Here is a 57,366-nt window from a genome sequence, read left to right as displayed (position 1 = left end):
AGCCACTGCTGTGGGCGCATGCGCCAAGTGGAACAGGCATCCGGTTGGCCCGTCAACCGACTTGAGACGGGCCGCTCACAGTCCGGACACCCTTGACAACGCAGGGAAACCGCGACGTACTCTCGAAGGACGGCCCTGCTGAGGGGCTCGGCCGTGACCGCGCCCGAGGGCGCGGGGGAGTGCGGGCATGGCGCGTCGGGTCCGACGTGTCACGGAGTCCCGCATGTCATCCGACACCCTCGCCAAACCCGCCGCACCGTCCCCGGCGCCCTCGCGCCCGGACGGTCCCACGATCGTCCCCCGCCGCCGTCACGGCCAGCGGGTCGCCGCTGTCGCCGTCCTGGTGCTGCTCGGGCTCGTGATCAACTCGGTGCTGCGCAACCGGGCGTTCCAGTGGGACGTGGTCGCCGACTACTTCACCTCGGTCTCCGTGCTGCGCGGACTCTGGCTCACCCTGTGGCTCACCGCCGTGGTGATGGTCCTCGGCTTCGCCCTCGGCACCCTGCTCGCCGTCCTCCGGCTCTCCACCAACTCCGTGCTGAGATCGGTGAGCTGGGGATACGTGTGGCTGTTCCGGTCGATCCCGATCCTGGTGCAGTTGCTGCTGTGGTTCAACATCGGGGCGCTGTACCCGCAGGTGTTCGGGATCAGGACCGTCAACCTGCTCGGACCGGTCGCCGTCGCCGTCGTCGGACTCACCCTGCACGAGGCCGCCTACGCCGCCGAGGTCGTGCGCGGCGGCATCCTCTCCGTCGACCACGGGCAGACCGAGGCCGCCCAGGCGCTCGGGATGACCCCCTGGCAGCGGTGGCGGCGGATCGTGCTGCCGCAGGCGATGCGCTCCATCGTGCCCGCCGCCGGGAACATGCTCATCGGCACCCTCAAGGGCACCTCGATCGTCAGCGTCATCGCCGTCAACGACCTGCTGTTCTCCGCCCAGTTGATCTACCACCGCACCTATCAGGTGATCCCGCTGCTGATGGTCGCCACCCTCTGGTACACCGTCGTCACCTCGGTGCTCGGCGTCGGCCAGTACTACGTCGAGAAGTACTACGCCCGCGGCACGGAGACCGCCCGATGAGGCGCCGGCTGGTCGTCGTGGGAGCCGGACCCCGAGCGACCGGACTCCTGGAGCGCATCGCCGCCAACTCCCCGGAGCTGTACGGCGGTCAGGGGCTCGACATCCATCTCGTCGACCCGCATCCGCCGGGCGGCGGACGCATCTGGCGCGAGGCGCAGTCCGAGCTGCTCTGGATGAACTCCCACGCCGCCGACATCACCATGTTCACCGACGAGACCGTGACCATGGAAGGACCGGTCCGCGAGGGACCCACCCTGCACGAGTGGGCACGCCTCGACGGGCGCACCTTCGCCGACCGGCGCATCCAGGGCCGCTATCTGCACTGGGTCTACGAACAAGCCCTCGCCGACCTGCCGCCCAGCATCACCGTCCACCATCACCCCACCCGCGCCCTGCGCGTGACCGGACCGTCCGACGGCCGTCAGCGGGTCTGGCTGGAGGGCCGTACCGAACCGCTCGTCGCGGACCTGGTCGTCCTCGCCCTCGGTCACCTCGACTCCGAACTCGACCCGGAGCAACAGCGGTTGGACGCCTATGCCCGTGCGCACGACCTCGTCCATCTGCCGCCCGACTTCACCGCCGACAGCGATCTGTCCGCGCTCGCGCCGGGAGAGCCGGTACTCGTACGCGGCTTCGGGCTCGCCTTCGTCGACCTGATGGTGCTGCTCACCGAGGGGCGGGGCGGGCGGTACGAGGAGGACGGCGCGGGCGGTTACGTCTATCTGCCCTCGGGACGGGAGCCGGTGCTGTACGTCGGTTCGCGCCGCGGTGTGCCGTACCACTCGAAGATCGGCTACGACTGGACCGGACCACGCCCGCCGCTGCCCCGCTTCTTCGGACCGGAGGAGGTGCGGTCGCTCCTTGAACGGCCCGACGGGTACGAATTCCGGCGTGACATATGGCCGTTGGTGGAGAAGGAGCTGGGATTCGCCCACTACCACCGGCTGTTCACCGCCCACCCCGAGCGGACCGCCATGGAATGGGCCGACTTCGAGGAGAAGTACGCGGTGGCGGACGGGGCGGAGGAGGTACGGGCGCTGGTCGCGGCGGCGGTGCCGGACCCCCGGGACCGGCTGGACCTCGCCGCGCTGGACCGGCCGCTTGCGGGGGTGCGGTTCGGATCGCACGCGGAGTTCCAGGAGGGGCTGCGGGCGTACGTCTCCGAAGACCTGACGCGACGTCACAACACCTCGTTCAGCGCGGACTTGGGCGTCTTCCTCGGACTGCTGTCCGTCTACGGGCAGTTGGTGCGGCTGGGGAATCTCGGGTCCTGGTGGCACGGGTTCTTCAGCTATCTGGCCTCCGGTCCGCCCGGTCCCCGGCTGCGGCAGATGCTCGCGCTGTCCCGGGCGGGGCTGCTGCGGTTCGTGGGGGCGGAGATGGAGGTCGCCGCCGAGGACGGGGTGTTCCGGGCGTCGTCCGCGACCGTGCCGGGGTTCTCGGTGAGCGCGCGGGCCCTGGTCGAGGCACGGCTGCCCGATCCGTCGGTCGGGCGCGCCCGGGACACGCTGCTGCGGGAGCTGCACGCCGAGGCGCTGGAGACGGTCGACGGACTGCTGCGGGTCGACCCCGCCGACGGGCGCGTCCTCGGGCGGGACGGGCGGCCGCATCCCCGGCGGTTCGCGCTCGGTCCGTACACCGACGCGCGCACGCCGGGGGCGTTCACCCGGCCGCGCACGGGCGGGGCGGCGTTCCGGCAGAACGACGCGGTGGCGCGGGTGGTGTTGCGGGAACTGGGGGGTGGGTGAGGGCGCCATAGAGGGAGCGCGGTCGCGGTTTCGGTGGGGCTTGAGGGGGCGCCGGTGATGAATTTGACGCGGATTCAAGGGGGTTGAGCTGGGCGGCGGGCCGCCCAGGCCGAAACGCACTCTTGTGCCGACCGGCCGTTCGGCCGAATACTCCCCCTCAGCGCTTGTCAGGGTCATGAGTGCCTGACCGGTACTCGTCCTGGCTGCGCCTCACGGGCCCCGACCCCACGCGGGCCCCCGACTTCCCTTGGGAGGGAACGAAAAGTGAGGATCAAGCGCACAACTCCCCGCGGCGGCGCTGCGAGACGGACCCGGCTGATCGCCGTGGCCACCGGCTTCCTGGCCGCTGCCGCGTTCGCCGCCCCCACCGCGAACGCCAGCGAAGTCCACACGTTCAGCGCCAGCCAGCTCACCCAGGCGAGCGACTCCGTCCGCCAGTCCGACATCCCGGGCACCGCCTGGGCCGTCGACAGCGCGAACCACCGGGTCGTCGTGACCGTCGACAGCACGGTCAGCGCGGCCGAGATCGCCAAGATCAAGGAACAGGCCGGGTCGAAGGCGGACGCGCTCACCATCAAGCGCACCCCCGGCAAGTTCAACAAGCTGATCAGTGGTGGCGACGCCATCTACGGCGGTCAGTACCGCTGCTCGCTCGGCTTCAACGTGCGCAGCGGCAGCACGTACTACTTCCTGACCGCCGGGCACTGCGGTGAGGTCGCCTCCACCTGGTACAGCGACTCCGGGCACAGCACGGTGCTCGGCACCAACGTCGGGTACAGCTTCCCCGGCAACGACTTCGCGCTGGTGCGCTACACCAACTCCTCGGTCTCGCACCCGAGTGCGGTGGGCAGCCAGACCATCTCCAGCGCGGCGACGCCCTCCGTGGGCACGACCGTCTACCGGCGCGGGTCCACCACCGGCACGCACAGCGGGCGCGTCACCGCGCTCAACGCCACCGTCAACTACGGCGGCGGTGACGTGGTCTCCGGGCTCATCCAGACCACGGTGTGCGCGGAGGGCGGCGACAGTGGCGGTCCGCTGTACGCGGGCAGCGTCGCGTACGGGCTCACCTCCGGTGGCAGCGGGAACTGCAGCTCCGGCGGTACGACGTTCTTCCAGCCGGTCACCGAGGCGTTGAGCTACTACGGGGTGACCCTCCCCTGATGGGTCCTCGACGGGCCGTCCTTCCCTGACGGGTCGGTTCGGCGGGCCCCCATGCGTGTGTGTCGCGCGTGGGGGTCCGTTTTTGTTTGGGGTGGTAGCGGCTTCGGTCGAGTGTCGGGTGGCGGGTGGCGGGGCGGTTCTGGGGGTGAGGTGGGGTGGCGGCTGGGCTGAGGTGAGTGGCGGTTCGTGGTGGGGGTGGGGTGGTGGTGCGTGGTGAGGGTGGGGTCGTCTTGCGGGGTGAGGAGAGCGCGTGGGGCTTTTGGGGGCGGGGTGTGGGGAGAGGGGTGGGGTTCGGGGGCGGTCCGGCGTCGGTCTTGTGGGCCGGCTGTGCGGTTCGGAAGAGTGAGCGACTGTCAACCAGCCTTCCGGCTCGGCAGGTCCCCACGCTTTCCGGGCCGAACCCCCCACAGGAGGACGTGAGTTGAAGCACCGACACATACCCAGGCGGAAGGCTGCCCTCGCGGGCGCCGCCGCCGTCGCGCTCGTCGCCGCGGGTGTCACCCTGCAGAGCGCCAACGCCAGCGAGGTCGGCTCCGCCGGTCAGCAGGGTTCCGCGGGGCAGTTGAAGGTCCTCTCCGCTCCGGCGGCCGGCAAGCTCGGGTCCTCCCTGCTGGGTGACCTCGGGTCCGCCGCCGCCGGCAGCTACTACGACGCCCAGGGCAAGAGCCTCGTCGTCAACGTGCTGGACGGCTCCGCGGCCCGTACCGTCGAGGCGGCCGGGGCCCGGGCCAGAATCGTTCGCCACTCGCTCGCCCAGCTCGATGGGGCCCGTTCCACGTTGAAGCGGCAGGCCAGTATTCCCGGGACCTCCTGGGCGGTCGACCCCGTCAGCAACAAGGTTGTCGTCACGGCCGACCGGACCGTTGACGCTGCCGCTTGGGGCAAGCTGGGGCGCGTCGTGGACGGGCTGGGCGGCACCGCTCAGCTCAAGCGGTCCAAGGGAGAGTTCAAGCCCTTCATCGCCGGGGGTGACGCCATCACCGGGTCCGGTGGGCGGTGCTCGCTCGGCTTCAACGTGGTCAAGGGCGGGGCGCCGTACTTCCTCACCGCCGGGCACTGCACCGCGGCGATCTCCAGTTGGTCGGACTCGTCCGGCAACGTGATCGGGGAAAACGAGACGTCCAGCTTCCCCGGGAACGACTACGGGCTGGTGAAGTACACCGGGTCCGTTGCCCATCCGAGCGAGGTCGATCTGTACAACGGGTCCTCGCAGGCGATCACGGGGGTGGCTGAGGCGACCGTCGGGATGAAGGTCACGCGGAGTGGGTCCACTACGCAGGTCCACGACGGGACTGTCACCGGGCTCAACGCCACCGTGAACTACTCCGAGGGGACGGTCTCCGGGCTGATCCAGACCGACGTGTGTGCGGAGCCTGGGGACAGCGGGGGGTCGTTGTTCTCCGGGAGCAGTGCGGTGGGGCTGACGTCGGGGGGCAGTGGTGACTGCACCTCCGGTGGGGAGACGTTTTTCCAGCCGGTGAGTGAGGCGCTGGCCGCTACGGGGGCGCAGATCGGCTGATCTTCGTCCGGTTTCGGGTTCTGGGTCCCGTCCTCCCTTCGGTGGGGGCGGGGCCCTGTCCTTTGTCCGCGGGCCGTCTCGTCCTGCGTCCGCCGTCCGTGGGGTCGGGGCCGCGCCGGGGGGTATCCGTCCTCGGTCCGGCGGACTGTGAGGGGAGAAGTGAGCGGCGTTCGCGCCGGCCGCTGCGGGCGGACACCCCCCGGCACGTCCCCTTCTCGCCGTACGCGGGTGCGGGTGGGGGGGCGCCCGTCTGGTGTGTCCCCTGTGTCGTGGGTGGGTGCGGGTGGGCTCGCCCTTCCGGTGTGTCTCTGTGGGCCCGCCTTTCGGTGTGTCGCCTGGGTTGTGGGTGGGTGCGGGGGTCTGGGGGGCGCGTTTGTGCAGGTCAGGGTGGGGGTGGTTGGGGTCGTACGGGTGTTCGAGGGTGGGGGTATGGTGGAAGGGAACGGGTGTTCGATAGTGGTGGGAGGTGCTCGTGGCGGGGTTTGTGCATGTGCGTGTTGTTTCTGGGTTTTCCTTGCGGTACGGGGCCTCGCATCCGGAGCGGCTTGTTGAGCGGGCTGAGGAGAGGGGGATGGGGGCTCTTGCGTTGACCGATCGGGACACGCTGGCCGGGGCTGTGCGGTTCGCCAAGGCTTGTGCGGGGAGGGGGGTGCGGCCGGTTTTCGGGGTGGATCTCGCCGTGGAGGGAGAGGGGGGTCGGAGGTCTCGGAGGCAGCCTGTTCGGGGTGGGGCTTTTGTGGACGAGTCGGCTCCCCGGGTCACCTTTTTGGCTCGGGACGGGGCTCGGGGGTGGGCTGATTTGTGCCGGGTTGTCAGTGCCGCTCATGCGGGGGGTTCCGCTTCGCCTCGGCTTTCCTGGGAGAGCAATCGGGGGGACGGGCTCACCGTGCTGCTCGGGCCCGATTCCGATGTGGGGCGGGCTCTCGGCGCCGGGCAGGCTGGTCGTGCCGCTCGGCTGCTCGCCGTCTGGCGTGAGGTGTACGGGGACGCCCTGCGGATGGAGGTCGTCTGGCACGGGCGGGGCGGGGTGGGTGCCGGGTCCTTGCGGCTGGCCGCTCGGATGCTCGGGTTCGCTGTGGAGCAGGGGGTGCGGCCTGTGCTCAGTAACGCTGTGCGGTATGCCGATCCGGGGCAGGGGGTCGTCGCCGATGTGCTGGATGCCGCGCGGCGGCTCGTACCCATTGATTTCCGGAAGGAGCTGGACTCCGGGGAGGCGTGGCTCAAGGGGGCGCCCGACATGCTTCGGGTCGCCGAGCGGGTGGTGGAGGCCGCCGGGTACCGGCGGGAGGTGGGGTGGCGGCTCGTCGAGCAGACGCTGGCCACTGCCGGGGAGTGTCTTGTCGATCCCGAGCGGGATCTGGGGATCGGGAGTGTGCGGTTTCCCGAGGCCCGGCTCGTGGGAGCCGGGCGGCGGACCGCTCAGCGGGCGCTCGCCTCGCGGGCCGCGGCGGGGATGGTGCGGCTGGGGTACGGCGGGCGGCGGACCTACTGGGAGCGGATGCACGAGGAGCTGGACGTCATCGCGCATCACGGGTTCGCTTCCTACTTTTTGACGGTCGCTCAAGTTGTCGATGACGTACGAGGGTTGGGGATTCGGGTTGCGGCTCGGGGGTCGGGAGCCGGGTCGCTCGTCAATCATCTGCTGGGGATCGCTCATGCCGATCCGGTGGCGCACGGGCTGTTGATGGAGCGCTTCCTGTCCAAGGAGCGTGTCGTACTGCCCGATATCGACATCGATGTGGAGTCCGCTCGGCGGCTCGAGGTCTACCGGGCGATCATCGGGCGGTTCGGTGCCGAGCGGGTCGCCACGGTGGCGATGCCCGAGACGTATCGGGTGCGGCACGCCGTGCGGGACGTGGGAGCCGCTCTGTCCATGGACCCCGCCGAGATCGACCGTGTGGCCAAGTCCTTTCCTCACATCCGGGCGCGTGACGCGCGTGCCGCGCTGGAGGAGCTGCCCGAGCTGAGGCGGTTGGCGGCGGAGAAGGAGCGGTACGGCAGGCTGTGGGAGCTGGTCGAGGCGCTGGACGCGCTGCCGCGCGGCGTCGCCATGCATCCGTGCGGGGTGCTGCTTTCGGACGCCTCGCTGCTCGCCCGTACGCCGGTGATGCCGACCAGTGGTGAGGGGCTGCCCATGTCCCAGTTCGACAAGGACGACGTGGAGGACCTGGGGCTGCTCAAGCTGGACGTCCTCGGTGTGCGGATGCAGTCGGCCATGGCGCACGCCGTCGCCGAGGTGGAGCGGGCCAGTGGGGAGCGGGTCGATCTGGAGGAGCTGCCGGAGGGGGATGAGGAAACGTATCGGCTCATCCGGTCCACCGAGACGCTCGGCTGCTTCCAGATCGAGTCGCCCGGACAGCGGGATCTCGTGGGGCGGCTTCAGCCGGAGTCCTTTGAGGATCTGGTGGTCGACATCTCGCTCTTCCGGCCCGGTCCTGTCGCCGCCGACATGGTGCGGCCGTTCATCGAGGCGCGGCACGGGCGTGCGCCGGTGCGGTTTCCGCATCGGGATCTGGAGGCGCCGCTGAAGGGAACGTACGGCGTCGTCGTCTTCCACGAGCAGATCATCGACATCGTCTCGATCATGACCGGCTGCGGGCGCGGCGAGGCCGACGCGGCGCGGCGGCTGCTGTCCGACGCGGAGCAACAGGGGCGTATCCGGGTGTGGTTCGCGCAGCGGGCGGAGGAGAAGGGGTACGACGCCGCGACCGTCGAGCGGACCTGGGAGATCGTCCAGGCGTTCGGGTCCTACGGGTTCTGCAAGGCGCACGCCGTCGCCTTCGCCGTGCCCACCTATCAGTCGGCGTGGCTCAAGGCGCACCATCCGGCGGCTTTCTACGCCGGGCTGCTCACCCACGACCCCGGGATGTATCCGAAGCGGCTGCTGCTGGCCGATGCGCGGCGGCGGGGTGTGCCGGTGCTGCCGCTCGATGTGAACGTGTCCGCCGTCGCCCATCGAATCGAACTGGTGTCCGGTAAGTGGGGGGTGCGGCTGGGGCTCTCCGACGTGCACGGGATCAGCGGGGCCGAGGCGGAGCGGATCGCCGCCGGGCAGCCGTACGCCTCCCTGCGGGACTTCTGGGAGCGCGGGCGCCCCGGACGTCCGCTGGCCCAACGGCTCGCGCAGGTCGGCGCGTTGGACGCCTTCGGCGGCAACCGGCGTGATCTCCAGTTGCATCTGGCCGAGTTGCACCGGGGAGCCCGGGGCGGGCGTGGGGACCAACTGCCGCTGGGCGGGGGCAGGCGGACCGCTGCGGCCGGGCTGCCCGATCTCTCCCCGGCGGAGCGGCTCAGCGCAGAGCTGGGCGTGCTGTCCATGGACGTCTCCCGTCATCTGATGGACGACCACCGGGAGTTCCTGGCCGAGCTGGGCGTCGTGTCCGCGCGGCGACTGCGCGAGGCACGGCACGGGGAGACGGTGCTCGTCGCGGGCGCCAAGGCGGCCACCCAGACCCCGCCGATCCGCTCCGGCAAGCGGGTCATCTTCAGCACCCTGGACGACGGCACGGGCCTGATCGACCTCGCCTTCTTCGACGACTCCCACGACGCCTGCGCCCACACCGTCTTCCACTCCTGGCTGCTGCTGGTGCGGGGCGTGGTGCAGCGGCGCGGTCCGCGCAGCCTGAGCGTCGTCGGCTCCGCCGCCTGGAACCTCGCCGAACTGGTCGAACTGCGCGCCGAGGGCGGTCTCGACCGGGTGGCCGCCCAACTGGCGGAGTCCGTGGAGCCGGTGGGCGAGGACCGCGTCGGTGGCCGTCGTATCCGGATGGCCACCGGGTACGACATGCACCCCTGGGCCGATCTGCGCCCCGCCGGGGAAGGGGTCGCCCAAGGACCCGCCGCCGCACGGAAGTTGTGGCATCAGAGTCCGGGGAGCGCGGGATGACCGTTCTCTGTGTGCGATTCCGGCTGGCGCCCGAGCGGGAGGGGCTGCTGCCCGCGCTCGTCGGGCTCGTGGAGGAGTTCACCCCGGTGGTGCAGGCGCTGGTGCCGGACCGGGTGCTGGCCGATCTCGGCGGCGCCGAACGGTACTTCGGGCGCGACGCGGTGGAGATCGCCCCCGTCGTCCGGGTCCGGGCGCTCGCGCGGTACGGCGTCGACTGCGCCGTCGGCGTCGGGCCAGGACCGATGCTCGCCCGGCTGGCGCTGCGTGCCGCCCGGCCCGGGGGTGTGCGGGTCGTGCCCGAAGAGGCGTGTGCGCGCGCGGAGTTCCTCGCCGGGCTGCCGGTCGCCGCGCTGCCCGGGGTCGGCTCCGCCACCGCCCGCACCCTGTGCGAGTACGGTCTCGACACCCTGGGCCGGGTCGCCGCCGCGCCCCCGTCCACCCTCCAGCGGCTGGTCGGCGCCCGCGCGGCGCGCGAACTGCGGGACGGGGCGCGGGGGATCGACCGGGGGAAGGTCGTACCGAACGCGGTCGCCCGGTCCGTCTCGGCGGAACGCGCCTTCGGTACGGATGAGTTGGACTCCGACCGGCACCGCGGGGCTCTCCTGAGCGCCGCCGGTGAGCTGGGGTTCCGGTTGCGCGGGGAGGGACAGGTCTGCCGGACGCTGACGCTCACCGTGCGCTACGCCGACCGGTCCACCACGACGCGTTGCCGCACCCTCGCCGAGCCGACCGCGCACTCGGCCGCCCTCACCCGGACCGCCTACGGCATGTACGAGACGCTCGGTCTCCAGCGGGCCCGCGTCCGCGCCGTCACGCTGCGCGCCGAGGGGCTGGCGCCCGCCGAACACGCCTCGCATCAGCTCACCTTCGATCCCGTGGACGAGAAGGTGCGCCGGATCGAGGAGGTCGCCGACCGGGTGCGGGCCAAGTTCGGTCCCCGCGCGGTGATTCCGGGGACGCTTGCGGCGTGAGTGCGGCGAGTTACGCGTGTTGTGGGTGATTTGGGAGTGACTGGAGTTCTGTCGCCGGGTCAGACCGGTCTGGTGACGGTTCCTCAGTGTGCGTGTGCGTCTGATGCGTGATGGAACTTTTTACCGACGCGTAACTTCACAGTTGCACTACTCGTCCGTAACTTGACGAGTGAACCAGCATCCCGTGATCCGGATCACAGGGTCAGTCCCCGTGCACCCCCCTTGAGCCGCAAGGAGATCACACGATGCTGCCCTGGAAGCGAGCGCTCAGACCGCTCGCCGCGCTGCTCCTGGCCGCCGGCCTCGCCACCGTCCCCGCCGCCACAGCCCACGCCGCGACCGCGCCCAGCTCCGGCTGGAACGACTACTCCTGCAAGCCCTCCGCCGCCCACCCGCGCCCCGTCGTCCTCGTCCACGGCACCCTCGGCAACTCCGTCGACAACTGGCTCGGACTCGCGCCGTACCTGGAGGACCGCGGGTACTGCGTCTACTCCCTCGACTACGGCAAGCTCGCCGGTGTCCCCGTCTTCTACGGCCTCGGACCCATCGACAAGTCCGCCGAGCAGCTCTCCGCCTTCGTCGACAAGGTGCTCGCCTCGACCGGCGCCGCCAAGGCCGACCTCGTCGGGCACTCCCAGGGCGGCATGATGCCGCGCTACTACCTGAAGTTCCTCGGCGGAGCCCCCAAGGTGAACGCCCTCGTCGGGATCGCCCCGAGCAACCACGGGACCGACCTCAGTGGTCTGACCAACCTGCTGCCGTACTTCCCCGGCGCCGAGGACCTCATCAAGGCCACCACCCCGGGTCTCGCCGACCAGATCAACGGCTCGGCCTTCCTGACCAAGCTCAACGCGGGCGGCGACACCGTCCCCGGAGTGCACTACACGGTCATCGCCACCAAGTACGACGAGGTCGTCACGCCCTGGCGCAGCCAGTACCTGACCGGCTCCGACGTCCACAACGTCCTGCTCCAGGACCTCTGCCCGCTCGACCTGTCCGAACACGTCGCGATCGGCCTGATCGACCGCATCGCCTTCCACGAGGTCGCCAACGCCCTCGACCCGGCGCACGCCACCGCCACCACCTGCGCGTCGGTCTTCAGTTGACCGCCGCCGGGTCCTGTCCGACCTGAGCCGCCGGACAGGACCCGGCACATCCCGCGCGCGCCGCTCAGCGCCCGCCCCGCTCCCGGCCGGTCGAACGCTGCCGCACCGAGAGGAACAGCGCCGCCGAACCGAGCGCCAGCACCCCGGCACCGACGACCGCCCCGTACGAGGTGTGCGGGGCGGCGCCCGTGTCGGCGAGATGGAGTGAGGTCACCGTCGTGACAGGGAAGTCGGCGGTCGGGGAGGGGGCGGCAGAGGGCGCGGTGGCCGTCGGGGCGGGAGCCTTCCGCTCGTGCCGCTCCTGCGGTTCCGCCGTCGGTGTGGCCACCGCCTCCGCGATCCGTACGTCCGCCGGGGCGACGGGAGTTGACGCCGGAGCCGTGGGGACCGGAGCCGCCCGGTGGGTCGTCGGCGCCGGGGACGGCGGGGGAGTCGTCCCGCCGAAGTCCACGTCCTCGCAGGAGCGGAGCGTCCCCTGTCCGTCCGAGCGGTGCCACACCGCGTACAGCACCTGTCTGCCGGTGCGCTCGGGGAGGGTGCCCGTGAACGTGTAGAGACCGCCCGAGGGCGTCGCGTCCGCCACCCATGCCACCGGATGCGCCAGGTCCAGCGCCGACCAGGTCAGGGGGCGCGCCGGGTCGAAGTCCGCCTTGGTCACGTACACCGTGAGGCGGCCCTGGTGGTGCGTGGTCACCCGGTACGTGAAGGGGTACGGACCGCTGTGCACCCGGGGCGTGGACCAGTCGGTGCCGACCAGGTCGAGACCCCCGAACTGCCCGTTCTCCGCGCCGCACAGCTCGCCGCTCCGGGAGCCGTGGCCAGAGCCGTGTGCCGTGGCGGGCGCGGCGGTGAGCGTGAGCGGGACCAGCCCGAGCACGGCCACCGCCGCTGCCGCGCGCAACCGGGACATCCCCTGCCCGGGGTGAACCGAGAGCATGGGGAAGGGCATCGGGACTCCTCGCGGCATCGCGTCGTCCGGCTGCCGGACGGCCCGGCTTCCGTGGGGGGTGTGATCAGAAACTAGCCGTGTACGCGGCGGAGTTGGGGTCGTCCGGGCGGTCCGGGCGGATCTTTATGGTCGCCTTAAGGACGTGCTCAGGCTGGGCTCAGGTAGCGGGCGGCGCAGGGGCGGTCCGGAGCCGGTCCGGGGCTGGTTCGGGGGCGTTGTCAGTGGGGGGTGCCATGCTGCGGGCATGAGTGATGTGGGTGGGTCGGTGGACTGGGACGTGCGGGCTGCCTCCTTCGACGAGGAGCCCGATCACGGCCTGCGCGCGCCCGAGGTGCGGGACGCGTGGGACGCGCGGTTGCGGAGGTGGCTGCCCATACGCCCTGCCGACGTGCTCGATCTCGGCTGCGGCACCGGGAGCCTCGCGCTGCTCGCCGCCGAACAGGGGCACCGGGTGACGGCCGTCGACTCCTCTCCCGCCATGGTCGAGCTGGCCCGGGGCAAGCTCGCCGGGCACGACGCGGTCGTGCTGCGCGGGGATGCCGCCGAGCCGCCGGTGGGGGAGGGGAGCGCGGACGTGGTGCTCGTCCGGCATGTGCTGTGGGCGCTGCCCGAGCCGGAGAAGGTGCTGCGCCGCTGGCGTGAACTGCTGCGACCCGGCGGGCGGTTCGTGCTGGTCGAGGGGGTGTGGGGGACGGTTGCCCCGGCCGGGATACCCGCGGACCGGCTCGCCGCGCTGCTGGCGCCGGTCGCGCGGGAGGTGCGGGTGGAGTCGCTGTCCGGCGATCCGCTGCTGTGGGGGAAGACCGTGGAGGACGAGCGGTACGCGGTGGTGGGCACGGTGTGAGGCGCGCGCTCCGCCCCGCTACGGACGCCGCGCTGCGGGCTCGGTTCAGGCGAGAAGGGCGTCGAAGCCGCTCGTCCGGGCCAGCGTCTCCAGCGCGGTCAGGGCGGACACGGCCGCCGTCGCCGCCTCCGGGTCCGACTCCGCGAGACCGCTCGCGGCGAACTCGTCCTCGTCCAGGCGCCGTACGTCTTCGCCGTCGGCCGACAGCCAGAGGTCCAGGTCCAGGTCCTCGACGGTCAGCTCGGCGCCGGAGCGGACGGCTGGGCGGGTGATGTCGCAGTACCAGCCCTTCAGCGTGCCGTCCCCGGCGCGGACCTCTTTCACCGCGTACCACCGGTCGCGCCAGTAGTACTCGGTGAACACGTCCCCCGGCTCGAAGCGGACGAAGCCGAAGTCGCGGATGCCGTCGCCTGCCCAGGGGGCGCGGACGGTCAGCCGGGTGCCGTCGTCGGAGAGGAGCGCCGCCGGGTAACGGATCTTCGTACGGCCCGCCTTGGTCAGCACGACCTCCAACACGCCCGCACCGTCAGCCGAGTTCGCGGACATACTGCACCTCCGTCGCGCACGTCTCGTAGCCGAGCCACTTGTTGACGGCGAGCATCGGACCGTTGGTCGCGTCGTTGCCGGTGAACGCCTCGGTGACACCAGCCGCGCGGGCGCGGTGCAGGGAGTGCGCCTTGGCCAGCTTGGCGAGACCGCGGCCCCGGTGGGAGCGGGCGGTGCCGGTCATGGCGGTGAGGTAGCGGGTCGCGCCGTCGGTGCGGGCGGCGGTGAACGCGACCGGGCGCCCGTCGGCCACGCAGACCACGGTCAGCTCGCGGTCCAGCAGCGGGTGTTCCCAGGTCTCCTCCAGCCATGCCTCGTAGTCCGAGTAGGACATCGTCACCGCGCTCGGCTCGTCCGACGCGGTCTCCGCGTCCAGTGCGAACACCGGCCGGGGATCGTCCGCGAAGTCGGCTGCCGTGCGCAGCTCCACGCCGGGCGGGGTCGCGGGCAGCGCGGGGAGGTCGCCGGCGGTCAGGTCGCGGCGCAGGAAGTGCGCGGTGTGGCCCGGGGCGTAGCCGCGCCGCTCGGCGAAGGCGCGGTTGCCGGGGGTGTCGAGGACCCAGGAGTGGGACCTGGTCGCGCCGACGGACGCGAGATGCGCCTCCCCGGTCTCCAGCAGCAGCCTGCCCGCGCCGCGCCCGGTTCTGCCGGGGTGGACGTACACGTTCACATACCCCTGGCCCGGCTCGGTGCTCTCGTGCGCGACGCTCACCTGGGCGGTGCCGATCACCTCGCCGTCCTCCTCGGCGACGAGCGCGCGGTAGTGGGCGTCCGGGTGGATGCGGGCGATGACATGGCGGACGGATTCCGGGGTGAACAGGACGTACGGCAGGGCGAGCCGTCGTACGCGGACGAAGCCCTCCGGGTCGGACGGGACGTCGGGACGCAGATCACGCACGAGGACGGTCATGGGCAGGCACGCTACGAGCCCGCCGGGCGCAGGCGCCTCCCATTTTTCGCGCGCGGGCGGGACGCGTTCCGCCCGCGCCGCGCCCGCCCGCTCCGCACCGCGCCGCGCGTGCGGGACAATCGGGGGGTGAGCCTGAAGATCCACATCGATGACGGCGCCCCGCCCTACGAGCAGGTGCGCGCGCAGATTTCCGAGCAGGCACGGGCGGGTGTGCTCCCGGTGGGGTACCGGCTGCCGACCGTGCGGGGCCTGGCCGAGTCCCTGGGGCTCGCGGTGAACACCGTCGCCAAGGCGTACCGCGCGCTGGAGGCGGACGGGGTGATCGAGACCCGCGGGCGCAACGGCACGTACGTCGCCGCCGCGGGTTCCGCCGCGAGCAAGGAAGCCGCGGCGGCCGCCCAGGCGTACGCGGAACGCGCCCACCGGCTCGGTCTCCCGGAGGACGAGGCGCTGGCCGCCGTACGCGACGCCCTGCGCGCCGCCTACGGGGAACAGGGCTGAGCGACGCCCCCTAACGCCGTGCCGTCGGCTCCGGTGTGCGCGTCACCGGCAGACCCGCCTTGCGGGCCAGGGCGCCGAACTCCGCCGCGTCCTTCACCGCCGCGCCCCTCGGGTCGTTGTTGAAGTACGCGTACACGTCGTCCGCGCCGTCCCAGGTCGAGGCGATGCGCTCCACCCAGCTCTCCAGCGCGGTGTGCCCGTAGCGCGGCCAGGGACGGGCGCGGCCACGGTGGAAGCGGACGTACCCCCAGTCGGCGGTGCGCCACAGCGGGGTGACCGGGCGGGACAGCACGTCCGCCCAGCACAGCGCCGCGCCCCGCGCCTCCAGGACGCCCTTCGTCTCGGGCGTCCACCAGGACTCGTGGCGCGGCTCCACCGCGACCCGGGTGCCCTTCGGGAAACAGGCGAGGCACGCGTCCAGCAGGGGCGGGTCCGCGCGCAGGGTCGGCGGCAACTGGAGCAGGACCGGACCCAGCCGGTCGCCGAGCCCCTCGGCGTGGCTCATCAGCCGGTGCACCGGCTCCTCGGGGTCGCGCAGCCGCTTGATGTGGGTCAGATAGCGGCTCGCCTTGACCGCGACCACGAAGTCCTTCGGCACCCGCTCCCGCCAGGACGCGAAGTTCTCGCGGGAGGGCAGCCGGTAGAAGGCGTTGTTCAGCTCGACCGTCGCGAACAGCTTGGTGTACTCCTCCAGCCACAGCCGCGCCGGGCAGCCCGTCGGGTACACCACGCCCCGCCAGCTCTTGTACTGCCACCCCGACGTGCCGACGAACAGGGTCATACGTCCATGAAAGCACCGAAGCGGGAGTCGTACCGGTGCGGACCGAGGTGTACCGGTGCGGACCGAGTCGTACCGGTGCCGCCACGGACCCGGACCGGGTGCCGCTACAGATACAGCCCCGCGTCCACCCCCTCCCGCGCCCCCGGCACCGACGTCGGACCCGTGCCCCGGCGCAGCGCGTACAGCTCGGCCAGGGTCGCGCCCTCCCGGCCCACCGCGCTGTCGTGCTCGGAGCCCTCGGCGCCCAGCCAGTCCATCGCCTCCGGGCGGGTCAGCGGACCGACCTCGATGCGGGCCAGACAGCGCCCTGGACGGACCACGGCGGGGTGCAGCCGCTCCAGGTCCTCGTTGGTGGTGACCCCCACCAGGACGTTGCGCCCCTGGCCGAGCAGCCCGTCGGTCAGGTTCAGCAGCCGGGACAGCGCCTGGCCCGCGGTGTGCCGTGCCTCGCCCCGGATCAGCTCGTCGCAGTCCTCGAGGAGGAGCAGCCGCCAGCGGCCCTTGCCCGTGCCGTCCTCCTCGCCGATCGCGATGTCCATCAGATAGCCCACGTCGGAGAAGAGCCGCTCCGGGTCGAGCACGCAGTCCACCTGGCACCAGTCCCGCCAGGAACGGGCGAGCGTCCGCAGCGCCGAGGTCTTGCCGGTGCCTGGCGGTCCGTGCAGCAGGAGCAGCCGCCCGGCGATGTCCTCCGGGGTCGTCTTCATCAGGCGGTCCATCGCGGAGGCGACCGGCGCGGTGTAGTTGGACCGCACCTCCTCCCAGGTGCCCGCCGAGATCTGGCGGGTGGTGCGGTGCGGACCGCGCCTCGGGGAGACGTACCAGAAACCCATGGTGACGTTCTCCGGCTGCGGCTCGGGCTCGTCGGCCGCGCCCTCGGTTGCCTGGCCGAGGATCTGCTTGGCCAGGTCGGCGGTGGTCGCGGTCACGGTCACGTCCGCGCCCCGGTTCCAGCGCGAGACCAGCAGGGTCCAGCCGTCGCCCTCCGCGAGGGTCGCGCTGCGGTCCTCGTCACGGGCGACCCGCAGCACGCGGGCGCCCTCGGGCAGCAGGGTCGCGCCTGAGCGCACCCGCTCGATGTTGGCCGCGTGGGAGTACGGCTGCTCGCCCGTCGCGAAACGGCCGAGGAACAGCGCGTCGACGACATCGGAGGGCGAGTCGGAGTCGTCGACATTGAGCCGGATCGGCAGGGCGTCGTGTGGGTTGGCGGACATGCCGCCATGATCTGTCACGGATGCCCTCCGCGCACGGCATTTCCGCCCCTTCCCGGAGGGTGTTCCCAAGACCTGCCCGACGCCCCGATTCCGCCGTTACTGTGGTCCTGATGGCACGTCATGGGTGGTACACGGGGGATCGGCGGTGGCGGCTCACCGCACTGCTCGGCGCGGGCGTGCTCGCCCTCGCCCTGGTGGTGACGCTGCTGGGCACGCTTCCCGGGCGCGGCGCGGACACCTCCGGCACCTCGCGCGACGGCGACCGGGTGCACGGCACGCCCGCCACCCCCGCCGGACGCGCGCAGCCCTCGGTGGGCTGGGGCTTCACCCACACCCAGTACAGCGCGGACCGGGGCGGCGGCGCCGCCACCGAGCGCGTCGAGAAGCTGCTCGCCGGGGACGGCGGTCTGCCGCAGGACCAGGCCATCATGGGCTGGGGCGCCGACAACCCCGAGCCGGTGAAGGGGCGTTACGACTTCGGCGCCCTGGACCGCCGCATCGACTTCGTCCGCGCCTCCCACGGCACACCCGTGATCACGCTGTGCTGCTCGCCGGACTGGATGAAGGGCGGCAAGGCGGGCGCCGACCGCACCGACTGGAGCCAGACCGCCCTGGAGACCGCCCCCACCCCGGACCACTACGCGGACTTCGCCAGGCTCGCCGCCACGGTCGCCCGCCGCTACCCCGACGTACGCCACTTCGTCGTGTGGAACGAGTTCAAGGGCTTCTGGAACGACTCCGCCGGACGCTGGGACTACGAGGGCTACACGAAGATGTACAACCTCGTCTACCGCGCCCTGAAGAAGGTGAACCCCGACATCATGGTCGGCGGTCCCTATCTGGTGATGGACAGCGTCGGCACCGGACAGCAGCACGCCTCCGACACCCTGCGCGGCGACTGGGGCGCCATGGACCAGCGGGTCCTGGACGCCTTCCGCTACTGGAACACCCACAAGGCGGGCGCCGACTTCGTGGTCGTGGACGGCTCCAGCTACACCAACGACGACAAGTCCCTCCCCGACGAGTTCGCCGCCACCGCCAAGTTCACCGACGTCAGCGCGTGGCTGCGCCGCCAGACCCACGACCTGCCGCTGTGGTGGGCCGAGTACTACGTCGAGCCCGCCGACGCCGACGACCGGCGCGAGGGCTGGTCCGAGGACCACCGGACCGCCGTCCACGCCACCGCCCTGATCGCCATGGTCGACGGCGGCGCCGACTCCGCCTTCTACTGGAACCCCGAGAAGAAGAGCGGCACCGACTGCGCGGGCTGCCTGTGGACCCCGACCAGCGAGGCGGACGGCGGACGCGCCCTGCCCATGTACGGTCTGCTGTCCCGCTTCCACGCCGCCTTCCCGCCCGGCACCCGGTACGAGAAGGTCTCCGTCGCCCCCGACGACCGCTCCAACGTACGGGTCCTCGCCAGCGACCGCACGATCCTGGTCGTCAACACCCTGAACCGGTCGATCAGCGCCCAAGTGGACGGAAAACGCTTCACGATGGGCGCCTACGGCGTGAAGTGGCTCAAGCGCTGAGCCACTTCACGCCGTAGGCGCCCGCGGTGCGTCGTTCAGCTCATCGTCACGAACCGCTGGACCAGCGACGCGAGGAACACCGCGAGCAGCGGCAGCGAAAACCAGAACCCCGTCTGCAGCAGCCGCAGTTGGCGCACGCTCGGTCGCATCGCGACCCGTACGACCTCCCGCGTGGTGAGCAGCAGGATCAGCAGGACGGCCGCCAGCGCGCCCACCACCGACCACGGAGTCCACGTGATCTGCGGTCCGATCGGTCCCGGGTCCGGCTCCGGCACCGCGCCCGCGGGGCGCTCACGCAGCGCGTACACGGTCACGTCGTCGTTGACCAGGACCCGGCGCAGCTCCCGGCGCGCGTCCAGGTTGGCCAGCAGCCGGGGCTCCCAGCTCGCCGAGTAGCCCGAGTCCAGCTCCAGATAGCGGGTCTGGCTCTCGTTGATCATCAGATACGAGTTCGGACCCGCGTCCTTCAGCGCCGTGACCAGGCCGGACACCAGCACCGGGTCGGGCGGTGCCAGCGTCGGCAGGTAGTTCACCCGCTCCATGTCCCGCGCGCCCCACGGCAGGGCGGGGGTCACGTCGTTCACCGGGTCGTTGCTCAGCCACAGCAGCCGCAGGGTCGGCTTGTCGTGGGCGTACGCCCAGTTCATCGCCGCGACCTCGCCGGGGCGGGTCCGCTCGAAGGTCTCGTTGCCCCAACGGGCCACCAGGAAGCCGCCGATCAGCAGCAGCCCGGCGAGCAGCGCGGCCAGCGGAGCGAGGCTCACCCGGTCCTTCTCGCGCTCCTCGGCGGTGGCGCCGGTGCGCGGGAAGAGGGCGAGCGCGCCGAGCAGGGCAGCGCCCGGCAGGGCGAACATGAAGACGCGCAGCGCCATCTCGCCGCCGTACGACTGCATCCCGAAGCCCAGGAACGGCACGAAGGCAAGCACCAGCAACGAGCGCTCGCGGTACCGGTGTTCCCGCCTGCGCCACCAGCCCCAGCAGGCGAGCGCCAGCACCGAGCCCGCCAGCAGCACCCGGGTGTAGAGGACCAGCTTGTGCGTCGAACTCCCGCCCTGGATACGGCCGGAGACCGAGCTGGAGACATTGCCGCCGACCCCGCCGAGCCCGCCGAAGAGGTCGTCGAAGTGCCCGGACCAGTACGGCTCCGCCATGAAACCGAGCCACGCCACCACGACCACCGCGAACAGCAGCGGCAGACCGCGCAGTTCGCACCGGTTCAGGACGACGAGCACGGCGACCACGCCGAGCATCACGAACGGGGTGAGCTGGTGCGCCGGGACGCTCGCCGCGAACAGTCCGGTCAACACCAGGAGCAGCACGGCGCGTTGACGCCGGTCGGTGGGCTCCACCTCGGACTCGCCCGGGCGCAGCCGGGTCCAGATGACGTGCGGGGGGCGGAACCAGACCAGCAGGATCGCCGCGAACGCCAGATACAGCAGATAGGTGAAGCCCTGCGGGGAGAAGTAGTCCTGACCTACCCAGCCCGCCAGGACGAAGATCCACACCCCGGTCCACTTGGCGCGCCAGCCCGCCCGCAGTGAGCGCGTCAGCAGGAACATCGGTGCCAGGTAGGCGAGTTGGATGACGGTCGGCCACCAGCGGATGACCTCCGTCAGATCCCGCACCCCGCACGCCCGCGCCACGAACGCCGTCACCGCGAAGAAACCCGGCCAGCTCCAGCGGGCGTCCAGGTCGGGCACGGCGGAACCGGTGCGGTCGATGTAGTCGAGGAAGCCCAGGTGCTGCCACGCCGTGGGGAAGCGCGGCGCGCTCTCGATCACGGCGGGCAGCGCGTGCAGGCTGATCACGGTCGCCAGCAGGGTGATCAGCAGCAGGGCACGGTGTTCCCGGCGCAGCCACAGCAGCACGGCGAACACCGTCACCAGCAGCGCGGTCCCGGCCAGCGTCGGCAGCGGCAGCACGGAGACGAGCCCGAGCCCGCCCATCGCGTCGAGGTCGGCGTCGTCCAGCCGGAGCGCGGGCACCCAGTACAGGAGCAGCGCGGCGATGAGGAGACAGCCGAGGAGGAGTCCGGAGCGGGTGGGGGCGAAACGGGAGCGACCGGGTCCGGGCTCGGCGCCGGGGTCGTCCTGCGTGTCGGGCGTCCGGGGCGCTCGTTCCGCCTGCTCGGCGGGGGCGGGCTCGGGCGCGACCGGCTGCGTCGGGCTCCGCTTGAGTCCGCTCTCGGGCAGCGACGTCGCGAACGGCGCGTCCAGTTCCTCGTGTCGTCCCGGCAGCACCGGTGTGCCTCCCGGCGGTGTTCCCGGACCCGGTCGTACGTCCGGCCGGCGCTCCACATGGTCGAAGTCCACCCGCACCCCGAGCGCGACCGTGTCCTGGTCCAGCGCCCAGCTCGGTCCTCGCCGACGCGCCGTGCCCACGGTCTTCGCCTCGCGGGCGCCCAGGTCGGCGAGGTCGCCGTCGGGTGCGGTCGCCGGGGGAGTGTCCTCCGGACCGGAGCGGATCGTGCGCCACAGCTTCGGCGCCGCGATCGCCACGATCACCGCGAGGCTGGAGATCTCCGCGACACCCGCCCCTGTCAGCCCCATCCGGGGCAGGAGCAGCAGCGTGAGACCCAGGACCAGGACGCACAACAGCCCCTGGAGCCAGGCGAGTCCGGAGGTGCGGCTCTGTGCGCGCAGCACCGCGAAGTACGTCTCCATGACGACCCGCAGCACCGCGCCGACCGCGAACCAGCGCAGCAGCGGGGTCGCCGCGTCGGCGTAGCCCGCGCCGAAGACGCCCAGGATCCAGGGGGCGCCGACGAACAGCACCGTCGCGATCGGCAGCATGATCCGCGCCATCCGCTTGAGCGCCGCGCGGGTGTTGGCCGCGAGCCGGGCCGGGTCGTGCGAGCCCTCCACGGTCAGCGAGGCGCCCATGTTGATGGCGAGCAGGTTGGTCGTGCCGCCGATGGTGGTGGTGATGTAGAAGTACGCGTTGTCCTCGCTGCTGACCTGCGAGGCGATGATCACCGGGACCAGGTAGACCACCGCGAGGGAGAACAGCGAGCCGGTGTAGTCACCGGCCAGGAACCTCCCGATCTCCCGCAGCGACGGGGGACTGGCGTGCCCCTTGGTCGCCTCGACGTGCCGGGGCACCAGGCGCCGGAACACCAGCCAGCCCAGCGGCACCACCGAGGTGGCGATGGCCGCGACCCAGGACACGAAGACACCGGCGGCCGGGATCGCCACCGCGAACGCCACCAGCAGCGCCAGCTTCACCGCCGAGAACACCGTGTTGCCCACCGGCACCCACGGCGCGCTGCGCAGCCCGGTCAGCACCCCGTCCTGGAGCGTGAGCAGGTTCCAGGCGACGACGGCGGCGATGAAGCCGAGCCCGTTCACCGTGCCGTGCAGGAACCGGTACGACGGACCCCACTCGTTCAGCGTCAGCAGGAACACGACCGCCGCGAGGGCCACGACCAGCGAACTGCCCGCGTACGTACGGCGGATGAGGCGTCCGGTGTGCCGTCCCGCCACCGGGATGAAGCGGGCGAGCGCGCCCGTGAGCGTCACCGCCGTGAGCCCGGCGAGCAGCTTCATCGCGGCGATGGCGGCCGAGCCCTGCCCCACGGCGGACTCGGAGTAGTAGCGCGCCGCCGCCAGCCAGAAGCCGAGCCCCAGGACGGCGGAGATGCCGGTGTTGAGCATCAGCGCGTAGGCGTTGCGGAACAGCGGGCTGCCGCCGCTCGCAGCGCTCAGACCCGGCAGGCGCAGGCGTCTGCCGGTCCGCTCGGGCGGCTCGGCACCGGGCGCGGCGGGCTCGGTCGTGGTGGTCGTCGTGTCAGACACGGGAGCTGATGGCCTTCCGGCGGACCTGGCGTGCTCTTCGGACGAGTGCGTAACCTTTGCTGAGCGCGCGGTCCTTGACGAAGTGACGGGCGATCGCCCGCCCTTGGACCAGCCGCTCGAACTCCTCGACGCCGGTGGCGCGGCGCACGGTGACCCGCCGCAGGGCGTACGGACCCTGCGCCCGCCGCGCGAGCGTGTTGCCGACGGCGAGCGCCTGCGTGTACCCGGCCGAGCGCACGGCACGGCGCACCCGGCGGTCGGAGTAGCCGTACGGATAGGCGAACGACCGTGGTCGCACGCCCAGTTCGCCGGTGACGATGTCGGTGCTGCGGGCCAGCTCCCACTCCAGGGCGGTGTCGTCGAGCTGGTCGAGCTGCGGGTGGCTGTGGCTGTGACCGCCGATCTCGACCCCGGCGGCGCACAGCGCCCGCACCTGGTCCCAGTCGAGCATGGTGTCCAGGGCGCCACCGGTGTCGTACCGCCCCCTCACCCAGCCGGTGGAGACGAACACCGTGGCAGGGAAGCCGTGTTGGGCGAGGACCGGCAGGGCGTGCCGGTGGACGCCCTCGTAGCCGTCGTCGAAGGTGATCAGCACCGGGCGGCGGGGGAGCGGGCGGTGAAGACGCCAGTGCTCCGCGAGCGCCGCGGTGGTGAGCGGGGTCAGACCCAAGTCGCCGATGAGCGCCATCTGTTCGGCGAACGCCTCGGGGGCGACCGACAGGGCGCGGGTGGCCGCGTTCGGTGCGGCGGCGACCGCGTGGTACATCAGAACCGGTACGGCCGCCTCGCTCATCCCTGCGCTCCCTTCGCCTCCGGCGCCGCCGTCATCCCTGCCCCGATCGGCGCCACGGAGAACGCGGGGGCGCCCCGCCGGGCGCGTGCGCTGCCGATCGCGTAGCCGCCCGCCGCCGTGAGCACCCCCGCGACGATCGCGCCCGCGCGACCCGCGCCGCCCGGTCTGCCGAGCAGCGTGTCGCGCAGACCGCGCACCACCCCGGCGGGCAACACCCGTGTCGTGTACCGGCGTTCGGACTCCAGTCCCTTGGCGGCACCGACACTGCGGGCCACCAGCGCCTTCGACAGACCCTCCGCGTAGGTGCGGGTGCGGAAGTAGGCGAAGCGCTCGCGTGCCTTCGGCACCCGGTGGTGGATCACCGCGCGGTCGTCGACGAGCAGCACGGCGTCCGGGCGGGCGCGGGTGAGGCGGATGCACAGTTCCGTCTCCTCGCAGCCCAGCGGGCGGCGGTCGCCGTCCCGTCCGATGCCGGTGGCGAAGCCGCCCGCCGCCTCGAACGCCGTGCGCCGGAAGGAGGCGTTGCCGCCGAGGACGTTGCGCACCCGGACCCGGCCGGGCGCCAGACCCCGGTAACTGCAGCCGACGACCCAGTCGAACTCCTCGGGGAACCAGTCGGGGCGCCGTCCGGACGCCCACACCGGGACCGTACGGCCGCCGACCGCAAGGACGCGCGGGTCGGCGTACCCCTCCGCGAAGTGGCGCAGCCAGTGCCGTTCGGCCACGGCGTCGTCGTCCAGGAAGGCGATGACCTCGCCGTGCGAGGCGGCGATGCCGGTGTTGCGGCCGGAGGACAGACCGCGCGGACCGGCGTTGGCGAGCACCCGGACGGGACCGGGACCGGGACCGGTGCCGAGGGCCTCCCCCGTGGCGGACGTGTCCGTGCCCTCGGCCGAGTCGTCCTTGAACTCCCGCGCCAGCCGCTCGAGGAGCGCCGGGTTGTGGTCCACGACGAGGAGGGTCTCCAGCGCCGGGTACGACTGGGTGCGCACCGAGGAGACCGCCGCGAGGATGTCCTCCCAGCGGTCCTCGGTGTACACACAGATCACGACGGAGATGCCGGGATCTCTCAAGACACCTCTCCCCGGAGCGTGTTCGCCAGCGCTGCCCGCCGCTCGCGGCGCAGGGCACGGCGGTTGGACCGCTCCTGGAGGATGACCCGCAGCACCCGCAGCCCGTCGCGCACCGCCCGCAGATTGCTGGCGCCGTGGATGCGCAGGTACTCGTGGCTCGGGATCTCCTGCACGCGCAGCCCCGCCTTGACGACTCTGATGTTCATCAGGGTCTCGACCTCGAAGCCGGTGCAGTCGAGGTCGATCTTGTCCAGGCAGTGCCGCCAGAAGGCGTTGTAGCCGTAGCACAGGTCGGTGTAGCGGGCGCCGAACTTGCGGTTGACGACCGTGCACAGCGCCCAGTTGCCGAGCCGGCGGATCAGGGTCATGTCATCGGTACCGCCGCCGTTGGCGAACCGCGATCCCTTGGCGAAGTCCGCGCCGGAGACCAGCGCGGAGACGTACGACACGATCTCGTTGCCGTCGGCCGAGCCGTCCGCGTCGACCATCACGATGATGTCGCCGGAGCAGGCTTCGAAGCCGCTGATCAGGGCGTCCCCCTTGCCCTTGCCGCGCTGCCCGACGACCTTCACGCCGGGCCACAGCGAACGCGCCACCTCCACGGTGTCGTCGGTGGAATTGCCGTCGACCAGGACCACTTCGTGGATCCAGTCCGGAAGGGTCTTGAAGACGTACGGCAGGTTCTCCGCCTCGTTCATGGCGGGAATCACCACGCTGACCGGCGGAGTGATCGCCAGATGCGAGGAGATGGGCCGATAGGAGCCCGCGACCACGGGCTCGGGGCCCGGACTGGACATGGGCAGAACGGAACTCATGACGGTGTGATCCCTCTCGTCCGGTGGACCGCCCGCCCCTGGGCGGCCCGGCTCTGTGTCCGGTTCGAAAGGGGGGTACTCACCCGCGGGGCACGGCGAAGTGGTCTTCCGTGTCCGTGGACGAGCTGGCAAAGCTGCCGGGCTGCCTACGTGCGGGCAGCCGGTCGCGCGGCCCGGCCCGGTCACCTGATGCGGTCACCGGACACGGCACCCCCCTACCGCGCCCCGCCTCGGAATGTCGCCGGTCCTGAGCCCTCCCCTGAACCGAGTGCGACGGACCGATGCGGGTGAGATGTACGACGGTATTGACGATTGAACCTGAATGGCAAGGTCTGGACGCGGCCTCACCTTTTTGTTGGTCTGTCCGTTACACAACCTTGGCCCATGTTCCTCATTCCGGCAGCCGTTTTCCCGAACTCGCCTTCATACGGCGGAAGATGACCAGAAAGAGCAGCAGACTCAGACCGGTCACGGCTACGATCCCGCCCCGCACCGACCAGCGGTGCACGGCGAGCATGGCCTGCGCCACGAGCATGTCGAGGACGATCGCCCCCGCGAGCGCGACGACGAGTCGGCCGTAGGTGTCGAGCCCGCGCAGGGCGAGCCAGATCGCCGCGGTCGGCGCCGCCAGCAGGAAGAACAGGGTCGACGGACCGCGCAACGGCGTGTGCGCGTCCGCGAGCGCGAGCAGCGCGCCGCATCCGGCGACGGCCGTCGCGGCGCCCGCGAGCAGTGAACTCGTGTTGCCCGATGATGACTTGACAGAAATTGACCGCATGGGCCGACTTGCCCCCCGACGCGCCGGATGCCGGGCTTCAATGTGTCCCAGTCGTGCGCGGGCCGTCAAGACGGCCTGTTTCGTACGGGCGTTCCCGTTAATGGTGTGAACGGTGTGAATGCCGTGCTCAAGGCGCTCTTGTGATCTGCCGTCAACACGTCTGTAAAGCCTGCGCAATATGTGGGTCCGTGAAGTTCCTGGGGCGATCCTGTCGAGAGATAGTTGAGAGCCAAATAGTTTTGGCATGAACACTTCCGATCAACGCGCGTAGCCGGTACCACAGTTGCGGCAGAGATCCTGCTAAAGGGAGGTTCCATGAGACGTACCCGACTTGCGGCATACGTGACTTCACTCCTCCTCGCCACCGGCCTCGGGATGGCCGGAGCCGGACAGGCCCAGGCAGCCGGTGGCGGCTATGTGGCGCTCGGCGACTCCTACTCCTCCGGAGTCGGCTCGGGCAGCTACATCAGCTCCAGCGGTGACTGCGACCGCAGCACCAAGGCGTACCCCTACCTCTGGAACGCCGCGCACAGCCCGTCCTCGTTCGCCTTCAACGCCTGCTCGGGCGCGCGCACCGACGATGTGCTCGCCAACCAGCTCGGCTCGCTCAACTCCTCGACCGGACTGGTGTCCATCACCATCGGCGGCAACGACGCCGGCTTCGCCGACGTCATGACCACCTGCGTCATCCAGTCCGACAGCACCTGCCTGTCCCGCATCAACACCGCGCGGGCGTACATCGACTCCACGCTCCCCGGCAAGCTCGACGCCGTCTACAACCAGATCAGCGCCCGCGCCCCGTCCGCCCGGGTCGTCGTCATCGGCTACCCCCGCTTCTACCTCCTCGGGCAGAGCTGCCTCGGCCTCTCCGAGACCAAGCGGACCGCCATAAACGCCGCCTCCGACTACATCGACAGCGCCATCCAGAAGCGCGCCCAGGCCCACGGGTTCGTCTTCGGCGACGTCCGCAACACGTTCTCCGGCCACGAGATCTGCTCCGGCGACTCCTGGCTGCACAGCGTCGACTGGCTCGACATCGGCGAGTCCTACCACCCCACGGCAGCCGGGCAGTCCGGCGGCTACCTTCCCGTCCTGAACAGCGCGGCCTGACCCGAGTCACCCGTCAGGGTGAATAAGAGGCCGAAGCGGAGGCCCCGTCCGACGGGGTCTCCGTCGTCTTCCGGCACGTCACCGAGAACGGCACCTGGTCCGACTCCGTCTTCACCGGCGAGCGCACCTCCACGCCGATCGCGTTCTCGATCGTCCCGCTGTCCGACCAGGTCGTCACGGTCACCCGCACCCGCTTGGTCCGCTCCCCGCCCTCCGGGAACGACAGCGTCCGCCAGCCGTCGTCCGGCAGCGAGCCGTGCCTGAGCTTCCAGCGGTACTCCACCTCCGCGGGCAGCTTCCCCACCGTGAACGTCGCCGTGAACGCGGGGGCGTCGTCGGTCGGGGGCGGGCAGGTGTCGTCGTACTCCGTGTGTTCCCCCACCACAGTGACGTGCACGGACTGGGCGGGTGTGGTGCTCGCCGCGCCGCTGGAGTGGGCGGGAGGTGGCGCGGCGGTCTTCGTGTTCCGGGTGGGGGAGCGGGTGGTGGTGGCGGCGGTCGGGCTTGTGCCGGACTTGCCCTCGTCGCCCTGGTCCCCGTTGTCGCGGTTGAGCAGGGCGTACGTCAGACCCGTCACCGCCAGGACCAGCGCGAGGACACCCGCGATCAGGGCGACCCGGGCGCCTCGGCTCGTCGTCGCGGGCTGCCGGGGATCCTCCGGGAGCGGGGTGGGGACGGGCAGCGGCGGGGTGGGGGACGGAGGTCGGGGAGTCCAAGCGGTGGTGGCGTACGGCGAGACGTGCGCCGTGTCCGTACGGGGCGTGCCGCCCGCCGCGACGAGGCGCAGATCCTGCTCGGCGCGGTCGGCGGCCAGGCGCTCTGTGGGGTCCTTGCGCAACAGTCCCTGGACGACGGGCGCGAGCGGACCGGCACGGCGCGGCTCCGGCAACTCGTCCTCGACCACCGAGCGCAGGGTGTTCAGCGGGGTGTCCCGGCGGAACGGCGAGCCGCCCTCGACAGCGGCGTACAGCAGCACGCCCAGCGACCACAGGTCCGACTCCGGACCCGGCGTACGTCCCAACGCCCGCTCCGGCGGCAGGAATTCGGGCGAGCCGATGACCTCGCCGGTCATGGTGATGGCCGAGCTGCCCTCGACCGTGGCGATGCCGAAGTCGGTCAGCACCACGCGCCCGTCCTCGGCGAGCAGCACGTTCGCCGGCTTCACGTCCCGGTGCAGCACCCCGGCGACGTGCGCGGCGCGCAGCGCGGCCAGCACCTCGGCGCCGATCCGTGCCGCGCGGTCCGGCGGCAGTGGTCCGTCCGCCTCCAGCGCGTCCGCGAGCGAGCGACCGCGCACCAGCTCCATGACGATCCAGGGGCGACCGCCCTCCATCGCCACGTCGTACACCGTGACCACGTTGCGGTGCGAGATACGGGCCGCCGCCCACGCCTCACGCTCCAGCCTGGCGTACATCCGCTCCACGTCGGAGGCGGGCAGACCCGCGGGCGCCCGCACCTCCTTGACGGCCACGTCACGGTGCAGCACCTCGTCACGGGCGCGCCACACCGTGCCCATGCCGCCCTGGCCCAGCGGGGACAGCAGTCGGTAGCGGCCCGCGATCAAGCGGTCGCGTCCGGGTTCCTCTGACACGGGCGACCCCCACGGCATCTCGCGTGATTCCTCCCCAAAAGTAGCTCAGCCCAAGGCTGTTGCGACCCCCTTGAGCATCAATCCGGCGCCGAGGGCGACGACGGTGAGGGCGGAGGCGAGCGGGAGGGAGCGGCGGACCAGGGCGGTCAGGGGGTGCGCGGTGCGGCGGGGGTGACGGTCGAGGACCCGGTTCACCCGTGAGCCGAGCCGGACGACGGCGAAGCCCGCCGCCGTCAGCGTCAGCGCGAGCCCGGCGCCGTACGCGACGACCAGGAGCAGCCCGAACCAGGCGTGGCCGAGTGCCGCCGCGCCGACCAGCACGACGACCGCGGAGGGGCTGGGGACGAGACCACCGGCGAAGCCGAGCAGGATCGTGCCGCGGAGGGTGGGGGCGGTGGGGTGGGAGTGGGTGTGGCCGTTGTGGGTGTGGACGAGGGGGTGGGGGGTGTCGGGGTGGGGGTGGTCGTGTGTGTGGTCGTGCGCGGGGGTGTCGTCCACGTGTGTTCCGTCCACGTGTGTTCCGCCCACATGGTGCTCGTGCACGTGGTGTTCATGCACATGGTGCTCGTGCACATGATGCTCGGCTCGGGTGTGTTCGTGCCCCGCGCCCACCAGGGCCAAGGGCCGGGACTCCGCGTGCTCGTGCTCGTGCTCGTCGGCGTGAGGGTGGGGGTGCGGATGCTCGTGACCGTGGTCGTGGTGGTGCTCGTGCCCATGGTCGTGGCCGTGCTCGTGCCCGTGCGCGTGTTCCTGCCCGTGCCCCGCGAGCTGTCGCCCCCGCCACGCCCTCCGTACCAGTGTCGCCCCCGCCACGAGCACGAGCGCGCCGCTCGCCACGCCCAGCCAGGCGATCACGGAGGGGGCGGCGGCGGAGCCCGCCGTGACCAGGACGCCGAGTCCGACCACGCCGAGGGTGTGGGTGACGGTCACCGAGGCGGCGAGGGGGAGCACGTCCCGCATCCGGGCGCGACCGCCCCGCGCGGCGGCGGCCGCGGCCATCATCGTCTTGCCGTGTCCGGGGGCGAGCGCGTGCATCGCGCCGAGCACGACGGCGATGAGCAGCGCCAGCGCGGCGAAACCGGCCGTGAGGTGATGCCGGGCGACCAGGTCGTTCAGGGCCTGGGTCCAGCGGTCGGCGCCGCGCGGCAGCACGGAGGCGGCGGGCGCGTCGCGTTCCGCCGACAGAGCCGGTCCGCCGGGGCGCACCCCCAGCCGGGCGGTGGAGGTGTCGGCGGGGGAGGACAGCAACTGGGCGGGGTACTTGGTGAGTTCGCGGGAGACCGACTTCTCCGGCACGTCGGAGCGGGTCAGCGTCATCCGGTCGCCCCGCGCGGTGATCTCCCGCCAGCCGGGACCGGAGGAGACCCCCGCGCTGTGGAAGCCGACGGTCAGCGTCGCGCCCTTGGGCAGCGGAGCCCGCTCCGCGCACTCGACGCGCAGGGTCTGAAGGCCCGCCTGTCCGGGTCGCAGCCGTGCGGTGGCCGAGGTGACGGTGAGCGCGACGGGGCGCCCCTCGACGGTGAGCCTGCTGCCCCGCGCCGCCGCCGCACAGCGCCGCTTGGCCCACTCCGCCCTGCCGAGCCGTTCGAGGTCGGGCTTGGCCTGGGTCGCCGGAATCTCCGCCAGGTCCTCGACGTGCGCGACGCGCAGCTCCCCGGGCGCGGCCACGAGACCGTCGTAGTGGTTGACGGTGAAGTTGCCGAGCGGGTGCGCGCTCGCCGCCGTCGCCGGGCCGAGCGCGAGGGCGCCGGCGCCGGTGAGGACGGCGGCGGCGAGCGTCAACGAGCGCCGGAGTGACGTCACTTGGTGTCCTCCAGCGCCTTGCGGGCGGTCGCGGCGCCGAGCGGGGAGAAGCCGGGGTTGAGCTTGAGCGCGGACTTCAGTGAGGCGCGGCCGTCGCTCCGGTGTCCGGTGGCCAGCTCGATCATGCCGCGGTGGTAGCGGAAGAGGGCGTTGCGGTAGCCGGTGGCCGTGGCGCGGCGGGCGTACGGCAGCGCCTCGCGGTCGTGGCCGTTGACGTGCAGCGCCCAGGCCAGCGCGTCCGCCGTGTGCACGGTGTGGCGGCGGGACCACTCGGCGCGAGCCGCGTGCAGGGCGGCTTTCTTGTCGCCGTGGTCGGCGGCGGCAAGCGCGGTGTCCAGGTCGGCGTCGACGCCGTTGGCGCGGGCGATCCGTATCCACGCCTCGACCAACGCGTACTGTTCGTGGGCGCGTTCGCGGTCACCGGTCGCGCCGCGCGCCTCGTACAGCTCGCCGAGTTCGACCAGCGGGGCGGGCAGCGGGTAGCGCGAGACCACCGTCTCCATGCCCTTGAGCGCCCCGGCCCGGTCCCCGCTCGCCGCCTGCGCGCGGGCGCGGCCCTCCAGCGCGGGGAGGTAGTTCTCGTCGGCGGCGAGGGCGCGGGCGTAGTAGGTGAGGGCGGACTTGTAGTCGCCCTGGTTCCAGGCGAGTTGACCGAGCTGCGCGGCGACGTACGCGATGTCGCCCTTCGACGTGGCCGCCCCGAGCGCCTGCTCAAGGACGCGCCGTGCCGCCGGTACGTCGCCGCGCAGCTCACGGACGTAGGCGTACCGCGTGAACACCGGCACCCCCGGCTTGCGGGCGTCGGCGGTGTCGGCGGCGCGGGACGCCTCGTCGTACCGGCCGAGTTCGACCAGCGCGTCGATACGGGACGACAACGCCCGTTCGCTGTACGGGTTTTGCGTCAGCGCCCGGTCGGCTTTCGTCAGCGCGCCCTTGAAGTCGTGCCGTGCCGCGGCGAGCGCCGCCTGCCCGGCCAGCGCCTGATCACTGTGCGGGGACAGCGTGAGGGACCGCTTCAACGCCGCCTGCGCCTGCGGATATCGCGCCGGGTCCCCCTTGGTCCGCGCCTGTTCCACATACGCGAGCCCCAGCGTCGCCCACCCGTCGGAATCCCTGGGCTGCGCCTTGAGATGCGCCTGCAACGCGGCGATCGCCGCATCCGGATCGCCGCTCGCCAGCGCCCCCGGATCAACCGCCGCCGACACGGCCACGGCGGTCACCGGCGCCTTGTCCCGCGCCGCGTCGACCGCGACGGCCCCGCCGGTGACGGCGACGGCCAGCAGCACGGCGATCCCGGCGCGCTGGGCGAGACGCCGACCGCGGCGGGGTGTTTCGGTGGGGCGAGCGGGGGTGTCCTGCGCTGCGGGGGAGGGTTCCGCCGACGGAATGCTTCCCGGCGTCTCCCCGGTCGTTCCGCCGGAGGTCGTCTCGTTCGTGCGCGGGGTCATGCCCTCTCCAAGGTCGCCTGCTGGGGTGGGAAGGGGGGGCGCGGTCCGCCGTGGGGGAGTGTGCGGACCGCGCCCGGTCGGGATCAGTACGGGCGCTGCATCCGGCGGCGCCACCAGCCGAAGGCGGTGCCGATCAGCAGGACTCCGGCCGCGCCCGCTGCCGCCGAACCGGCGATCAGGACGGTGTTGTCGGAGCCGCCGGAGGCGGAGGCGGGCTGGAGGGCGTCACCGAGGGCGCTGCGCACGTCGGCACCCGCGGTCGTGCCCTTGGCGAGCTTGCCGCGCGAACCGGCCGTGGGCTCCGCGACGTACGGGAAGTACTTCTCGAACTTCTTGTCGTTCTTGTCGACCGCGTCACCCAAGTCGTTCTTGGAACCGACCAGTTCGCCCTCGACGACCTGGAGCGCCTCGTCCACGACGTCGTCGGTGAGCCGACGCCCGTTCGGGAAGCCCGCGTTGTCCCCGTCGAGCACGCCGAGCCGCTTGGGGTGCATGGCGGGCTTGATGGAGGTGTTCAGCCGGAGCTGCTCCGAAGGCTTCACGTTCGGCGGCTGGTTGAGCCCCTTGACGCCCTTGAGGAACACGTCGACCAGGTCGTTGCGCGGCTCGGCGGGCGCCTTGATCTTGTAGATGCCCTCGATGAGCTTGGGCAGTTCGGGGTTGGTGACGTTCTTCAGGAACTGCGCGTCGTACGCGGGCTGGGACGCGTTGAAGCGGTCCTTGTCCTTCTGCGGGTTGACGACCTCGTTGACGAGCGGGTTGCCGAGCCGCGAGACCTGCGAGAAGTAGCCCTGGGCGTTGCGCCGTTGGGTGGTGGACCAGATGCCGACGACCGGCTGGTCGGCGGACTCGCGGATCAGGCTGGTGGGCACCTGGAGGGCGATCGTGTTGACGTTGTAGCCCTTGAGGGTGTCGCGTCCGACCTCGCTGAGGTTGCCGCCGTAGAGCAGGTCGAAGACGCGCAGGTCCAGGAAGAACGGGTCGTCGGCCTGGCCCGCGAACGTCGCCGCACCGGACGCCGACTTCTGGATCGCCTGCTCACGCAGCTTCGCGTACTGCGGCATGGACGCCTTGCCCACGTTCGACGGCGCGACCGGGGCGTTCCGGACCATCTTCGACTTCGACACGACGTGATGGTTCTTCGACCGGATCACTTCGATGTCGTACGTCTGCGTCACGTTCAGGTCGGGATCGTCCAGGCTGGTGACCGGACCGGTGTTGTAGAGGAACGTGTTCCCGTTCTTCGTATGCGTCTTGAACGTGTAGCGGAACGTCAGGTCGTCCTGCGCGTCGCCGTTGCTGTCGATGTGGATGTCGTACTGCGCGTCGTCCGCGAACGTGTAGAAGTTCGGGCCGCCCGCGGGGTCCTCGAACGGGATCCAGTTCGCCACGATCGTCGTCGTGTCCGGCTTGTCCGGGCTGACGAACGCGTACAGGTCGGTGTTGTCGTACTGCGGGGTGCCCGAGATCAGCGGGGCCTCGCGGTGCGAGGAGGCGGAGGCCGCCCCGGGTGCCAGTGCGGCGGTACCGGCGGCCGCCAGACCGCCGGCGGCCAACGCGCCGCAGATGAGCGGTATCAGGCCCTTGCGCCCCGAGCCGCTCCTGGAGAAGAGAGGTGTCATGCCGTCCGTCCTCAGTGCCAACTTGCCTTGACGGACGGGTATACGGAGCGGAGCGCGCTTTCGGATTGGCCGCCGGGGAAATTTCTTTTCCTCGTTCTCGACCCGCGTTTTCGCGCCGCCCATCCGTATCATCCGCCGGAGGTGTGCGTTCGTGCGGATGCATGGGGTCACGGGCAGCTCCGGCTGCGGCCGGGGGAGCCAGGTGAGGGGAGCCCGGATGGAGGCGGACCAGCTTCTGGTGCGCGTGGCCGGCGGCGACCAGACGGCCTTCGAGGAGTTGTACGCGCTGGTGTCCGGGCCGGTGTTCGGACTGGTCCGGCGTATCGTGCGCGACCTCGCCCAGTCCGAGGAGGTCGTGCAGGACGTGCTCCTCGAACTCTGGCGCTCCGCACCCCGGTTCGACCCCGCGCGGGGCAGCGCGCTCTCCTGGATCCTCACCCTCGCCCACCGCCGCGCCGTGGACCGGGTGCGCAGCGTCCGCGCGGCAGGGGAACGCGAGCAGCGCGAGGCTCTGCGCGCCGGGGAACCCGCCTTCGACCACGTCTCCGAGGAGGTCGAGGCCGGACTCGAACGCGAATGGGTGCGCCGCTGCCTGGACCGGCTCACCGCACTCCAGCGCCAGTCCGTCACCCTCGCCTACTACGACGGCTACACCTACCGCGAGGTCGCCGAACGCCTCTCGCTGCCGCTCGGCACCGTCAAGACCCGGATGCGCGACGGACTCACCCGGCTGCGCCACTGCCTCGGAGGTGCCGCGTGAGCCTCCTCGGACGGCTGCTGCGCCGCGACGACCCGCACTCCCTCGCCGCGCCCTACGCCCTCGACGCCCTCGAACCCGGCGAACGGCGCCGCTTCGAGCGGCACCTCGCCACCTGCGAGCGGTGCGCCACCGAGACCCGCGCCCTCGCCGACGACGTGGTGCGGCTCGCCTGGTCCACCGCCGCCCCGCCGTCCGACGCCCTGCGCGAGCGGGTGTTCGCCGCCGTCCGCGTCACCCCGCAGGAACAGCCCGCCACCCCACATGTCCGCCCCCGTGTCGCCCAGTTGCCCCCACATGTGTGGGGCGCACAGCCGCCACCGTCCCGCCGTACGCGCCCGCTGCTCGTGCCGTTCGCCACGGCGACCGCCGCGGCCGCGCTCGTCGTCGCCTCCCTCTTCGCGGTCCAGGCGGACCGCACCCAGGACCGGCTCGCCGCCGAGCAGGCGCGTTCGCGTGAGATCGCCCACGTCCTCGCCGCGCCCGACGCCCGCGCCACCAGCGGCGAGGACGCGCGCGGGCGGAGCATGGCCGTGATCGCCTCCGCCGCCGAGGGACGGGCCGTCGTCACGCTGAGCGGTTACGGCACGCCGCCCGGCGGGCGCGTCCACCAGTTGTGGCTCGTGCGCCCCCACGCGCAACCGCGCTCCCTCGGGCTCCTCACCGGCGACACGCCCTTGGTCGCCAAGGGACTCGACAAGTCCTCGGCGTCACTCGCGGTGACGGTCGAGCCGGACGGCGGCTCATCGCGTCCCACTGGCCAGCCCATTGTCCAACTCACCCTGAAATCGGTCGGATTCGGAGAGTAGTCAAAGCGGGATGATCAACCACCTTGCGGGGAAGGTGAATCCCGTGGCCGAGATACACGTGGGCCCAACCGGGACGATAGGGTTACCCTGCCCGGGCCGGGTGGATTCGTACGGGTGGGGAGTGACATGGAACAGATAACGATGCGCAGCAGGGCCAGGGTTCCTGCGATCACCTGCGGGAGCAGCGCGAGCAGTTCGCGCCTGGACCGCCATCTCTCGGTGCTGGCGGGACCCGCCATCCCGCAGCAGAAGACGGCAGAAGCGACCTCGCTGATGCGCGAGCTGACCGCACGCGACACGGCGCACCGCCGCAGCGACCGGGGTGCTCGGGTCCGCCGGGTCTCCCTCTTCGCCCCCCTGCGCCGTCTGCGGCGCTCCCTCTTCGGCAGCCACTGACCGGACACCGGACCGCACCAGGGTTCTCTTCGAGCCCACCCCGCGCGTCCGGTTCCGGCCCGCGTCCGCACGACCCACGCCTCAGGCTGCCACGCCGCCCCGGCACACCGCCGCGCCCCGCCGTCCGTCATTCCCACGGCGCGCTCCGCGGCGGACCGGCGTGTCCCGCCCTGGACGTTCCCTGCCCCGTGCTCGCGCTGCCGCCCGTCCGGCGTGAAGGCACCGCCGTCAGAGCAGCGCGAACTGCCCCTCAGGACCCTCCTCCTGGTGATCCAGAACCGAGGCGGGACGACGCATCGAAGGCGGGGACGGAAGCACTCCCGCCTCGTGGAGGTCCGCCGCGGTGAGTGGCGACGTCACCTTCAACTCCGCCCTCGTCGGGGCGATTTCCGCCAGCAGCGCCAGGACCGTGATCAGCTCCAGCAGCTCCGAGGTCCAGGGCTGTGGCCAGGACGCCGGGCGGATCGCCGAGAGGGTGCCCGGTGTCGGCGCGGTCGTCCGAGCCGTGAACCAGGCTTCCAGGGTGCGGACTTCGGACACCTCGTGCTCCCACGCCGCGAGCGGCACGGGAGAGATACGACCCTCGTCCAGGCACAGGGTCTCGGTCTCGGGCTCGTAGCTCACGGTGCTCGGCCACGCGGGCAACGGCGCCCGGACGTACGGGCGTCGGCCACCGGGCAGCTTGGGGCGGTCGCCGTCGCGGCGCATCAGCCAGAGCAGGCGGTGACCCAACTCCACGCCCCGCGACCAGACTTCGGTGTCGGACGTGAGCGGGACCGTGCAGTCCGGTCGGATCGTGGCCAGCGTCCACGCCAGGAAGTCCTCCGGCGTGGGGCGGGCGCCCAGTACCCGCGCCAAGTGGTCCAACAGGCCCGGCGCCAGGTTGGGTTCGATGCCGCCGGGGCGCCGGTACAGCGGGCGGACGCGGCCGGAGGGGATCGTGGGCAGGAGAGAGGTCGCCAGCAGCGCGTCGCCGGTCTCCACCACGAACACCTGGTGCGCGTCCGCCACCCGCCACAGCTCCGGACGGGCCGCGTCGAGCAGCCGGTGGTCCGGGATCAGCCACCGCTCGTCGAACGGCGCCGCCAGCACCCGTACCGGCTCCGCGCACGGACCCGAGGCGCGCGCCAGCCGCTCCGTACCGGCCGGATGACCCGGCAACTGCGAGACCGCCGACCGCGTCGACCGCGCCCGGGTCGCCTCGAACAGACCCTCGCGGTCCGCCCCTTCGGCCGAGAGCAGCGCCGCCCAACGAGCCTTCAGTGAGGCGGCGTCGGGCGCCGTCGGCCACGCGCGGCCGGGTCGCAGCGGTGCGACGGACCACGGCATGAGGTCCGCCAGCGGCGGAGCGTCGTCGTCGTACGTCACGCCCGGCATCGTACGACCTGTCCGGCTCCCGGACACGGGGATGAGCGCCACGCGTACCCGCTCACACCAAGCCCGCCCGCACCGCTCACGTCGCGTCCAGCGTCACCGTGAACGAGAACCGGTCCCCCCGGTAGTGGATGACCGCCACGTCCAGCACCCGCCCGCCCGCGTCGTACGTGATCCCCGTGTAGTGCAGGATCGGGCTCAGCAGGGGGACTTGGAGCAGTCGTGCCGTCTCCGGGTCGGCGAGGCGTGCCTCCACCGTGTCCGTGATGCGGCTGATCCCCGCGCCCACCACGTCCCGCAGCACCTTCGTCATCGGCTGACGGGCGAGGTCCGCCGGGTCGATGCGGGCTGCCAGCTCCGGGCGGACGTGGTTGACGGCGTGGTTGGTGGGCTCGCCGGTGCTCTCGTCGCCGCGCAGACGGTGGTAGACGGCGACCTCGGTGAGGTCGGGGAAGTACTCGGCGAGGGCCGAGGGGACCGGTACGCGGCGGTGTTCCAGCAGCTCGCTGGTCATGCCGGACTGCTGGGCCACGATCGCGTCGACCGAGCCGAGCAGCCGCACCGGGGCACCGCGCCGGGCATCGGGTTCGATGAAGGTGCCGCGCCTGCGGTGGCGGCTGATCAGACCCTCGTCCTCCAGCTCTTTCAGCGCCTGCCGCATGGTCAGCACGCTCACTCCGTAGTGCCGCGCGAGATCCTCCTCGGTGGGCAGGCGCAGCGGGTCCTGGGGCGAGCGGCCGAGGATGGAGGCGCGCAGGGACTGCGACACCTGGTACCAGAGCGGCAGCTTGCGGTTCAGGACGATCGAATCCGGAGCGAATGAGGTCACGCGGCTATCCGTACCTGTCGGAGAGGATCAGCGCAATGGAGCGGTCGGAGCGAGGTCAGGGCGAGGTCAGGGCGCCCGGAAGTGCCGCTCCAGTCCCCGCCACACATCGTCGTAGCGCGGCTGGAGATGGTCGGCGCCTGCCGCCTGCGGGGTGAGGGTGACCGGCCAGCGCGTCTCGAACATGAAGGCGAGACCGTCGTCGATCCGCTGCGGTCGCAGTTCCGCCGCGCTCGCCCTCTCGAAGGTCTCCCGGTCCGGTCCGTGCGCCGACATCATGTTGTGCAGCGAGCCGCCGCCCGGCACGAACCCCTCCGCCTTCGCGTCGTAGGCGCCCTCGACCAGACCCATGTACTCGCTCATCACGTTCCGGTGGAAGTACGGCGGCCGGAAGGTGTCCTCACCCACCAGCCAGCGCGGCGCGAACACCACGAAGTCCACCCCGGCGAGCCCGGGAGTGTCCGACGGTGAGGTCAGCACCGTGAAGATCGACGGGTCCGGGTGGTCGTAGGAGATGGTGCCGATCACATTGAACCGGCGCAGGTCATAGACGTACGGCACATAGTTGCCGTGCCAGGCGACCACGTCGAGCGGGGAGTGGTCGTACGTGGCCGTCCAGAGGTTGCCGCAGAACTTGTTCACCACCTCCACCGGACCCGTCTCGTCCTCGTACGCCGCGACGGGCGCCCGGAAGTCGCGCGGGTTGGCCAGCCCGTTGGCGCCGATGGGACCGAGGTCGGGCAGCCGGAGGGGCGCACCATAGTTCTCGCACACATAACCCCGGGCGGTCGGGCTCTGCCCGCTGTCGGACTCGGCATCCAGCAGCTCCACACGGAAACGCACCCCACGCGGGATCAGCGCCACATGTGCGGGCTCCACATGGAGCCGCCCGAACTCGGTGTGGAGCAGCAGTCCGCCCCGCTCCGGCACGATCAGCAGCTCCCCGTCGGCGTCCGAGAAGACGCGCTCCATCGAGGAGTTGGCGTGGTAGAGGTGCACGGCCATGCCGGTGCGCTGGGTCGCGTCGCCGTTGCCGCCCAGGGTCCACAGCCCCGCGAGGAAGTCGGTCCCGGCGGGCGGCTCGGGCAGCGGGTTCCAGCGCAGCCGGTTCGGGTCCGGCACCGTCTCGGTGAAGGGCGCCGTACGGATCGCGCCGTTGCCGGTGCGGGTGAACTCCGGATGCGCGGCTGAAGGACGGATGCGGTACAGCCACGAACGCCGGTTGTGCGCCCGGGGCTCGGTGAACGCCGTACCGCTGAGCTGCTCCGCGTACAGCCCGAACGGCGCCCGCTGCGGCGCGTTGCGGCCCTCGGGCAGCGCGCCCGGTACCGCCTCCGAGGCGTGTTCGTTGCCGAACCCGGTGAGATACGACAGTGCCTCGGCGGTCTTCCGCGCGTCCGCGCCCATGATCGCTCCCTCGCGCCCGGGACGCGCTCCGTCGGCCGCCCCATTCCTCTGTAGCACCGTAGGAATGAGCGGGCCCCGGCGCAAGGGGGCGCGCTTCACCGGAACGGTGTGGCGAGGCATCATGTGGCCGTGCCCCATGCGACATCGCTCCGCCGCGCGCCCGTCCAGCGGCGCAGCGCCGAACGGCTGACCCGGATCCTCGACGCCTGCGCCGCGCTCCTCGACGAGGTCGGCTACGACGCGCTGAGCACCCGCGCCGTGGCCGAACGCGCCGGTGTCCCCATCGGCTCCGTCTACCGCTTCTTCGGCAACAAGCGCCAGATGGCCGGCGCCCTCGCCCTGCGCAACCTCAACCGCTACACCGAGCGCGTCACCGAACGCCTGGAGCAGACCCCCAAGGGCGACTGGCGGGCGGCGATGGACGTGGTCCTGGACGAGTACCTGCACATGAAGCGCACCGCACCCGGCTTCGGGCTCGTCGACTTCGGCAACCAGATACCGATCGGCACCCGCCAGTCCGCGCCCAACACCCGCGTCGCGGACCGCTTCACCGACCTGCTCTCCGGTCACCTCGGCCGCACCCCGGACGACGATCTGCGCCGGGTCTTCCTGGTGGCGGTGGAGAGCGCCGACACCCTCGTCCAGCTCGCCTTCCGGACGGACCCGCGCGGGGACGCCGCGATCATCCACGAGACCCGGGAGCTGCTGCGCGCCTATCTGAGCCGCGTACTGGACTGAACCGGGCGGGATCGCGCACGGGTCTCCCCGTCATGCCAACCGGTCGGTATGCTCGCCCCCAGCCCGTCGGCCAGGTCCAGGTCCAGCGTTCAGGTCCGCGTCCAGGCTCCGGGAGGCAGCGCCGCCGACCCCTCCGGGAGGACCCGTGTCCCGCACCGCCCTGCGCATCTGCCCTCTGTGCGAGGCCACGTGCGGACTGACCCTCACCATCGAGGGCACCCGCGTCACCGGCGCCCGGGGCGACCGGGAGGACGTCTTCAGCAAGGGGTTCATCTGCCCCAAGGGCGCCGCCTTCGGTGCCCTCGACGCCGACCCCGACCGGCTGCGCACCCCGCTCGTCCGGGTCGACGGCGAGCTGCGCGAGGCGACCTGGGAGGAAGCCTTCGCCGCCGTCGCCGCGGGGCTGCGCCCGGTGGCGGAGCGGTACGGTCGCGACGCGGTCGGCGTGGTCCTCGGCAACCCCAACGTCCACACCGTGGCGGGCGGTCTCTACCCGTCCGTGCTGATCGGCGCCCTGCGCACCCGCTCGGTGTTCACCGCCTCCACGGTCGACCAGATGCCCAAGCACGTCTCCAGCGGACTGCTCTTCGGTGACCCGAACGCCATCCCGGTACCCGACCTCGACCACACCGACCATCTGCTGCTCATCGGCGCCAACCCCCTTGAGTCCAACGGGAGTCTGTGCACCGCCCCCGATTTCCCCGGGAAACTCAAGGCACTTCGCGCCCGTGGCGGACGCCTCACCGTGATCGACCCGCGCCGCACCCGCACCGCCCGGCTGGCCGACCGGCACATCGCCGTACGCCCCGGCACCGACGCGCTGCTGCTCGCCGCGCTGGCCACCACCCTGTTCGAGGAGGGGCTGACCGACCTCGGCGATCTCGCCGCGCACGTCGAAGGACTCCCCGAACTCCGTGCGGCGCTCAGCGACTTCACCCCCGAAGCCGTCGCCCCCGCCTGCGACGTCGACGCCGCTCTCCTCCGCACCCTCGCCCGCGAACTCGCCGCCGCCCCCACCGCCGCCATCTACGCCCGCATCGGAAGCTGCACCGTCCCGCACGGCACCCTGGCGAGCTGGCTCGTGGACGTCCTCAACACCCTCACCGGCAACCTCGACCGCCCCGGCGGCGCCCTTTTCCCGCAGGCCGCCACCGACCGCACACCCCGCCCGGCCGGACCCGGGCGCGGCTTCATCCTCGGTCGCTGGCACTCCCGGGTGCGCGAACTTCCCGAGGCGAAGGGCGAGTTGCCGCTGTCCGCGCTTGCCGAGGAGATCGACACCGCGACCGAGCAGGGCGAACCGCTGCGTGCCCTCGTCGTGATCGCGGCCAACCCGGTGCTGTCCGCCCCCGACGGCGACCGGCTCGACAAGGCCCTGGAATCACTGGACTTCATGGTCGCCGTCGACCCCTACCTCAACGAGACCTCCCGCCACGCCGACGTCGTCCTGCCGCCGCCCCCGCCCGCGCAGAGCCCCCACCACGACTTCGCCTTCAACACCCTCGCCGTCCGCAACCAGGTCCGCTACAGCCGCCCCGCCGTCCCCCTGGAACCGGGCAGGATGGCCGAGACCGAGATCCACGCCCGGCTGGTCCTCGCCGCGATGGGGATGCCCGAGGCCGATCCCGGCTCGGTGGACGCCATGGTCGTCGAGCAGACCCTCGCCAAGGCCGTGAAGGAGCCCCACTCCCCGGTCCACGGCCAGGACCCGCAGGACCTCGCCGCCCGTCTCACCGGCGACGACGGTCCCGAGCGGCGCCTGGACCTGATGCTGCGCCTCGGACCCTACGGCGACGGCTTCGGCGCCGACCCGGACGGTCTCACCCTCGACCGGCTCCTCGCCCACCCGCACGGCATCGACCTCGGACCGCTCCGCTCCCGCCTGCCCCAGCCGCTGAAGACGGTCAGCGGCAGGATCGAGCTGCTGCCCGCCCCCGTCGCCGCCGACCTGCCCCGACTCCGGCAAGCCCTGCGCGAGCGTCCCGCAGGACCGGTCCTCGTCGGCCGCCGCCATCTGCGCTCCAACAACAGTTGGCTGCACAACCTCCCCGCCCTCACCGGCGGCACCAACCGCTGCACCCTGCACCTGCACCCCGAGGACGCGGCCCGGCTCGGCGTGCGCGACGGGGAACCCGTACGAGTGAAAGGCGCCGGGGGAGAGGTGACGGCGCCCGCCGAGATCACCGACGGCATCCGGCCCGGCGTGGTCAGCCTCCCGCACGGCTGGGGGCACGACCGCCCCGGCACCCGCCAGAGCCACGCCGCCGTCCAACCCGGCGTCAACGTCAACCAGTTGCTCGACGGCACCCTGCTCGACCCGCTCTCCGGCAACGCCGTCCTCAACGGCATACCCGTCGAGCTGACCCGCGCGAGGGTCCCGGAACCCCGGTGACCGCCCCGGAACCCCTGGCGGCGGAAAACTAACGCCGCTAGTTTGTTTCTCGGCCCGCCCCGCACCACGCTGGAGCACACGCCGTACGCCGGACCCGCCGGGAGGAACACCATGAAGGCACACGACGGTCTCTACATCGACGGCGCCTGGCGCCCCGCCGCCGGGCGGGACATCATCGAGGTGGTCAACCCCGCCGACGAGCAGATCATCGGCCGTGTCCCGGCGGGCGACGCGCAGGACGTGGACGCCGCCGTGCGCGCCGCCCGCGCCGCGCTCCCCGACTGGGCGGCCACACCTCCGGCCGAGCGCGCCGCGCGCCTCGCCGCCCTGCGGGACGCGCTGGCCGCCCGCGCGGACGAGCTCACCGAGACGATCACCGCCGAGCTGGGCGCCCCGCCGGACTTCGCGCGGAACGTGCAGGCAGGGCTGCCCGTCGCGGTCGCCGGGTCCTACGCCGAACTGGCCGCCACCCACCCCTTCGAGGAGAAGGTCGGCAACTCCACCGTCCTGCACGAACCCGTGGGCGTCGTCGCCGCGATCACCCCCTGGAACTACCCCCTCCACCAGATCGTCGCCAAGGTCGCCCCGGCACTCGCCGCAGGGTGCGCGGTCGTCCTCAAGCCCGCCGAGAACACCCCGCTGACCGCCCAGCTCTTCGCGGAGGCGGTGCACGAAGCGGGCGTGCCCGCAGGCGTGTTCAACCTCGTCACCGGACTCGGCCCGGTCGCCGGGCAGGCGCTCGCCGAACACCCCGGCGTCGACCTGGTGTCCTTCACCGGCTCCACGGCGGTCGGCCGCCGCATCGGCGCGGCGGCGGGCGCGGGCGTCAAGCGCGTCGCCCTGGAACTCGGCGGCAAGTCCGCCAACGTCATCCTGCCGAGCGCCGACCTCGCCAAGGCGGTCAAGGTCGGCGTCGCCAACGTGATGGCCAACTCCGGCCAGACGTGCAGCGCGTGGACCCGCATGCTGGTCCACCGCGACCAGTACGACGAAGCCGTCACGCTCGCCGCCGAGGCCGCCGCCAAGTACGGCGACCGCATCGGCCCGGTCGTCAGCGAACGCCAGCGCGACCGGGTGCGCGGCTACATCGAGAAGGGCGTCGCCGAGGGTGCCCGCCTGGTCGCGGGCGGACCCGAATCCCCGCGCGAACAGGGCTGGTTCGTCAGCCCCACCGTGTTCGCGGACGTCACCCCGGACATGACCGTCGCCCAGGAGGAGATCTTCGGCCCGGTCCTGTGCGTCCTGCCCTACGACGACGAGGACGACGCCCTGCGCATCGCGGACGGCACCGTCTACGGTCTCGCCGGAGCCGTCTGGGCAGGCGACGAGGACGAAGCCGCCGCCTTCGCGCGCCGGATGAACACCGGCCAGGTCGACATCAACGGCGGACGCTTCAACCCCCTTGCCCCCTTCGGCGGTTACAAGCAGTCCGGAGTCGGCAGGGAACTCGGCGCCTTCGGACTGGCCGAGTACCTCCAGACCAAGTCCCTCCAGTTCTGAGGAAGTCGGTGACCATGGCCGTACGAGCCGCCGTCCTGCCCGCCGTCGGTGAACCCCTGGAGATCACCCGCATCGAGCTGCCCGCACCCGGACCCGGCCAGGTCCGCGTCCGCCTCGCCGCCGCCGGGGTCTGCCACTCCGACCTCTCCCTGGCCAACGGCACCCTGCGCGTCCCCGTCCCCGCCGTCCTCGGTCACGAGGGCGCCGGAACCGTCGTCGCCGTGGGGGAGGGGGTGACCCATCTGGCACCCGGGGCACCCGTCGTCCTCAACTGGGCGCCCGCCTGCGGAGATTGCCCTGCCTGCGCACGCGGCGAGGTCTGGCTGTGCGGCAACGCGCTCAACGGCGCCGCCGCCGTCCACGCCCACACCACCGACGGCACCGCACTCCATCCCGGTCTCAACGTCGGCGCGTTCGCCGAGGAGACGGTCGTCCCCGCCTCCTGCGCGCTGCCCCTGCCCGACGGCATCCCGCTCACCGACGCGGCCCTCCTCGGCTGCGCCGTCCTCACCGGCTACGGCGCGATCCACCACTCCGCCCGCGTCCAACCCGGCGAAACCGTCGCGGTGTTCGGGGTCGGCGGCGTCGGACTCGCCGCGCTCCAGGCCGCGCGGATCGCGGGCGCGGAACGGATCGTCGCCGTCGACGTCTCCGCCGACAAGGAGGATTTGGCGCGCGGCGCGGGTGCCACCGACTTCCTGCTCGCCTCCCCGCAGACGCCCCGCGAGATCCGCGCCCTCACCGGCGGCGAAGGTGTCGACGTCGCCGTGGAGTGCGCGGGCGTGGCCACCGCCATCCGCGCCGCCTGGGAGTCCACCCGGCGCGGCGGTCGCACCACGGTCGTCGGTATCGGCGGCAAGGACCAGCAGGTCACCTTCAACGCCCTCGAACTCTTCCACTGGGGACGGACGTTGTCCGGCTGCGTCTACGGCGACTCGGACCCGGCCCGCGACCTCCCTGTCCTCGCCGAGCACGTCCGCGCGGGCAGGCTGGACCTCAAGGCGCTGGTGACCGAACGGATCACCCTCGACGGCATCCCCTCCGCCTTCGAGAACATGCTCGCGGGCAAGGGTGGACGCTCCCTGGTGCTCTTCGAGGACGCCGACTGAGTCCGGCGGATCAGCCCTCCTCGGGCCGCCGCCCGGTCACCGGTTCCACCACCGGCTCTCCCTCCGGCCCGGCGGCGGCTCCGACCCGGACCACCCGCGCCCGCGCCCTGGACCGCGACACCGCCACACCCGCCAGGCACAGCACCCCGCCCACCAGCGTGAGCGGTCCCGGCACCTCGTCCAGCACCAGCCAGGACAGCAGCACCACCAGCGCCGGGACCGCGTACGTCGTCGCGCCCATCCGCGAGGCGGTCGTCCGGGCCAGCGCGTAGGCCCAGGTGGTGAAGGCGAGCGCGGTCGGGAAAACGCCCAGGTACACCATGTCCAGGGTGGCCGGGAGTGAGGCACGCGACGCCTCCGCCACCAGGTGCCCCGCGAACGGCAGGCAGCACACCGCCCCGACCAGACAGCCGAACGTCGTCACCTGCAGGGCGCTCGCCGACCCGAGCGCGGGCTTCTGCGAGACCACCCCGCCCGCGTAGGCGACCGCCGCGAGCAGGCACAGCACCACACCGAGCACCGAGGAACCGCCGCCCCCGGACGACATCGAGAGCCCCACGACCACCGCGCCCGCGAACGACACCGCCATCCCCGCCAGCAGCCGGGGCGGCATCGGATCCCCGAGCAGCCGTGCGCCGAGCAGGGCGATCAGCAGCGGACCCACGTTCACCACGAGCGCGGCCGTACCGGCGTCCACCTGCCGCTCGCCCCAGTTCAGGACCACCATGTAGAACCCGAACCACAGCACCCCGGAGACCAGGATGCCCCGCCACGCGGCACGTGGTGGCCACCCCTCACGCCGCAGCAGACACAGCGCCCCCAGCGCGACACTCCCCGCCAGCATCCGCCCGAGCGCCAGCGCCCCCGGCGAGTAGGCGTCCCCGGCGGCCCGGATCGCCACGAAGGCGGAGGCCCACAGCAGAACGGTGACGACGGCAGCCGCGGTGGGCAGCACGGGACGAGACGAGGCGTTCATCAAGCTCCTTGAAGAGAAGGGCACTTCACAGCCAACGGCACCACACGAAAGGGGCGCGGGGAACGGCGCGACCAGCCCCATCGGACCCGCACCCAACCCGCGACATCAGCCCATCCGCCCCCGCCTCAAACACATCACCCCACCGAAACCCCGAGCAACTCATAAAGCTTCCGGGACCCCGACGGAGTCACCCGAACCGCCCGCCCCGACCCGATCCGCTCGCACCACCCCGACTCCAGCGCGTGCCGGCACAGCCCCGCGCCCGCCACCCCGGCGAGATGCGGACGCCGCTCGGTCCAGTCGAGGCAGGAGCGGGCCAGCGGACGCCGCCCGGAGCGGTCCAGCTCGATGCCCACCGCGCCGAACCACTCCACCCCCGCCTCCGTCAGCGCGAACCCGGTGTCCTGGCGCAGCAGCCCCCGCGCGGTCAGCCCGTCCGTGAGCGTGATGCCGAGGTGCCCGGCGAGATGGTCGTAACAGGTCCGGCCACGCGCCATCGCCGCCCCGGCGCTCGACTCCCGCAGTGTGCGCGGCTGTTGGCGTACCGCGTCGGCGGGGAGCCGTGCGGTCAGGTCCTCGACCAACTGGGCCACCTCGGGTCCGGCCAGGCGGACGTACCGGTGCCGCCCCTGGCGTTCCTCGGCGAGGAGACCGCCCGCGACCAGCTTGCCCAGGTGCTCGCTGAGCGTGGAGGCGGCGACGCTCGCGTGCCGGGCCAGCTCACCCGCCGTCCACGCCCGCCCGTCCAGCAGGGCGAGCAGACACGCGGCGCGCGTCTCGTCCGCGATCAGTGCGGCGAGCGAGGCGAGTCCGGGAGCCCGGGGGTCCTTGGCGGTCATGCGTTCCAGCATGGCGGACGGACACTTCGGCGCCCACCGAACGAACCCCACCCCGGGCTCAGCCCGCCCGCTCCACCCCCGCGAACTGCCCCTCCAGCCCGTCGAGCAGCGCCGCGAGCCCCGTCTCGAAAGCCCGCTCGTCGATCTTCTCCTGCTGCTCGGCGAGGAGATGCGCCTGCCCGAGGTGCGGATAGTCGGCGGGGTCGTAGGCGCTCTGGTCGTCCACGAAGCCCCCGGCGAAGGAGCCCAGCGCGGAGCCCATGATGAAGTACCGCATCAGCGCGCCGATGGAGGTGGCCTGCGCCGGGGGCCAGCCCGCGTCCACCATCGCGCCGTAGACCGCGTCGGCCAGCCGCAGCGCTGCGGGGCGGCGGCCGGGACCACGCGCGAGGACCGGGACGATGTTGGGGTGGTCGCGCAGGGCGGAGCGGTAGGAGACCGCCCAGTCGTGCAGCGCGGTCCGCCAGGGGCGGCCGTCCTCGAACATCGACAGGTCGACCTGCGCGCTCACCGAGTCCGCGACCGCCTCCAGGATCTCGTCCTTGGTGCGGAAGTGGTTGTAGAGCGAGGGCCCGCTCACGCCGAGTCCGGCGGCGAGCCGCCGGGTGGAGACGGCGGCGAGCCCTTCGGCGTCCACGAGTTCCCGCGCCGCCGCGACGATCCGGTCGGTGCTGAGGAGGGGCTTGCGCGGTCGGGCCATGGCGCACATAGTAGGGCTGCCACAAGAAACTAGCACTGCTAATTTAACGCGGGTCCGGTGCGACCCGGGGTGAGGTGATCGCATGGTGAACCTGGAGCTGAGCGAGGAGCAGGCCGCCGTGCGCCGCCTGGCCCGGGACTTCGTCGCGCGCGAGATCACGCCGTACGCGACCGGGTGGGACCGCGCCGAGGAGGTCGACCGGGGCATCGTGAAGAAGCTCGGCGAGGTCGGCTTCCTCGGGCTGACCGTCGACGAGGAGTACGGCGGCTCGGGCGGCGACCACCTCGCGTACTGCCTGGTCACCGAGGAGCTGGGGCGCGGCGACTCCTCGGTGCGCGGGATCGTCTCCGTCTCCCTCGGACTCGTCGCCAAGTCGGTCGCCGCCTGGGGCGACGAGGAGCAGAAGCGGCGCTGGCTGCCCGGGCTCACCTCCGGCGCGTACGTCGGCTGCTTCGGTCTGACCGAGCCCGGCACCGGCTCCGACGCGGGCAACCTCACCACCCGGGCCGTACGCGACGGCGGGGACTATGTGATCAACGGCGCCAAGACGTTCATCACCAACGGCACCTGGGCCGACGTCGTCCTGCTCTTCGCCCGCTCCACCGACGCCCCGGGGCACAAGGGCGTCTCCGCCTTCCTGGTCCCCACCGACACCCCCGGTCTCACCCGCCGCGCCATCCACGGCAAGCTCGGGCTGCGCGGCCAGGCCACCGCCGAGCTGGTCCTGGAGGACGTGCGGGTGCCCGCCTCCGCGCTGGTCGGTCCTGAGGGCAAGGGCTTCTCCGTCGCCATGTCGGCGCTCGCCAAGGGGCGGATGTCGGTCGCGGCGGGCTGCGTCGGCATAGCCCAGGCCGCCCTCGACGCGGCCGTGGGATACGCCGGGGAGCGCGAGCAGTTCGGCAGGTCCATCGCGCACCACCAGCTCGTGCAGGAGCTGATCAGCGACATCGCCGTGGACGTGGACGCGGCCCGGCTGCTGACCTGGCGGGTCGCCGACCTGATCGACCGGGGGCAGCCGTTCGCCACCGAGTCCTCCAAGGCGAAGCTGTTCGCCTCCGAGGCGGCCGTGCGCGCCGCGTCCAACGCCCTTCAGGTCTTCGGGGGTTACGGCTACATCGACGAGTACCCGGCGGGCAAGCTCCTGCGCGACGCCCGCGTGATGACGCTCTACGAGGGCACCAGCCAGATCCAGAAGCTGCTCATCGGACGGGCGCTCACCGGGGTCTCGGCGTTCTGAGGTGCCTTCTGAGTATCCGCACTGAGTACGTCGGCGGATGTGGCGCGCGCCGCGTCCGCCGACACTCGTGCCATGAGCGACACGCCAGTCAAGCAGCAGAGCACGGCCGCCTTCTACGGACAGGCCGTCGCCTCGTTCGCCGTCGCCATGACGGCCACCGCGATCGGCATCTACCGGCTCGACGCCAACGCCTGGGTGCGCGCCTTCCTCGCCATCGCCGTCCTCTATCTCGTCACCTCCGCCTTCACCCTCGCCAAGGTGATCCGGGACCGGCAGGAGGCCGGGGAGATCGTCAGCAGAGTCGACCAGGCGCGCATGGAGGAGCTCCTCACCTCCCACGACCCGTACCGCAAGACCCCCGACCCCCGGCAGTTGCACTAAGCGGTCGCTCACCTTCGGCGGTATGGTGGTGCTCCTGTCAGCGAGAGGGGCCAGTGAGCGATGAGTACGGCGGAGGAGACGGCCGGCGCCGAGATGGAGCCGTGGGCCGAGGTCACCCCTGACGCGGCCCGGCGCCTGCTCGTCGCGGCCGTGGAAGCCTTCGCCGAGCGCGGCTACCACGCGACGACGACCCGCGACATCGCGGGCCGCGCGGGCATGAGCCCGGCCGCGCTCTACATCCACTACAAGACCAAGGAAGAGCTGCTCCACCGGATCAGCCGGATCGGCCACGACAAGGCGCTGGACATCATGCGCACGGCCGCCCGGCGCGAGGGGAGCGCCGCCGAGCGGCTCGCCGACGCGGTCGGCTCCTTCGTGCGCTGGCACGCCGGGCGGCGCACCACCGCGCGGGTCGTGCAGTACGAACTGGACGCGCTCTCGCCCGACGCCCGCGCCGAGATCCTCGCGCTGCGCCGCCAGGTGGACGCCGAGGTGCGCGGGATCATCGAGGACGGCGTGGCCGCGGGCGAGTTCGACGTGCCCGACGTGCAGGGCACCACCCTGGCGGTGCTCTCGCTCTGCATCGACGTGGCCCGCTGGTTCAACGTGGACGGACCGCGCACCCCGGAGCAGGTCGGCGCGCTCTACGCCGACCTGGTGCTGCGGATGGTGGGGGCGCGCTGAGCGCGCCCCGCGCCGCCCGCCGGTGGTCCGTAGGACGGCGTACCGCTCAGAAGTAGTACCGGGACACCGACTCCGCCACGCACACCGGCTTCTCGCCGCCCTCGCGCTCCACGGTGAAGGCGACGGACACCTGGACACCGCCGGGCACGTCCTCGACGTTCGTGATCGTCGCGGTGGCGCGCAGGCGCGAGCCGACGGGTACGGGAGCCGGGAAACGGACCTTGTTCGTGCCGTAGTTGACGCCCATCTTCACGCCCTCGACCGCGATGAGCTGCGGTCCGAAGAGGGGGAGCAGGGAGAGGGTGAGATAGCCGTGCGCGATGGTCGTCCCGAACGGACCCGCCGCGGCCTTCTCCGGGTCGACGTGGATCCACTGGTGGTCCCCGGTGGCCTCGGCGAACAGATCGATCCGCTTCTGGTCGACCTCCAGCCAGTCGGTGTGGCCGAGCTGCTCGCCCACGGCCGCCTTCAGCTCGTCGGGGGAGGTGAAGGTCCTCGGTGCTGCCATGTTCCCGGCCTCTCGCTCGCGTCTCTCGCATATCTCTAAGCAACTGCTTAGCATGGTCGGGAGCGGGTCGCCTGTCAACGGAGTCCGCGTGGCGGGTCGGTAGGCTCTGAGGAGTGTCCCGGATTCCCGAGAAGATCCACGAGCTGACCGTCGGGCAACTGTCCGCGCGCAGCGGCGCCGCTGTCTCCGCGCTGCACTTCTACGAGGCCAAGGGCCTGATCCGCAGCCGGCGCACCTCCGGCAACCAGCGCCGCTACTGTCGCGACACCCTGCGCCGCGTCGCCTTCATCCGCGCCGCCCAGCGCGTCGGCATCCCGCTGGCCACCATCCGCGAGGCCCTCGCCGAACTCCCCGAGGAACGCACCCCCACCCGCGAGGACTGGGCCCGCCTCTCCGAAGCCTGGCGCACCGAACTGGACGACCGCATCGCCCAGCTCAACCGCCTCCGCGACCACCTCACCGACTGCATCGGCTGCGGCTGCCTCTCCCTGAAGAGCTGCGTGCTGTCCAACCCGGACGACGTACGCGGCGAACAGCAGTCGGGCTCCCGGCTGATGCGCGAGCACCGCTGAGGACGTGGGCGACGTGACACGACCGCGGTGGAGGCGCGGATGAAGGGGATCACGTTCCCCGCCTGGCACGGAAAGCACTACGTGACCCTGGCCGAGCTGCTGGTCCGCCTCGGCGGCTCCGGCCTCGACCTGACGTGGCGCGTCGCATGCGACGAGATGGTCGATCCCCGCTGTGCCGAGATCGAGCGCCGGTCCGCCGCCACCGGCATGGACACGTTGACGCTGTTGTCGCTGACGACCCCGTTCCTCCAGCTCGTCGACGCCGAGGCGCGGGGGTCCGCCGGGGGCGAGCCGGTGGTCGTGCTGACCGAGGTGGACAGCTCGTGGTGGGAAGTCAGGTCGGTCGACGAGCGCGTACTGGGCGAACTCCGGCGCCACTACCCGGGCGCGACGGAGCTGCCCTGACCGCGGTGCGACAGCGCGAGCGGGGCGACTCCTCCGAGCGCGCGGCGCACGGGAGCGCGCCGGACCCCCGCACCACCTCCCTCACGCCGTGCGTGGGGCGCGCGAGCCCCCACCCCCGCGCCCCTCGGGCATCCGCACCACCGGTCCAGGCAGCTCACCCCCCGAACCGGCGGAGCCGTCACGCCGACATCAGCAACCGCTCCCGCCGCGCCGCCGCCAGTGCCCTGGGTGTCAGGACCGGGCGTGGCACGAGGATGCCGCAGTCGGTGCAGACCGGGCCGGAGGACGGGGCGTGGGCGAGGCCGTAGCGCCAGAGGAGGCGGTCACCGGCGCAGACGGGGCACACGGAACCCGGTTCGCGTTCGAGCGCGGTGATCAGGCGGCGCAGTACCTCGGCCAGCGGCTCACGGGGGTGCAGCCGCGGGTCGTCGCACCAGGCGACACCGAAGCCGCCCCAGGTCATCCGATGCCAGTCGTCCACGCTGCCCGGCCTGCGCAGCCCGTCGTGCTTCTCCTTCCTGCGCCGCTCGGCGAAATCAGCCTCGTAGGCCAGCCACACCGCACGCGCCTCCTCCAGCTCCACCAGTGCGGCCACGAGCCGCGCTGGGTCCGGGGAGCGGTCCTCCGGGCCGAAACCTGCCCGGGAGCACAGATGGTCCCAGGTCGCCCGGTGCCCGTAAGGAGCGAACCGCTCCAGGCACTTGCGCAGCGAATAGCGCCGCAGCGCCAGATCGCATCGCGGATCGCGCACCTGTCTCGCCAGACTTCGGAATCCGGCCATCGCCCTGCACCTCCGTCACCTCTGTGTCGCACGTCGGTCACCTCGGCTTCGCCGTACGGCATCGCGTGCGACGTTGCCGGATAGACGTGCCGCCGGTCCATCCGGCTCCATCCGATTTCCGATGCCCTCCCATAAGGCACCCCGGGTTGACCGCCCGGACCGCCGACCGGGTCACCGGACCGGCAGAGCACGGAAGTTGACGCATGTTCACCTTCCATCGCGGGGATACCGCCGGTAACGTCCGGCCCACCCCCAGTCGGGAGGAGCTGCCATGGCACGGCGCACCCCACGTAACGCGTTGTCCGACAGAGCGAGAACTCCCCGCACTCTTTCCGGGTTCCTGAAGACGGCGTCCATATGCGTCCTGATCGCCGGTCTTCTCTCACCTCTCACCCAGGCGGCGGCAGCCGGAACCCCTGCCGCGGCCCCCAACGACTACTGCGGCGGCCAGTGTTCCGACATCCTGCCGCCCGGCGAGAACGGCAACGCCACCCTCGCCCAGATCCTGCTCAACCAGGCGTTCGGCACCCAGCCCGACCACGCCGAGGACCAGCTCGGTCCCTACGCCAACCTGGCCACCGGCTACACCGGTCTGACCGACGCGAAGATCAACACCTTCTTCAACGACTCCTCGTTCGGCGTCCCCGCCGACCAGGTCGCCTCCACCGAGAAACCCGCCGGACGCACCGACGTGTCGATCGTGCGCGACAAGAAGACCGGCGTGCCGCACATCACCGGCACCACCCGCTACGGCACCGAGTTCGGCGCCGGATACGCCGCCGCCGAGGACCGGCTGTGGCTCATGGACCTGTTCCGGCACGTGGGACGCGGCCAGTTGACCACCTTCGCGGGCGGCGCGCCGGCCAACCAGGGTCTTGAGCAGCAGTTCTACCGCAGCGCCCCCTACACCGAGGCCGACCTCCAGGCGCAGATCGACAGCGCGGTGGCCCGCGGCGGCGACCGCGGGCGCCAGTCCCTCACCGACGCGAACGCCTACCTCGACGGCATCAACTCCTACATCGACGCCTCCGACAAGGGCCGTTACTTCCCCGGCGAGTACGTCCTCACCGGCCACAAGGACTCCATCACCAACGCGGGCACCATCGACCACTTCAAGATCACCGACCTGGTCGCGCTCGCCTCGGTCGTCGGCGCCCTCTTCGGCTCCGGCGGGGGCGGCGAGGTCGACAACGCCGTCTCGCTGCTCGCCGCCCAGTCCAAGTACGGCGTCACGGAGGGCACCAAGGTCTGGGAGTCCTTCCGCGAACGCAACGACCCCGAGGCCGTCCTCACCGTCCACGACGGCGAGAGCTTCCCCTACGGCACCCGTCCCGCCGACGCCAAGGGCGAGGCGCTGCCCGACCCCGGCTCGGTCGTCCAGGAACCCCTGGTCTACGACCGCACCGGCAGCGCGGGCTCGGCGAGCGCCAAGTCCGCCTCGACCACGGCAGCGAAGACCACCCTCGGCTCGGCGAAGCGCGGCATGTCCAACGCCCTCGTCGTCAGCGGCGCCCACACCGCCAGCGGCCACCCCGTCGCCGTCTTCGGCCCGCAGACCGGCTACTTCGCCCCGCAGTTGCTGATGCTCCAGGAGATCCAGGGTCCCGGCATCAGCGCGCGCGGCGCCTCCTTCGCGGGGCTGAGCATGTACGTCGAACTCGGCCGGGGCCAGGACTACTCCTGGAGCGCGACCACCTCGGGCCAGGACATCATCGACAGCTACGCGGTCGAACTGTGCCAGGACGACTACCACTACCTGTACCACGGCACCTGCACCGCCATGGAGCAGATCGAACAGAAGAACGCCTGGAAGCCGACCGTGGCCGACGGCACCGCCGCCGGTTCGTACACCCTGCGCGTCTGGCGCACCAAGTACGGTCCCGTGCAGTACCGGGCGACCGTCGGCGGCAAGAAGGTCGCCTACACCGCCCTGCGCTCCTCCTACTTCCACGAAGCCGACTCGATCATCGGCTTCCAGATGCTGAACGACCCCGACTACGTCAAGGGCCCGGAGGACTTCCAGAAGGCAGCCCAGCACATCAACTACACGTTCAACTGGTTCTACGCCGACTCCCGGCACACCGCCTACTACAACAGCGGCGACAACCCGGTCCGCGCCGACGGCGTCGACAGCGAGTTCCCCGCCTGGGGTCGCGCCGACTACGAGTGGCGCGGCTGGAACCCGGACGGCAACACCGCCGACTACACCCCCGCCTCCGCCCACCCCCAGTCGGTCGACCAGGACTACTACATCTCCTGGAACAACAAGCAGGCCAAGGACTACGCCGCCGCCCCCTGGGGCGAGGGCTCGGTGCACCGGGGCGACCTCCTGGAGGACCGGGTGAGCAAGCTCGCCGCCGCCGGTGGGGTCACCCGCACCAAGCTGGTCCAGGCGATGGCCGGCGCCGCCCTCGCCGACCTGCGCGCCGAGGACGTGCTGCCCAAGCTGCTGAAGGTGGTCAACTCCTCGCCGGTGACGGACAGTACGGCCGCCTCGGCGGTGAGCAAGCTCCAGGCGTGGGTGACCGCGGGCGCCCAGCGCAAGGAGACCTCGGCGGGTTCGAAGAAGTACGCCGACGCCGACGCGATCCGCATCCTGGACGCCTGGTGGCCACTGCTGGTGAAGGCCGAGTTCGAACCCGGTCTCGGCACCGACCTGTTCAGCGCCTTCACCACCAACCTGCCCGTGGACGAGGCGCCTTCGGCCGGGCACGGCCCGACCGGCTCGCACGCCGGAAGCTCCTTCCAGTACGGCTGGTGGAGTTACGTCGACAAGGACATCCGGTCCGTCCTCGGTGAGTCCGTGCAGGGTCCGCTCGCCCGGACGTACTGCGGCGACGGCAGCCTCACCGCCTGCCGGGACGCGCTGATCAGCACCCTCAAGCAGGCAGCCGGGCGCACCGCCGCCCAGGTCTACCCGGGCGACGACCAGTGCTCCGCCGGTGACCAGTGGTGCGCCGACTCCATCGCCCAGCGCACCCTCGGCGGCATCAAGCACGGCAAGATCAGTTGGCAGAACCGGCCGACCTTCCAGCAGGTCGTGGAGTACACCTCGCACCGGTGACACGCGTACGGTCTCCAAGTCACCGTTTGCCCAGGTGACTTGGAGACCGTCGCTCAGCGGTGGATCAGCGGTAGAGCAGATACTTCCCGCGCGTCCTGCGGAACGCCGCCAGCTCCGGCTGCCACGCGGCGGTCACCTCGTCGGTCCTGGCGCCCGCGTCGATCATCGTGCGCACCTTGTCCGAACCGGTGAGCTTGTCGATCCAGTTGTCCGTCCGCCAGGCGAAGTCCTTCCACACCCGCTTCGCCGTCACCAGCAGCCCGATCCCGGTGCGCACCGGGTCGTACGCCGACCGGTCGTGCACATGGATCTGCACCCCGCCCACCGTCCTGCCCTGGAACTTGGAGAAGGTGGGCGCGAAGTACGCCTCCCTGAACCGCACGCCGGGCAGCCGGAGTTCGTTCGCCGCCTCCGCCCAGCGGCTGTCGATGCCCTCCGCGCCGAGGAGTTCGAAGGGACGGGTGGTGCCGCGCCCCTCGGAGAGGTTCGTGCCCTCGAACAGACAGGTGCCGGAGTACACCAACGCCGTGTCCGCGGTAGGCATGTTGGGGCTCGGCGGCACCCAGGGCAGCCCGCACGCGTCGTACCACATCGCGCGCCGCCACCCCGTCATCCGCACCGTCTCCAGCGGCACCGGCTTCTCCAGGAACTCCCCGTTGAACAGCAGCGCCAGCTCGGCGGCGGTCATCCCGTGCGCCTGGGCGATCGGGCGCCGTCCGACGAAGCTCGCGAACTCCTGGTGCAGCACCGGTCCTTGGGCGGAGCGTCCGGTCACCGGGTTGGGGCGGTCCAGGACCATGAACCGCTTGCCCGCGAGCGCGGCAGCCTCCATGCAGTCGTACAGCGTCCAGATGTAGGTGTAGAAGCGGGCGCCCACGTCCTGGATGTCGAAGACCACCGTGTCCACCCCGGACGCGGTGAACACCTCGGCCAGATCGGCGCCGCTCTTCAAATAGGTGTCGTAGACCGGCAGTCCGGTCGCCGGGTCGTCGTAGCGCCCCTCCGAGCCGCCCGCCTGCGCGGTGCCCCGGAAGCCGTGCTCGGGTCCGAACACGGCGGTGAGGCGTACCCGCGGGTCGGCGTGCATCACGTCCACGATGTGCCGGACGTCGCGGGTGACCCCGGTCGGGTTGGTGACGATCCCGACCTTGCGGCCCGCCAGCGGCGCGTACCCCCCGGCGACGAGCCGCTCGAACCCCGTGCGCAGCCCGCCCGCGCCTCCACCCGCGTCCCCGGCCGTCGACGCCGGGACGGGGACCACCCCGGCGACCGTGGCCGTGGCGGTGGTGGTGAGCAGGCTCCGTCTGGACAGCGTCATGCGGTGACCTCCGTGATCGCGGCGGACGAGCGGACGTACGGGTCGGGCGATGTGCGGCGGGCGTGGCCCCGGGGACGCTAGCGCGGGACCGCGCCTCAGGGAACGAGCCGGACCGCGGCCGTCCGTGTTTTCCCTTCCACCGGGCATACCGACTGGTTAGTCTGGCGCGAGTGGCGCCGGAAACGCGCCACGCCGAGTCGTGTCGAGCCGTGTCGCGTGTCGAGGGAGACCGAGCGTGGAAGCTGTGCGGGATGCCGCAGTCGTCGTCACCGGGGCGGGCGGAGGGATCGGAGCCGCGCTGGCCCGCCGGTTCGCCGCCGAGGGCGCCCGGGTGGCCGTCAACGACCTGGACGCGGTCAAGGCCAAGGCGGTCGCCGAGGAGATCGGCGCGGTCGCCGTGCCCGGGGACGCCTCCGCCGTCGTCGAGGAGGCGCGCGAGGCACTCGGCGGCACCATCGACGTCTACTGCGCCAACGCGGGCGTCGCCTTCGAGGACTCCCTGCCCGAGGGCCCGCTGGACGAGCGCTCCTGGCAGACCTCCTGGGACGTCAACGTGATGGCCCACGTCCGCGCCGCCCACGCGCTGCTGCCCGACTGGCTGGAGCGGGGCACGGGGCGGTTCGTCTCCACCGTTTCCGCCGCCGGACTCCTCACCATGATCGGCGCCCCCTCCTACAGCGTCACCAAGCACGGCGCGCTCGCCTTCGCGGAGTGGCTGTCCCTCACCTACCACCACCGGGGCGTCAAGGTCCACGCCATCTGCCCGCAGGGCGTGCGCACCGACATGCTCGCCGCCACCGGCAGCGCGGGCGACCTGGTGCTCCAGCCCACCGCCATCGAACCGGAGGACGTCGCGGACGCGCTCCTCAAGGGCATCGCCGAGGACCGCTTCCTGATCCTCCCGCACCCCGAGGTCGCCGACTACTACCAGGCCCGCGCCGCCGCCCCCGACCGCTGGCTGGCGGGCATGAACCGCGTCCAGCGCACCTGGGAGGAGGGCCGCTGACGGCCCGC

General features: G+C 71.9%; 48 protein-coding genes. 25 read left to right on the top strand and 23 right to left on the bottom strand.

Annotation, left to right across the window (positions count from 1 at the left end; all coding sequences use genetic code 11):
- The first annotated feature begins 223 nt into the window (after positions 1–223).
- From IF655_RS18955 to IF655_RS18925, 7 genes are all read left to right on the top strand, one after another.
- Positions 224–1,081, top strand: coding sequence for an amino acid ABC transporter permease (locus IF655_RS18955; protein WP_199586075.1), 858 nt, complete (start codon positions 224–226; stop codon positions 1,079–1,081).
- Positions 1,078–2,829, top strand: coding sequence for an FAD/NAD(P)-binding domain-containing protein (locus IF655_RS18950; protein WP_199586074.1), 1,752 nt, complete (start codon positions 1,078–1,080; stop codon positions 2,827–2,829). The genes IF655_RS18955 and IF655_RS18950 overlap by 4 nt, the downstream gene beginning before the upstream one ends.
- Positions 2,830–3,093: 264 nt before the next feature.
- Positions 3,094–3,993 carry a trypsin-like serine protease gene (locus tag IF655_RS18945; protein WP_199586073.1) on the top strand — a complete coding sequence of 300 codons (900 nt, stop codon included), beginning with the start codon at positions 3,094–3,096 and terminating at the stop codon, positions 3,991–3,993.
- Positions 3,994–4,414: 421 nt separating this feature from the next.
- On the top strand, positions 4,415–5,512 hold the full coding sequence (locus tag IF655_RS18940; protein ID WP_199586072.1) for a S1 family peptidase: 1,098 nt from the start codon (positions 4,415–4,417) through the stop codon (positions 5,510–5,512).
- Between the two features lie 472 nt (positions 5,513–5,984).
- Positions 5,985–9,398: a DNA polymerase III subunit alpha gene (locus IF655_RS18935; protein ID WP_199586071.1), complete on the top strand. Its 3,414-nt coding sequence runs from the start codon at positions 5,985–5,987 to the stop codon at positions 9,396–9,398.
- Positions 9,395–10,369: a hypothetical protein gene (locus IF655_RS18930; RefSeq protein ID WP_199586070.1), complete on the top strand. Its 975-nt coding sequence runs from the start codon at positions 9,395–9,397 to the stop codon at positions 10,367–10,369. Before IF655_RS18935 ends, IF655_RS18930 begins: the two co-directional genes overlap by 4 nt.
- Before the next feature lie 245 nt (positions 10,370–10,614).
- The gene (locus IF655_RS18925; RefSeq protein WP_199586068.1) at positions 10,615–11,475 is read left to right on the top strand and encodes a triacylglycerol lipase; all 861 of its coding nucleotides are present in this window, start codon (positions 10,615–10,617) and stop codon (positions 11,473–11,475) included.
- A 64-nt stretch (positions 11,476–11,539) separates the two neighbouring features.
- Here IF655_RS18925 and IF655_RS18920 read toward each other — a convergent pair whose 3' ends face one another.
- Positions 11,540–12,424: a lytic polysaccharide monooxygenase gene (locus tag IF655_RS18920; RefSeq protein ID WP_242488806.1), complete on the bottom strand. Its 885-nt coding sequence runs from the start codon at positions 12,422–12,424 to the stop codon at positions 11,540–11,542.
- Between the two features lie 244 nt (positions 12,425–12,668).
- Between IF655_RS18920 and IF655_RS18915 the strand changes: the two genes are divergently transcribed.
- On the top strand, positions 12,669–13,268 hold the full coding sequence (locus IF655_RS18915) for a bifunctional 2-polyprenyl-6-hydroxyphenol methylase/3-demethylubiquinol 3-O-methyltransferase UbiG (protein ID WP_199586067.1): 600 nt from the start codon (positions 12,669–12,671) through the stop codon (positions 13,266–13,268).
- Between the two features lie 45 nt (positions 13,269–13,313).
- Here the strand turns inward: IF655_RS18915 and IF655_RS18910 are convergent, their stop codons facing one another.
- Positions 13,314–13,814 (bottom strand): DUF402 domain-containing protein, encoded by a 501-nt coding sequence (locus IF655_RS18910; RefSeq protein ID WP_199586065.1) that lies wholly within the window; start codon positions 13,812–13,814, stop codon positions 13,314–13,316.
- Positions 13,795–14,724 (bottom strand): GNAT family N-acetyltransferase, encoded by a 930-nt coding sequence (locus IF655_RS18905; RefSeq protein ID WP_199586063.1) that lies wholly within the window; start codon positions 14,722–14,724, stop codon positions 13,795–13,797. The genes IF655_RS18910 and IF655_RS18905 overlap by 20 nt, the downstream gene beginning before the upstream one ends.
- 126 nt (positions 14,725–14,850) lie before the next feature.
- Between IF655_RS18905 and IF655_RS18900 the strand changes: the two genes are divergently transcribed.
- The gene (locus tag IF655_RS18900) at positions 14,851–15,225 is read left to right on the top strand and encodes a GntR family transcriptional regulator (RefSeq protein WP_199586061.1); all 375 of its coding nucleotides are present in this window, start codon (positions 14,851–14,853) and stop codon (positions 15,223–15,225) included.
- A 10-nt stretch (positions 15,226–15,235) separates the two neighbouring features.
- Here IF655_RS18900 and IF655_RS18895 read toward each other — a convergent pair whose 3' ends face one another.
- The gene (locus tag IF655_RS18895; RefSeq protein ID WP_199586059.1) at positions 15,236–16,006 is read right to left on the bottom strand and encodes a DUF72 domain-containing protein; all 771 of its coding nucleotides are present in this window, start codon (positions 16,004–16,006) and stop codon (positions 15,236–15,238) included.
- Positions 16,007–16,110: 104 nt separating this feature from the next.
- Positions 16,111–17,220: a DUF5925 domain-containing protein gene (locus IF655_RS18890; protein WP_199586057.1), complete on the bottom strand. Its 1,110-nt coding sequence runs from the start codon at positions 17,218–17,220 to the stop codon at positions 16,111–16,113.
- 110 nt (positions 17,221–17,330) lie between these two features.
- Here IF655_RS18890 and IF655_RS18885 point away from each other — a divergent pair, with 110 nt between their 5' ends.
- A complete protein-coding gene (locus IF655_RS18885) occupies positions 17,331–18,752 on the top strand; it encodes a xylan 1,4-beta-xylosidase (RefSeq protein ID WP_199586055.1) in 1,422 nt (473 codons plus the stop codon).
- A 35-nt stretch (positions 18,753–18,787) separates the two neighbouring features.
- Here the strand turns inward: IF655_RS18885 and IF655_RS18880 are convergent, their stop codons facing one another.
- The 5 genes from IF655_RS18880 to IF655_RS18860 form a co-directional block, all read right to left on the bottom strand.
- The gene (locus tag IF655_RS18880; RefSeq protein ID WP_199586053.1) at positions 18,788–22,546 is read right to left on the bottom strand and encodes a lipopolysaccharide biosynthesis protein; all 3,759 of its coding nucleotides are present in this window, start codon (positions 22,544–22,546) and stop codon (positions 18,788–18,790) included.
- The gene (locus tag IF655_RS18875) at positions 22,539–23,339 is read right to left on the bottom strand and encodes a polysaccharide deacetylase family protein (RefSeq protein WP_199586051.1); all 801 of its coding nucleotides are present in this window, start codon (positions 23,337–23,339) and stop codon (positions 22,539–22,541) included. Before IF655_RS18875 ends, IF655_RS18880 begins: the two co-directional genes overlap by 8 nt.
- Entirely contained in the window at positions 23,336–24,412 is a 1,077-nt protein-coding gene (locus IF655_RS18870) for a glycosyltransferase family 2 protein (RefSeq protein ID WP_199586049.1), read from the bottom strand. The genes IF655_RS18875 and IF655_RS18870 overlap by 4 nt, the downstream gene beginning before the upstream one ends.
- Positions 24,409–25,227: a glycosyltransferase family 2 protein gene (locus tag IF655_RS18865; RefSeq protein ID WP_199586047.1), complete on the bottom strand. Its 819-nt coding sequence runs from the start codon at positions 25,225–25,227 to the stop codon at positions 24,409–24,411. The genes IF655_RS18870 and IF655_RS18865 overlap by 4 nt, the downstream gene beginning before the upstream one ends.
- A gap of 391 nt (positions 25,228–25,618) precedes the next feature.
- Positions 25,619–26,005 carry a hypothetical protein gene (locus tag IF655_RS18860; RefSeq protein WP_242488805.1) on the bottom strand — a complete coding sequence of 129 codons (387 nt, stop codon included), beginning with the start codon at positions 26,003–26,005 and terminating at the stop codon, positions 25,619–25,621.
- Positions 26,006–26,320: 315 nt separating this feature from the next.
- Here IF655_RS18860 and IF655_RS18855 point away from each other — a divergent pair, with 315 nt between their 5' ends.
- Positions 26,321–27,115 (top strand): SGNH/GDSL hydrolase family protein, encoded by a 795-nt coding sequence (locus tag IF655_RS18855; protein ID WP_199586045.1) that lies wholly within the window; start codon positions 26,321–26,323, stop codon positions 27,113–27,115.
- 13 nt (positions 27,116–27,128) lie between these two features.
- On the opposite strand, the gene IF655_RS18850 is transcribed toward IF655_RS18855, so the two are convergent.
- From IF655_RS18850 to IF655_RS18835, 4 genes are all read right to left on the bottom strand, one after another.
- The gene (locus tag IF655_RS18850; RefSeq protein ID WP_199586043.1) at positions 27,129–28,724 is read right to left on the bottom strand and encodes a serine/threonine-protein kinase; all 1,596 of its coding nucleotides are present in this window, start codon (positions 28,722–28,724) and stop codon (positions 27,129–27,131) included.
- A gap of 27 nt (positions 28,725–28,751) precedes the next feature.
- A complete protein-coding gene (locus IF655_RS18845; RefSeq protein ID WP_307814967.1) occupies positions 28,752–30,509 on the bottom strand; it encodes a sulfite exporter TauE/SafE family protein in 1,758 nt (585 codons plus the stop codon).
- A complete protein-coding gene (locus tag IF655_RS18840; RefSeq protein ID WP_242488804.1) occupies positions 30,506–31,957 on the bottom strand; it encodes a lipopolysaccharide assembly protein LapB in 1,452 nt (483 codons plus the stop codon). Before IF655_RS18840 ends, IF655_RS18845 begins: the two co-directional genes overlap by 4 nt.
- Positions 31,958–32,040: 83 nt before the next feature.
- Positions 32,041–33,579, bottom strand: a complete 1,539-nt coding sequence (locus IF655_RS18835; RefSeq protein ID WP_199586041.1) for a DUF4331 domain-containing protein — start codon at positions 33,577–33,579, stop codon at positions 32,041–32,043.
- A 217-nt stretch (positions 33,580–33,796) separates the two neighbouring features.
- On the opposite strand from IF655_RS18835, the gene IF655_RS18830 reads away from it, so the two are divergent.
- The 3 genes from IF655_RS18830 to IF655_RS18820 all read left to right on the top strand — a co-directional run bounded on the left by IF655_RS18830 (position 33,797) and on the right by IF655_RS18820 (position 35,541).
- A complete protein-coding gene (locus tag IF655_RS18830; protein ID WP_199586039.1) occupies positions 33,797–34,339 on the top strand; it encodes a sigma-70 family RNA polymerase sigma factor in 543 nt (180 codons plus the stop codon).
- Complete coding sequence (locus IF655_RS18825) at positions 34,336–35,145, top strand: anti-sigma factor domain-containing protein (RefSeq protein WP_199586037.1); 810 nt, start codon at positions 34,336–34,338, stop codon at positions 35,143–35,145. The genes IF655_RS18830 and IF655_RS18825 overlap by 4 nt, the downstream gene beginning before the upstream one ends.
- Before the next feature lie 126 nt (positions 35,146–35,271).
- Positions 35,272–35,541: a hypothetical protein gene (locus tag IF655_RS18820; protein WP_199586035.1), complete on the top strand. Its 270-nt coding sequence runs from the start codon at positions 35,272–35,274 to the stop codon at positions 35,539–35,541.
- A gap of 228 nt (positions 35,542–35,769) precedes the next feature.
- Here the strand turns inward: IF655_RS18820 and IF655_RS18815 are convergent, their stop codons facing one another.
- From IF655_RS18815 to hmgA, 3 genes are all read right to left on the bottom strand, one after another.
- Complete coding sequence (locus IF655_RS18815; protein WP_199586033.1) at positions 35,770–36,918, bottom strand: type ISP restriction/modification enzyme; 1,149 nt, start codon at positions 36,916–36,918, stop codon at positions 35,770–35,772.
- Positions 36,919–36,994: 76 nt separating this feature from the next.
- Positions 36,995–37,744: a GntR family transcriptional regulator gene (locus IF655_RS18810; protein WP_199586031.1), complete on the bottom strand. Its 750-nt coding sequence runs from the start codon at positions 37,742–37,744 to the stop codon at positions 36,995–36,997.
- Positions 37,745–37,810: 66 nt separating this feature from the next.
- On the bottom strand, positions 37,811–39,148 hold the full coding sequence (gene hmgA / locus IF655_RS18805; protein WP_199586029.1) for a homogentisate 1,2-dioxygenase: 1,338 nt from the start codon (positions 39,146–39,148) through the stop codon (positions 37,811–37,813).
- Between the two features lie 123 nt (positions 39,149–39,271).
- Here hmgA and IF655_RS18800 point away from each other — a divergent pair, with 123 nt between their 5' ends.
- From IF655_RS18800 to IF655_RS18785, 4 genes are all read left to right on the top strand, one after another.
- Entirely contained in the window at positions 39,272–39,886 is a 615-nt protein-coding gene (locus IF655_RS18800) for a TetR/AcrR family transcriptional regulator (RefSeq protein WP_199586027.1), read from the top strand.
- 145 nt (positions 39,887–40,031) lie between these two features.
- Complete coding sequence (locus IF655_RS18795; RefSeq protein WP_199586025.1) at positions 40,032–42,278, top strand: molybdopterin oxidoreductase family protein; 2,247 nt, start codon at positions 40,032–40,034, stop codon at positions 42,276–42,278.
- A 111-nt stretch (positions 42,279–42,389) separates the two neighbouring features.
- A complete protein-coding gene (locus IF655_RS18790; protein ID WP_199586023.1) occupies positions 42,390–43,778 on the top strand; it encodes an aldehyde dehydrogenase family protein in 1,389 nt (462 codons plus the stop codon).
- A 14-nt stretch (positions 43,779–43,792) separates the two neighbouring features.
- The gene (locus tag IF655_RS18785; protein ID WP_199586021.1) at positions 43,793–44,887 is read left to right on the top strand and encodes a Zn-dependent alcohol dehydrogenase; all 1,095 of its coding nucleotides are present in this window, start codon (positions 43,793–43,795) and stop codon (positions 44,885–44,887) included.
- A 10-nt stretch (positions 44,888–44,897) separates the two neighbouring features.
- Here IF655_RS18785 and IF655_RS18780 read toward each other — a convergent pair whose 3' ends face one another.
- The 3 genes from IF655_RS18780 to IF655_RS18770 form a co-directional block, all read right to left on the bottom strand.
- A complete protein-coding gene (locus IF655_RS18780) occupies positions 44,898–45,863 on the bottom strand; it encodes a DMT family transporter (protein WP_199586019.1) in 966 nt (321 codons plus the stop codon).
- 134 nt (positions 45,864–45,997) lie between these two features.
- On the bottom strand, positions 45,998–46,702 hold the full coding sequence (locus IF655_RS18775; RefSeq protein ID WP_199586017.1) for a helix-turn-helix transcriptional regulator: 705 nt from the start codon (positions 46,700–46,702) through the stop codon (positions 45,998–46,000).
- 58 nt (positions 46,703–46,760) lie between these two features.
- Positions 46,761–47,402 (bottom strand): TetR/AcrR family transcriptional regulator, encoded by a 642-nt coding sequence (locus tag IF655_RS18770; RefSeq protein WP_199586015.1) that lies wholly within the window; start codon positions 47,400–47,402, stop codon positions 46,761–46,763.
- An 85-nt stretch (positions 47,403–47,487) separates the two neighbouring features.
- On the opposite strand from IF655_RS18770, the gene IF655_RS18765 reads away from it, so the two are divergent.
- The 3 genes from IF655_RS18765 (at position 47,488) to IF655_RS18755 (ending at position 49,704) form a co-directional block, all read left to right on the top strand.
- Entirely contained in the window at positions 47,488–48,639 is a 1,152-nt protein-coding gene (locus IF655_RS18765; protein ID WP_199586123.1) for an acyl-CoA dehydrogenase family protein, read from the top strand.
- A gap of 72 nt (positions 48,640–48,711) precedes the next feature.
- Positions 48,712–49,020 (top strand): YiaA/YiaB family inner membrane protein, encoded by a 309-nt coding sequence (locus IF655_RS18760; RefSeq protein ID WP_199586013.1) that lies wholly within the window; start codon positions 48,712–48,714, stop codon positions 49,018–49,020.
- 60 nt (positions 49,021–49,080) lie between these two features.
- Complete coding sequence (locus IF655_RS18755) at positions 49,081–49,704, top strand: TetR/AcrR family transcriptional regulator (protein WP_018549222.1); 624 nt, start codon at positions 49,081–49,083, stop codon at positions 49,702–49,704.
- A gap of 46 nt (positions 49,705–49,750) precedes the next feature.
- On the opposite strand, the gene IF655_RS18750 is transcribed toward IF655_RS18755, so the two are convergent.
- Positions 49,751–50,212 carry a MaoC family dehydratase gene (locus tag IF655_RS18750; protein ID WP_199586011.1) on the bottom strand — a complete coding sequence of 154 codons (462 nt, stop codon included), beginning with the start codon at positions 50,210–50,212 and terminating at the stop codon, positions 49,751–49,753.
- Positions 50,213–50,325: 113 nt separating this feature from the next.
- Between IF655_RS18750 and soxR the strand changes: the two genes are divergently transcribed.
- Together soxR and IF655_RS18740 are read left to right on the top strand one after the other, a co-directional pair.
- On the top strand, positions 50,326–50,784 hold the full coding sequence (gene soxR / locus IF655_RS18745; RefSeq protein WP_199586009.1) for a redox-sensitive transcriptional activator SoxR: 459 nt from the start codon (positions 50,326–50,328) through the stop codon (positions 50,782–50,784).
- A gap of 39 nt (positions 50,785–50,823) precedes the next feature.
- Positions 50,824–51,189, top strand: a complete 366-nt coding sequence (locus tag IF655_RS18740; protein WP_199586007.1) for a hypothetical protein — start codon at positions 50,824–50,826, stop codon at positions 51,187–51,189.
- A gap of 178 nt (positions 51,190–51,367) precedes the next feature.
- On the opposite strand, the gene IF655_RS18735 is transcribed toward IF655_RS18740, so the two are convergent.
- Positions 51,368–51,970, bottom strand: coding sequence for a hypothetical protein (locus IF655_RS18735; protein ID WP_199586005.1), 603 nt, complete (start codon positions 51,968–51,970; stop codon positions 51,368–51,370).
- A 271-nt stretch (positions 51,971–52,241) separates the two neighbouring features.
- Between IF655_RS18735 and IF655_RS18730 the strand changes: the two genes are divergently transcribed.
- On the top strand, positions 52,242–55,034 hold the full coding sequence (locus IF655_RS18730; RefSeq protein WP_199586003.1) for a penicillin acylase family protein: 2,793 nt from the start codon (positions 52,242–52,244) through the stop codon (positions 55,032–55,034).
- 64 nt (positions 55,035–55,098) lie between these two features.
- Here IF655_RS18730 and IF655_RS18725 read toward each other — a convergent pair whose 3' ends face one another.
- On the bottom strand, positions 55,099–56,352 hold the full coding sequence (locus tag IF655_RS18725) for an exo-beta-N-acetylmuramidase NamZ domain-containing protein (protein ID WP_199586001.1): 1,254 nt from the start codon (positions 56,350–56,352) through the stop codon (positions 55,099–55,101).
- A 235-nt stretch (positions 56,353–56,587) separates the two neighbouring features.
- Between IF655_RS18725 and IF655_RS18720 the strand changes: the two genes are divergently transcribed.
- Positions 56,588–57,358: an SDR family oxidoreductase gene (locus IF655_RS18720; RefSeq protein WP_199585999.1), complete on the top strand. Its 771-nt coding sequence runs from the start codon at positions 56,588–56,590 to the stop codon at positions 57,356–57,358.
- Positions 57,359–57,366: the final 8 nt, after the last annotated feature.

Source organism: Streptomyces sp. DSM 110735, assembly GCF_016482685.1.
GTDB lineage: Bacteria > Actinomycetota > Actinomycetes > Streptomycetales > Streptomycetaceae > Streptomyces.
This window is presented reverse-complemented; position numbering and strand designations above follow the sequence as displayed.

Excerpts from the sequence above, each read along its gene's own strand:
- IF655_RS18775 (WP_199586017.1), bottom strand. The coding sequence starts at position 46,702 with ATGACCGCCAAGGACCCCCGGGCTCCCGGACTCGCCTCGCTCGCCGCA.
- IF655_RS18780 (WP_199586019.1), bottom strand. The coding sequence starts at position 45,863 with ATGAACGCCTCGTCTCGTCCCGTGCTGCCCACCGCGGCTGCCGTCGTC.
- IF655_RS18930 (WP_199586070.1), top strand. The coding sequence starts at position 9,395 with ATGACCGTTCTCTGTGTGCGATTCCGGCTGGCGCCCGAGCGGGAGGGG.
- IF655_RS18895 (WP_199586059.1), bottom strand. The coding sequence starts at position 16,006 with ATGACCCTGTTCGTCGGCACGTCGGGGTGGCAGTACAAGAGCTGGCGG.
- IF655_RS18750 (WP_199586011.1), bottom strand. The coding sequence starts at position 50,212 with ATGGCAGCACCGAGGACCTTCACCTCCCCCGACGAGCTGAAGGCGGCC.
- IF655_RS18950 (WP_199586074.1), top strand. The coding sequence starts at position 1,078 with ATGAGGCGCCGGCTGGTCGTCGTGGGAGCCGGACCCCGAGCGACCGGA.
- IF655_RS18785 (WP_199586021.1), top strand. The coding sequence starts at position 43,793 with ATGGCCGTACGAGCCGCCGTCCTGCCCGCCGTCGGTGAACCCCTGGAG.
- IF655_RS18790 (WP_199586023.1), top strand. The coding sequence starts at position 42,390 with ATGAAGGCACACGACGGTCTCTACATCGACGGCGCCTGGCGCCCCGCC.
- IF655_RS18770 (WP_199586015.1), bottom strand. The coding sequence starts at position 47,402 with ATGGCCCGACCGCGCAAGCCCCTCCTCAGCACCGACCGGATCGTCGCG.
- IF655_RS18830 (WP_199586039.1), top strand. The coding sequence starts at position 33,797 with ATGGAGGCGGACCAGCTTCTGGTGCGCGTGGCCGGCGGCGACCAGACG.
- IF655_RS18740 (WP_199586007.1), top strand. The coding sequence starts at position 50,824 with ATGAAGGGGATCACGTTCCCCGCCTGGCACGGAAAGCACTACGTGACC.
- IF655_RS18820 (WP_199586035.1), top strand. The coding sequence starts at position 35,272 with ATGGAACAGATAACGATGCGCAGCAGGGCCAGGGTTCCTGCGATCACC.
- IF655_RS18925 (WP_199586068.1), top strand. The coding sequence starts at position 10,615 with ATGCTGCCCTGGAAGCGAGCGCTCAGACCGCTCGCCGCGCTGCTCCTG.
- hmgA (WP_199586029.1), bottom strand. The coding sequence starts at position 39,148 with ATGGGCGCGGACGCGCGGAAGACCGCCGAGGCACTGTCGTATCTCACC.
- IF655_RS18920 (WP_242488806.1), bottom strand. The coding sequence starts at position 12,424 with ATGCCCTTCCCCATGCTCTCGGTTCACCCCGGGCAGGGGATGTCCCGG.
- IF655_RS18890 (WP_199586057.1), bottom strand. The coding sequence starts at position 17,220 with ATGTCCGCCAACCCACACGACGCCCTGCCGATCCGGCTCAATGTCGAC.
- IF655_RS18815 (WP_199586033.1), bottom strand. The coding sequence starts at position 36,918 with ATGCCGGGCGTGACGTACGACGACGACGCTCCGCCGCTGGCGGACCTC.
- IF655_RS18860 (WP_242488805.1), bottom strand. The coding sequence starts at position 26,005 with ATGCGGTCAATTTCTGTCAAGTCATCATCGGGCAACACGAGTTCACTG.
- IF655_RS18955 (WP_199586075.1), top strand. The coding sequence starts at position 224 with ATGTCATCCGACACCCTCGCCAAACCCGCCGCACCGTCCCCGGCGCCC.
- IF655_RS18865 (WP_199586047.1), bottom strand. The coding sequence starts at position 25,227 with ATGAGTTCCGTTCTGCCCATGTCCAGTCCGGGCCCCGAGCCCGTGGTC.
- IF655_RS18905 (WP_199586063.1), bottom strand. The coding sequence starts at position 14,724 with ATGACCGTCCTCGTGCGTGATCTGCGTCCCGACGTCCCGTCCGACCCG.
- IF655_RS18850 (WP_199586043.1), bottom strand. The coding sequence starts at position 28,724 with ATGCCGTGGGGGTCGCCCGTGTCAGAGGAACCCGGACGCGACCGCTTG.
- IF655_RS18760 (WP_199586013.1), top strand. The coding sequence starts at position 48,712 with ATGAGCGACACGCCAGTCAAGCAGCAGAGCACGGCCGCCTTCTACGGA.
- IF655_RS18885 (WP_199586055.1), top strand. The coding sequence starts at position 17,331 with ATGGCACGTCATGGGTGGTACACGGGGGATCGGCGGTGGCGGCTCACC.
- IF655_RS18910 (WP_199586065.1), bottom strand. The coding sequence starts at position 13,814 with ATGTCCGCGAACTCGGCTGACGGTGCGGGCGTGTTGGAGGTCGTGCTG.
- IF655_RS18735 (WP_199586005.1), bottom strand. The coding sequence starts at position 51,970 with ATGGCCGGATTCCGAAGTCTGGCGAGACAGGTGCGCGATCCGCGATGC.
- IF655_RS18915 (WP_199586067.1), top strand. The coding sequence starts at position 12,669 with ATGAGTGATGTGGGTGGGTCGGTGGACTGGGACGTGCGGGCTGCCTCC.
- IF655_RS18730 (WP_199586003.1), top strand. The coding sequence starts at position 52,242 with ATGGCACGGCGCACCCCACGTAACGCGTTGTCCGACAGAGCGAGAACT.
- IF655_RS18725 (WP_199586001.1), bottom strand. The coding sequence starts at position 56,352 with ATGACGCTGTCCAGACGGAGCCTGCTCACCACCACCGCCACGGCCACG.
- IF655_RS18855 (WP_199586045.1), top strand. The coding sequence starts at position 26,321 with ATGAGACGTACCCGACTTGCGGCATACGTGACTTCACTCCTCCTCGCC.
- IF655_RS18835 (WP_199586041.1), bottom strand. The coding sequence starts at position 33,579 with ATGACACCTCTCTTCTCCAGGAGCGGCTCGGGGCGCAAGGGCCTGATA.
- IF655_RS18875 (WP_199586051.1), bottom strand. The coding sequence starts at position 23,339 with ATGAGCGAGGCGGCCGTACCGGTTCTGATGTACCACGCGGTCGCCGCC.
- IF655_RS18755 (WP_018549222.1), top strand. The coding sequence starts at position 49,081 with ATGAGTACGGCGGAGGAGACGGCCGGCGCCGAGATGGAGCCGTGGGCC.
- IF655_RS18840 (WP_242488804.1), bottom strand. The coding sequence starts at position 31,957 with ATGACCCCGCGCACGAACGAGACGACCTCCGGCGGAACGACCGGGGAG.